Source organism: Pontibacter toksunensis (assembly GCF_042686245.1).
Taxonomy (GTDB): Bacteria; Bacteroidota; Bacteroidia; order Cytophagales; family Hymenobacteraceae; genus Pontibacter; species Pontibacter toksunensis.
In genome coordinates this window covers 1-57483 of record NZ_JBHUOX010000008.1, presented here as the reverse complement: position 1 = coordinate 57483, position 57483 = coordinate 1, and the positions used below count along the sequence as shown (strand labels likewise).

Annotated in this window: 56 protein-coding genes and 1 pseudogene (1 of these 57 only partly in view); 42 read left to right on the top strand and 15 right to left on the bottom strand. The window is 49.1% G+C overall.

Going from position 1 to position 57483, the window contains the following annotated elements; genetic code table 11:
- From ACFS7Z_RS12205 to ACFS7Z_RS12190, 4 genes and pseudogenes are all read right to left on the bottom strand, one after another.
- A protein-coding gene (locus ACFS7Z_RS12205) for a hypothetical protein (protein WP_377484874.1) crosses the window boundary here: on the bottom strand, positions 1-78 show its beginning. 438 nt of this gene lie to the left of the window's left edge; only the first 78 of its 516 coding nucleotides appear in the window; the start codon lies at positions 76-78; the stop codon falls past the left edge of the window.
- 136 nt (positions 79-214) lie between these two features.
- Positions 215-1357, bottom strand: a pseudogene (locus ACFS7Z_RS12200) (FAD-dependent monooxygenase).
- Positions 1358-1723: 366 nt separating this feature from the next.
- Positions 1724-2785 (bottom strand): lysylphosphatidylglycerol synthase transmembrane domain-containing protein, encoded by a 1062-nt coding sequence (locus ACFS7Z_RS12195; protein WP_377484872.1) that lies wholly within the window; start codon positions 2783-2785, stop codon positions 1724-1726.
- A gap of 130 nt (positions 2786-2915) precedes the next feature.
- The gene (locus ACFS7Z_RS12190; protein WP_377484871.1) at positions 2916-3689 is read right to left on the bottom strand and encodes a segregation and condensation protein A; all 774 of its coding nucleotides are present in this window, start codon (positions 3687-3689) and stop codon (positions 2916-2918) included.
- 385 nt (positions 3690-4074) lie between these two features.
- Between ACFS7Z_RS12190 and dxs the strand changes: the two genes are divergently transcribed.
- From dxs to ACFS7Z_RS12175, 3 genes are all read left to right on the top strand, one after another.
- Positions 4075-5991, top strand: coding sequence for a 1-deoxy-D-xylulose-5-phosphate synthase (gene dxs / locus ACFS7Z_RS12185; protein ID WP_377484869.1), 1917 nt, complete (start codon positions 4075-4077; stop codon positions 5989-5991).
- 167 nt (positions 5992-6158) lie between these two features.
- A complete protein-coding gene (locus ACFS7Z_RS12180) occupies positions 6159-6935 on the top strand; it encodes an alpha/beta fold hydrolase (protein ID WP_377484867.1) in 777 nt (258 codons plus the stop codon).
- 377 nt (positions 6936-7312) lie between these two features.
- Positions 7313-8494 carry an MFS transporter gene (locus tag ACFS7Z_RS12175; protein ID WP_377484865.1) on the top strand — a complete coding sequence of 394 codons (1182 nt, stop codon included), beginning with the start codon at positions 7313-7315 and terminating at the stop codon, positions 8492-8494.
- A gap of 85 nt (positions 8495-8579) precedes the next feature.
- Here ACFS7Z_RS12175 and ACFS7Z_RS12170 read toward each other — a convergent pair whose 3' ends face one another.
- Positions 8580-9008 carry a hypothetical protein gene (locus tag ACFS7Z_RS12170; RefSeq protein ID WP_377484862.1) on the bottom strand — a complete coding sequence of 143 codons (429 nt, stop codon included), beginning with the start codon at positions 9006-9008 and terminating at the stop codon, positions 8580-8582.
- A gap of 206 nt (positions 9009-9214) precedes the next feature.
- On the opposite strand from ACFS7Z_RS12170, the gene ACFS7Z_RS12165 reads away from it, so the two are divergent.
- On the top strand, positions 9215-9553 hold the full coding sequence (locus ACFS7Z_RS12165) for a LysM peptidoglycan-binding domain-containing protein (protein WP_377484860.1): 339 nt from the start codon (positions 9215-9217) through the stop codon (positions 9551-9553).
- A 70-nt stretch (positions 9554-9623) separates the two neighbouring features.
- Here the strand turns inward: ACFS7Z_RS12165 and ACFS7Z_RS12160 are convergent, their stop codons facing one another.
- The 4 genes from ACFS7Z_RS12160 to ACFS7Z_RS12145 all read right to left on the bottom strand — a co-directional run bounded on the left by ACFS7Z_RS12160 (position 9624) and on the right by ACFS7Z_RS12145 (position 12592).
- Positions 9624-10280, bottom strand: a complete 657-nt coding sequence (locus tag ACFS7Z_RS12160) for a hypothetical protein (RefSeq protein ID WP_377484858.1) — start codon at positions 10278-10280, stop codon at positions 9624-9626.
- Between the two features lie 3 nt (positions 10281-10283).
- Positions 10284-10682: a hypothetical protein gene (locus ACFS7Z_RS12155; RefSeq protein WP_377484856.1), complete on the bottom strand. Its 399-nt coding sequence runs from the start codon at positions 10680-10682 to the stop codon at positions 10284-10286.
- Positions 10683-10791: 109 nt separating this feature from the next.
- On the bottom strand, positions 10792-12048 hold the full coding sequence (locus ACFS7Z_RS12150) for a TonB family protein (protein ID WP_377484854.1): 1257 nt from the start codon (positions 12046-12048) through the stop codon (positions 10792-10794).
- A gap of 124 nt (positions 12049-12172) precedes the next feature.
- The gene (locus ACFS7Z_RS12145) at positions 12173-12592 is read right to left on the bottom strand and encodes a nucleoside-diphosphate kinase (RefSeq protein ID WP_377484852.1); all 420 of its coding nucleotides are present in this window, start codon (positions 12590-12592) and stop codon (positions 12173-12175) included.
- A 229-nt stretch (positions 12593-12821) separates the two neighbouring features.
- On the opposite strand from ACFS7Z_RS12145, the gene ACFS7Z_RS12140 reads away from it, so the two are divergent.
- The 3 genes from ACFS7Z_RS12140 to ACFS7Z_RS12130 are packed head-to-tail and all read left to right on the top strand — an operon-like array spanning position 12822 to position 15380.
- A complete protein-coding gene (locus ACFS7Z_RS12140; RefSeq protein ID WP_377484850.1) occupies positions 12822-13844 on the top strand; it encodes a DHH family phosphoesterase in 1023 nt (340 codons plus the stop codon).
- Positions 13845-13866: 22 nt separating this feature from the next.
- Positions 13867-14826 (top strand): FKBP-type peptidyl-prolyl cis-trans isomerase, encoded by a 960-nt coding sequence (locus ACFS7Z_RS12135; protein WP_377484848.1) that lies wholly within the window; start codon positions 13867-13869, stop codon positions 14824-14826.
- A 23-nt stretch (positions 14827-14849) separates the two neighbouring features.
- Positions 14850-15380, top strand: coding sequence for an FKBP-type peptidyl-prolyl cis-trans isomerase (locus tag ACFS7Z_RS12130; protein ID WP_377484846.1), 531 nt, complete (start codon positions 14850-14852; stop codon positions 15378-15380).
- Positions 15381-15459: 79 nt separating this feature from the next.
- On the opposite strand, the gene recO is transcribed toward ACFS7Z_RS12130, so the two are convergent.
- The 4 genes from recO to ACFS7Z_RS12110 all read right to left on the bottom strand — a co-directional run bounded on the left by recO (position 15460) and on the right by ACFS7Z_RS12110 (position 19763).
- The gene (gene recO / locus ACFS7Z_RS12125) at positions 15460-16173 is read right to left on the bottom strand and encodes a DNA repair protein RecO (RefSeq protein WP_377484844.1); all 714 of its coding nucleotides are present in this window, start codon (positions 16171-16173) and stop codon (positions 15460-15462) included.
- Positions 16174-16256: 83 nt separating this feature from the next.
- A complete protein-coding gene (gene porZ / locus ACFS7Z_RS12120) occupies positions 16257-18620 on the bottom strand; it encodes a type IX secretion system anionic LPS delivery protein PorZ (RefSeq protein WP_377484842.1) in 2364 nt (787 codons plus the stop codon).
- A gap of 56 nt (positions 18621-18676) precedes the next feature.
- Positions 18677-19270 carry a thymidine kinase gene (locus ACFS7Z_RS12115; RefSeq protein WP_377484840.1) on the bottom strand — a complete coding sequence of 198 codons (594 nt, stop codon included), beginning with the start codon at positions 19268-19270 and terminating at the stop codon, positions 18677-18679.
- Between the two features lie 172 nt (positions 19271-19442).
- Entirely contained in the window at positions 19443-19763 is a 321-nt protein-coding gene (locus ACFS7Z_RS12110) for a 2Fe-2S iron-sulfur cluster-binding protein (RefSeq protein WP_377484838.1), read from the bottom strand.
- A 33-nt stretch (positions 19764-19796) separates the two neighbouring features.
- Between ACFS7Z_RS12110 and ACFS7Z_RS12105 the strand changes: the two genes are divergently transcribed.
- The 5 genes from ACFS7Z_RS12105 to ACFS7Z_RS12085 all read left to right on the top strand — a co-directional run bounded on the left by ACFS7Z_RS12105 (position 19797) and on the right by ACFS7Z_RS12085 (position 25423).
- Positions 19797-20909 (top strand): hypothetical protein, encoded by a 1113-nt coding sequence (locus ACFS7Z_RS12105; protein WP_377484836.1) that lies wholly within the window; start codon positions 19797-19799, stop codon positions 20907-20909.
- Positions 20910-21227: 318 nt separating this feature from the next.
- Positions 21228-21620, top strand: a complete 393-nt coding sequence (locus ACFS7Z_RS12100) for a hypothetical protein (protein WP_377484834.1) — start codon at positions 21228-21230, stop codon at positions 21618-21620.
- A gap of 197 nt (positions 21621-21817) precedes the next feature.
- Positions 21818-22810: an AAA family ATPase gene (locus ACFS7Z_RS12095; RefSeq protein ID WP_377484832.1), complete on the top strand. Its 993-nt coding sequence runs from the start codon at positions 21818-21820 to the stop codon at positions 22808-22810.
- Positions 22811-22987: 177 nt separating this feature from the next.
- Positions 22988-23149, top strand: coding sequence for a hypothetical protein (locus ACFS7Z_RS12090; RefSeq protein WP_377484830.1), 162 nt, complete (start codon positions 22988-22990; stop codon positions 23147-23149).
- A 624-nt stretch (positions 23150-23773) separates the two neighbouring features.
- Positions 23774-25423 (top strand): alkaline phosphatase D family protein, encoded by a 1650-nt coding sequence (locus tag ACFS7Z_RS12085; protein ID WP_377484829.1) that lies wholly within the window; start codon positions 23774-23776, stop codon positions 25421-25423.
- A 262-nt stretch (positions 25424-25685) separates the two neighbouring features.
- Here ACFS7Z_RS12085 and ACFS7Z_RS12080 read toward each other — a convergent pair whose 3' ends face one another.
- Positions 25686-27047 carry a T9SS C-terminal target domain-containing protein gene (locus ACFS7Z_RS12080; protein ID WP_377484827.1) on the bottom strand — a complete coding sequence of 454 codons (1362 nt, stop codon included), beginning with the start codon at positions 27045-27047 and terminating at the stop codon, positions 25686-25688.
- 36 nt (positions 27048-27083) lie between these two features.
- On the bottom strand, positions 27084-29876 hold the full coding sequence (locus ACFS7Z_RS12075) for a TonB-dependent receptor (protein ID WP_377484825.1): 2793 nt from the start codon (positions 29874-29876) through the stop codon (positions 27084-27086).
- A 471-nt stretch (positions 29877-30347) separates the two neighbouring features.
- On the opposite strand from ACFS7Z_RS12075, the gene ACFS7Z_RS12070 reads away from it, so the two are divergent.
- The 30 genes from ACFS7Z_RS12070 to ACFS7Z_RS11925 all read left to right on the top strand — a co-directional run.
- A complete protein-coding gene (locus ACFS7Z_RS12070) occupies positions 30348-31562 on the top strand; it encodes a porin (RefSeq protein ID WP_377484823.1) in 1215 nt (404 codons plus the stop codon).
- A 217-nt stretch (positions 31563-31779) separates the two neighbouring features.
- A complete protein-coding gene (locus ACFS7Z_RS12065; protein WP_377484821.1) occupies positions 31780-32778 on the top strand; it encodes a PstS family phosphate ABC transporter substrate-binding protein in 999 nt (332 codons plus the stop codon).
- Between the two features lie 69 nt (positions 32779-32847).
- A complete protein-coding gene (pstC, locus tag ACFS7Z_RS12060) occupies positions 32848-33723 on the top strand; it encodes a phosphate ABC transporter permease subunit PstC (protein ID WP_377484819.1) in 876 nt (291 codons plus the stop codon).
- Positions 33716-34573, top strand: a complete 858-nt coding sequence (gene pstA, locus ACFS7Z_RS12055) for a phosphate ABC transporter permease PstA (RefSeq protein ID WP_377484817.1) — start codon at positions 33716-33718, stop codon at positions 34571-34573. The genes pstC and pstA overlap by 8 nt, the downstream gene beginning before the upstream one ends.
- A gap of 158 nt (positions 34574-34731) precedes the next feature.
- A complete protein-coding gene (gene pstB, locus ACFS7Z_RS12050) occupies positions 34732-35496 on the top strand; it encodes a phosphate ABC transporter ATP-binding protein PstB (RefSeq protein WP_377484815.1) in 765 nt (254 codons plus the stop codon).
- Between the two features lie 58 nt (positions 35497-35554).
- Positions 35555-36232, top strand: coding sequence for a phosphate signaling complex protein PhoU (gene phoU, locus ACFS7Z_RS12045; RefSeq protein ID WP_377484813.1), 678 nt, complete (start codon positions 35555-35557; stop codon positions 36230-36232).
- Between the two features lie 188 nt (positions 36233-36420).
- Complete coding sequence (locus tag ACFS7Z_RS12040) at positions 36421-37086, top strand: heme exporter protein CcmB (RefSeq protein WP_377485147.1); 666 nt, start codon at positions 36421-36423, stop codon at positions 37084-37086.
- A gap of 114 nt (positions 37087-37200) precedes the next feature.
- Complete coding sequence (ccsA, locus tag ACFS7Z_RS12035; protein WP_377484811.1) at positions 37201-37866, top strand: cytochrome c biogenesis protein CcsA; 666 nt, start codon at positions 37201-37203, stop codon at positions 37864-37866.
- Entirely contained in the window at positions 37853-38125 is a 273-nt protein-coding gene (locus tag ACFS7Z_RS12030) for a CcmD family protein (RefSeq protein ID WP_377484809.1), read from the top strand. The genes ccsA (ACFS7Z_RS12035) and ACFS7Z_RS12030 overlap by 14 nt, the downstream gene beginning before the upstream one ends.
- 140 nt (positions 38126-38265) lie before the next feature.
- The gene (locus ACFS7Z_RS12025; RefSeq protein WP_377484807.1) at positions 38266-38691 is read left to right on the top strand and encodes a cytochrome c maturation protein CcmE domain-containing protein; all 426 of its coding nucleotides are present in this window, start codon (positions 38266-38268) and stop codon (positions 38689-38691) included.
- Between the two features lie 97 nt (positions 38692-38788).
- The gene (gene ccsA, locus ACFS7Z_RS12020) at positions 38789-41395 is read left to right on the top strand and encodes a cytochrome c biogenesis protein CcsA (RefSeq protein WP_377484805.1); all 2607 of its coding nucleotides are present in this window, start codon (positions 38789-38791) and stop codon (positions 41393-41395) included.
- A gap of 99 nt (positions 41396-41494) precedes the next feature.
- Positions 41495-42313, top strand: a complete 819-nt coding sequence (locus ACFS7Z_RS12015) for a Rossmann-like and DUF2520 domain-containing protein (RefSeq protein WP_377484802.1) — start codon at positions 41495-41497, stop codon at positions 42311-42313.
- Between the two features lie 107 nt (positions 42314-42420).
- Positions 42421-42750, top strand: a complete 330-nt coding sequence (locus ACFS7Z_RS12010; RefSeq protein ID WP_377484800.1) for a 2Fe-2S iron-sulfur cluster-binding protein — start codon at positions 42421-42423, stop codon at positions 42748-42750.
- 105 nt (positions 42751-42855) lie between these two features.
- Positions 42856-43098 (top strand): Fe-S cluster assembly protein IscX, encoded by a 243-nt coding sequence (iscX, locus tag ACFS7Z_RS12005; RefSeq protein WP_115565180.1) that lies wholly within the window; start codon positions 42856-42858, stop codon positions 43096-43098.
- A 166-nt stretch (positions 43099-43264) separates the two neighbouring features.
- On the top strand, positions 43265-43762 hold the full coding sequence (locus ACFS7Z_RS12000; protein ID WP_377484798.1) for a KdsC family phosphatase: 498 nt from the start codon (positions 43265-43267) through the stop codon (positions 43760-43762).
- 144 nt (positions 43763-43906) lie between these two features.
- A complete protein-coding gene (locus ACFS7Z_RS11995; RefSeq protein WP_377484796.1) occupies positions 43907-44101 on the top strand; it encodes a cold-shock protein in 195 nt (64 codons plus the stop codon).
- Between the two features lie 109 nt (positions 44102-44210).
- Positions 44211-45053, top strand: coding sequence for a geranylgeranylglycerol-phosphate geranylgeranyltransferase (locus tag ACFS7Z_RS11990; protein WP_377484794.1), 843 nt, complete (start codon positions 44211-44213; stop codon positions 45051-45053).
- Between the two features lie 338 nt (positions 45054-45391).
- Positions 45392-45835 carry a Fur family transcriptional regulator gene (locus ACFS7Z_RS11985; protein WP_377484792.1) on the top strand — a complete coding sequence of 148 codons (444 nt, stop codon included), beginning with the start codon at positions 45392-45394 and terminating at the stop codon, positions 45833-45835.
- Between the two features lie 58 nt (positions 45836-45893).
- Positions 45894-46391, top strand: coding sequence for a PaaI family thioesterase (locus tag ACFS7Z_RS11980; protein WP_377484790.1), 498 nt, complete (start codon positions 45894-45896; stop codon positions 46389-46391).
- 39 nt (positions 46392-46430) lie between these two features.
- Positions 46431-47009 (top strand): pseudouridine synthase, encoded by a 579-nt coding sequence (locus tag ACFS7Z_RS11975; protein ID WP_377484789.1) that lies wholly within the window; start codon positions 46431-46433, stop codon positions 47007-47009.
- 88 nt (positions 47010-47097) lie between these two features.
- Positions 47098-47940, top strand: coding sequence for a 1,4-dihydroxy-2-naphthoyl-CoA synthase (locus ACFS7Z_RS11970; RefSeq protein WP_377484787.1), 843 nt, complete (start codon positions 47098-47100; stop codon positions 47938-47940).
- Positions 47941-48093: 153 nt separating this feature from the next.
- Complete coding sequence (purN, locus tag ACFS7Z_RS11965; protein ID WP_377484786.1) at positions 48094-48699, top strand: phosphoribosylglycinamide formyltransferase; 606 nt, start codon at positions 48094-48096, stop codon at positions 48697-48699.
- A gap of 20 nt (positions 48700-48719) precedes the next feature.
- Positions 48720-50243, top strand: coding sequence for a bifunctional phosphoribosylaminoimidazolecarboxamide formyltransferase/IMP cyclohydrolase (gene purH, locus ACFS7Z_RS11960; protein ID WP_377484784.1), 1524 nt, complete (start codon positions 48720-48722; stop codon positions 50241-50243).
- 319 nt (positions 50244-50562) lie between these two features.
- Positions 50563-51588, top strand: coding sequence for a rod shape-determining protein (locus ACFS7Z_RS11955; RefSeq protein ID WP_115565171.1), 1026 nt, complete (start codon positions 50563-50565; stop codon positions 51586-51588).
- 12 nt (positions 51589-51600) lie between these two features.
- Positions 51601-52467: a rod shape-determining protein MreC gene (mreC, locus tag ACFS7Z_RS11950; protein ID WP_377484781.1), complete on the top strand. Its 867-nt coding sequence runs from the start codon at positions 51601-51603 to the stop codon at positions 52465-52467.
- Positions 52457-52990 (top strand): hypothetical protein, encoded by a 534-nt coding sequence (locus ACFS7Z_RS11945; RefSeq protein WP_377484779.1) that lies wholly within the window; start codon positions 52457-52459, stop codon positions 52988-52990. The genes mreC and ACFS7Z_RS11945 overlap by 11 nt, the downstream gene beginning before the upstream one ends.
- On the top strand, positions 52987-54813 hold the full coding sequence (mrdA, locus tag ACFS7Z_RS11940; RefSeq protein ID WP_377484777.1) for a penicillin-binding protein 2: 1827 nt from the start codon (positions 52987-52989) through the stop codon (positions 54811-54813). Before ACFS7Z_RS11945 ends, mrdA begins: the two co-directional genes overlap by 4 nt.
- A gap of 43 nt (positions 54814-54856) precedes the next feature.
- Entirely contained in the window at positions 54857-56149 is a 1293-nt protein-coding gene (gene rodA / locus ACFS7Z_RS11935) for a rod shape-determining protein RodA (protein ID WP_377485145.1), read from the top strand.
- Between the two features lie 446 nt (positions 56150-56595).
- Positions 56596-56817, top strand: coding sequence for a hypothetical protein (locus ACFS7Z_RS11930; RefSeq protein ID WP_377484775.1), 222 nt, complete (start codon positions 56596-56598; stop codon positions 56815-56817).
- Positions 56818-57341: 524 nt separating this feature from the next.
- Positions 57342-57483 (top strand): transposase (locus ACFS7Z_RS11925; RefSeq protein ID WP_377485143.1); only part of this gene is annotated, 142 nt, incomplete at its 3' end.

The following is a 57483-nucleotide window of genomic DNA, read 5'->3' as shown; positions in this document are numbered from 1 at the left end:
ATCCAGCAGGTCAGAGTTGCTGTCGGAGCAGCCTGAAAACGTAATGATTGCCAATAAAAGGAATAGCTTTCTTATCATAGTATAGTGCATCGTATGGTGGAGGTTTCCGGAACAAAACCTTGAACTCTCTATTATAAACTCGTGTACTAGCTTTTTATGAATAAGGATATGCCATCCGTAAAAGATGGTTTGTCTCGAAAGTAATCATTTCCACTTAAAAGTCTACCTTATACAGCCACTCCATCTGGCTTTGCGTGAAACTGTCGGGCATCATTCTGAAAAGGCTGTTGCGTACACTCCCCAGTAGCGGTTGTTGCCACTGCGCCACCTGCCCCAGCAATCTTGATAAGTAAATTACCTTCGCTGTTCGGGCCACTCTCCGTTTTTCGTAAAGCGCCAGCGCCTCTGCCACTATAGGTTGCTGCTCCAGGCACTGCCCCAGCACAACCGCATCTTCTATGGCTTGGCAGGCGCCCTGGCCCATGTTCGGCGTAGTAGCGTGTGCGGCATCGCCTAACAGCACCACCCGCCCGTACACAAATTTTCTTAAAGGCTTTAAATCTGCAATGTCGTTCCAGATAAGCTGTTCCGGCTTTGTGCCAGCTAACACAGCGGCCACAGGAGAATGTACGCCTGCAAAGTGCGCTGCTAAGTCCTCAGGGCTCATCTGCCGCATGCACTCGTCTCGCTCCGGAGCGTTGATGCAGGCATACCAGTAAATGCTATCGTCCTGCAGTGGTGCAATACCCACCCGCCCCTGTGGCGCCCATGTCTCCGCTGAGATCCATGAATTAACTTCTACCCCTGGGTTCTGAATAACAGCACGCCAACAGGTATAGCCGGCATAGCGCGGCTAGCTCTGTGGCAACAGTTGTCGGCGGACCACGGAGTTTATACCGTCGGCGGCAATAAGCAGGTCAGCCGTGGCCAGGGTGCCATCGGTAAAAGTAACCTGCACCTGCTCTGCCTGCAGGTTAATACTGGCGCAGCGTTTATTTAGGAACAGCGAGCCGGGCTGCAAGTGATTTTGCAGCACCTCGTGCAGGTCGGCTCTGTGTATTACAAAGTTGCTGATGCCGTACTTCCTGCTCAAAGGGCGTGTATCGAGGTTACTGATGATGCCTCCATTCTCATCAAGCATAACCAGCGCCGTCAGCTGCTTTCCCCGCGCCACAACGGCCTCAGAAACACCTAAGCGCTCCAGGCCCTGCATGGCATTGGCAGCCAGCCCTACTCCTGCACCCAAGGGCTTCAGTTCAGGCGCGGCCTCATACACTACTGCGTCTCTGCCTGTCTTCTGTAGTGCAATGGCAGCACATAACCCTCCTATTCCTCCCCCTATGATAATGACTTTCATTTCGCTTTTTAACTTACATACAAGATTCTATTTCGGAGGTTCTAACATTTACTCCTTGCAATGCTATGAAGTAGACAAGCCTGCCAGGTGCAAGTTGTGACACTCCACTGTTCGAGCGTTCAGCGAGTTTGGAAGGTCTTGATTCTTTTGCTTACTTTTCTCTAAGAGGGCCCCTACCCCCATCAAGGAGGAAAGTAAGGCCCAGCCGGCGAGGCGAAAAGCTGGCAGAAGCCAATGAAGTTAATTTATAAAGCTCCTTTTATAAAATTACAAAGCATTCAATTAGGCACTTCCATAAATAAAAGAGCAGCATAAGTATATCCCATGCTGCTCCTTCTGTTATTACCATTACTCAATGATACCAATTCAAACCCGCACCTCATTCTGTTTCGGGTAGTGCCCGAAAACCTTCGCAATCCATTTTGGCAGGAAGATAGACCCTAGTATGAGGTATGGGTAATAGGTAATCAAGCGGTAAAGTACCACTACAATGCTGCTGAAACCGCCCAGGAAAATACCGAAGAAACTCGGAAACGCCATTTCCACGATACCGGCTCCTCCGGGTGTAATCGCAATCAGCATGACAATCCAGAAAATAAGGTTGCGGGAAATGATGAGCATGTGCTCGCTGAACGTAACATCGGTAAAAGCGGCAATCAGGCAGTTGAGCAGGAAATAACGGGCACTCCACACAAAAATAGTAGAGATGATTGCCCTGGCCCAGTAGTTAAAGCTTTTTCCTTTCAGTTGCTCCGATGCCCACACAATCTCATTGCCATGCTGGAACGCATTCACGCGCCACTTGCGCAGGAAGCGGAAAGAAGTAGACTTTAACAGCAACCATTTAAACGCTCTTGGCTTTACAAACAGCGCATAAATCATTGCGAAGGTATACACCGCAATCAGGCTGTAGCTGATGTAAAAAGCTGACTGCAGCTTTGCCACATCAGACGGGTCGAGGTTGAATGTAGGAAAAACCTGCCCCTGCGTGAGTAGCAGGGCAATGGGGGCCGCCAAAATAAAGAACATATTATCCAGCACAGCCGTGAGCATAACGTAAGCCAGCGACTTGCCCAGCGGAATGCCTTCTTTGTTCAGGATAATGGTGGCAATGGTGGTACCACCCACTACGGAAGGCGTAATAGCGGAGGCAAACTCCCAGAGCATGATCACGTCGATGCTGTTGCGCCAGGTCAGGAATTTATCGGTGAGGCTTCGGATGCGGTACATGTAGCCTGCATCGCGCACCACCAGCACCAGCAGCGCCGCCAGCAGCCACCACACGTTGGCCTGGGCCAGCCCCTTCAGCTCACTTACTTTATCGTCTCGTACAAAAAGCCATACTGTAGCCGCCAAGCCCAGAAATACCGGTATCAGGATTTTGACGGGGTTAAAGCTTTTAAGTATTGTCTTCTCGTTCTGGTCCATGTGGGTGTTAATCGCTTAAGCCTGCTTACGTGGCGGCACGTTGTCCGCGGTAGCAGATGCGTAAAGCTTGTAACTAATCGTTTGCCATTCGGTTGGCCTGATCAGCAATTTTTGTTTTTGTTGTTACCTGCTATTCTTCTATTAACAGCTGCATCACCTGTGCTGCCTGCCCCTCGGCAACGGATATAATGAAATCGTTAAATCCTTCGCCCACTTCCACCCCTATCAGGTTTAGCTGGAGCATGTCCAGAATAGCCAGAAAGTTGAAGATCATCCCGATTTTGTCCGGAAACTCCATGATAAGCTGCGAGAAAGCCAGCTGATGGCGCTCCGTCACCATCCGCATGATAAGGTCACGCTGCTCCTCGATGGTATACGGATACGTGATAACGGTATGTTTGGGTCGGCTTTGCTCCTCATCGTAGCGCACCATCACCTTCTCGAACACCCGCATCAGTTTGTAGAGGCTCAGGTCCTGCAGCTCGTATTCAAAGTGGTTGGCAAGGGCAATCTGCTGCAGCTCTTCGTGTATGTTGCCCCGGTTCTCCTGGGCCAGGCGCTGCTCTTCCATGGCAGTCAGCTCGGGCACAGCGCTTTTGTACTTTTTATACTCCAGCAGGTGCTGTACCAGCTCCTCACGCGGATCTATCTCGTTGCCTTCTTCATCTTTCTCGACGCGCGGAAGCAGCATTTTAGCCTTAATGCGCATCAGGGTGGCAGCTGTCAGAATAAAGTCGCTGGCCACCTCTATGTTCAGCTGCTCTAGTTGCTGCAGGTACCCCATAAACTCATTCGTGATCTGGAAAATCGGAATGTCGTGGATGTCCAGTTCGTCGCGCTCAATAAAGAAAAGCAGAAGGTCAAACGGACCTTTGAACAATGGTAATTTAATCTCGAAACTCACCTGTTATATGCTATTATCTAGGCGCCTGGAGCAGCGCGGTTTACAAAATTAAGGATTTTCGGCAGATGGCTACCATAAAAGCCTCCCCCACAACTAAATCCGGGGCTGGCATAGTTCAGAACATCTGCCTCAAATCCAAAGTATATGAATTTAAAAGGTCGTTTCGCCTCCTGAGGAACAACCTGAGCAGCTTATCTAAACCTAAAATATATTTTCCACTATATATAATGAGCCATTTTTTCTGCACTTCCGTATGAAACAGGGCGGCTAAAGAGAATGCTTATTATCTAATTTTATTAACTTTACCCGTTGGCTGTGAGCGTAAATAGTTTTTCCTGATAAAACTTTCGCTACAATTTTTTGTTGGGTCTATAAAGACAAACCTATGATAATTAAACCCGGAGAGCTGCTGGCCTCCATCGACACACCTGCCGACCTGAGGAACCTGAAGGAAGCGCAACTGTTGCAGGTATGCCAGGAACTTAGGCAGTATATCATTGATGTCGTGTCGATACATGGCGGCCATTTTGGTGCCAGCCTCGGCGTAGTGGAGCTGACAACGGCCCTTCACTATGTATTTAACACTCCCTACGACCAACTGGTGTGGGATGTGGGGCACCAGGCTTACGGGCATAAAATCCTAACTGGCCGCCGCGATATTTTCCATACTAACCGCAAGTATGGCGGCATTTCCGGGTTTCCGAAAAGAAAAGAAAGCGATTACGATACGTTTGGCGTAGGCCACTCCAGCACTTCCATTTCGGCGGCGCTGGGTATGGCTGTTGCCTCTAAGTACAAAAAAGAGGACAAGCGCCAGCACATTGCCGTCATCGGGGACGGTGCTATGACGGGCGGTATGGCCTTTGAGGCGCTGAACCATGGCGGCGTAGCGAACGCTAACCTGCTGGTCGTGCTCAATGACAACTGCATGAGCATCGACCCGAATGTGGGTGCCCTCAAAGAATATTTAACAGATATCACTACCTCCCGCACTTATAATAAGATGCGTGACGAGGTATGGAAAATACTGGGCAAGATCAGCAAGTTTGGTCCGGATGCCCGTGCCATTGTTTCCAAGATTGAAGGTGGCGTGAAAGCGGCTATCCTAAAGCAGAGCAACTTGTTTGAAGGCCTCAACTTCCGGTACTTCGGCCCGATTGACGGTCACGATATAGACCACCTGGTGTCGGTGATGGAAGACCTGAAGCATATACCAGGTCCAAAGATCCTGCATTGCCTTACTACCAAAGGCAAAGGCTTTGCACTCGCCGAAAAAGACCAGACCAAGTGGCACGCGCCGGGCCTGTTCGATAAAATCACGGGTGAAATTTATAAGAAGCACCACGACACGCCACAGCCTCCGAAGTACCAGGATGTATTTGGCCATACCATTGTAGAACTGGCGGAGCAGAACCCAAAGATCATGGGTGTAACGCCTGCCATGCCTTCTGGTTGTTCGCTCAACATCATGATGAAGGCTATGCCGGATCGTGCGTTTGACGTAGGCATTGCCGAGCAACATGCCGTTACCTTCTCTGCTGGTTTAGCCACACAGGGTTTGATTCCGTTCTGCAACATCTACAGCACGTTTATGCAGCGCGGCTACGACCAGGTAGTGCACGATGTGTGCCTGCAGAACCTGCCGGTAGTATTCTGCCTCGACAGAGCCGGTTTCGCTGGTGCCGATGGCCCAACGCACCACGGCGCTTATGATATTGCCTACATGCGCTGCATCCCGAACATGGTGGTATCCGCCCCTATGAACGAGCAGGAACTGCGCAACCTCATGTATACTGCCACGCAAGATGGTGCCGGTCCATTCACAATCCGTTATCCACGCGGTGAAGGTGTGATGCCGAACTGGCGTACAAAGCTGGAGCTAATCGAAATCGGCAAAGGCCGCACCGTACAGGAAGGCGAAGTAGTAGCCATCCTTACCTTCGGCCACATTGGCAACTATGCCGTTGATGTGTGCAAGAAGCTGAAGTATGACGGCCTTACCCCCGGCCATTACGACATGCGCTTTGCAAAGCCGCTGGATGAAGAATTGCTGCACCATATCTTTAGTAAGTATGAGAAAGTAATTACCGTGGAAGATGGCTGCCTGCAGGGTGGCTTTGGAAGTGCCGTGCTGGAGTTTATGGTCGACAATGGTTATACCTCACAAGTAAAGCGCCTGGGTATTCCGGATCAGATTTTCGAGCACGGCTCACAATTAGAGTTGCACAAAGAAGCCGGTATGGACCCGGCAGCCATCGAGCGTACCGTTCGCGAATTGGTGGGAATGCCAGTGAAGGCTTAAACTGAAATTGAAGATGATAAACACAAACCTCACAGCGTAAAACCTGTGAGGTTTTTTGTTGTATAGCTGACAAGACAGAGTTACTTGGATGCAATCGGCTTTTACCTCTATTTTATGTCTTTGTGAATGTCTAACATCTTGTGTCTATCATCTAATGTCTAAAAACTATGGCAAACACTTACATTGATGCAGGCTCTGTAGATGCATTGGTTTTTCTGCATGGCTTCTGCGAGAGCAAGCAGGTTTGGGCGGAGTTTATGAAACCCCTGCAGCAACAGTTCAGAACCATCGCGTTGGATTTGCCAGGCCATGGCGAGAATACTGATGCCACGAGCAGCTACAGCATGGAAAGTATGGCAGAGCACGTGAAAGCTCAGTTAGATGGGTTAAGTGTAAAGAAGTGCCTCCTGATCGGCCACTCCATGGGAGGATATGTTAGTATGGCTTTTGCAGAAAGGTATGGCCATATGCTGAACGGCCTCTGCCTCTTCCACTCCTCTGCCCTACCCGACACGGAGGAGAAGAAGGAAAACCGCAGCAAGACCATAGACTATGTGGAGCGCCATGGGGTTGTAAACTTTATCAATCCTTTTGTGGAACCGCTATTTTACCAGGAAAACCGGCTGCGGTTGAAAGCAGAAATTGAGATGATGAAGGAAATTGGGCGCCAAACGCCTAAAGATACTGTTTTGGGTGCGCTGGCCGCCATGCGCGACCGGCCGGACAGAGCACAAGTGCTACAGGAGGCAAAATACCCGGTATTGTTTATCTTCGGGAAAGAGGATGGAGCCGTGCCACTGGAGAAAGCGCTGGAACAATGCCATTTACCCGACAACAGCATGGTCTACTTTATAGGAAAGACCGGGCACATGGGCATGTTTGAGCGCACCTACGAAACCCGCAAAACACTGCAGAAGTTTGCCGAAACAATCTTTGTGAGTTAGAAATTCCTAAGTAACGGCTTTCAACACATGTGTACTGTTCGCGCAAATCTAAAATGCTGCGGCTACTCTCATACACTCACAGATAATGCTATGCTTAGCTGATGCTGCTCAAAAGTCCCGGCGGGGCGACCTGTTGATAGAAATAAAAGCCTTTCCTTCACCAGTTCCAGAGGAGCGTCCTGTTTGGGATAATAATACAGGCCGCTCCTCTGGAGCTATAAGCGCTGTTGGGTCACCAAGCTATCAGCAGGTTGCCCCGCCGGGACTCTAAATTAGGTGAGTTCTAAATTGCCTAACGGCAATTGAAACCTTACCTTTCTGACTAAACCCAACCTTAACCTCTCTAACTTTCTAACTTTCTAACTCCCAAACTCCCCATGTCCCAGACCGCTGTTGTTGCGCCAGCACCTGCCCGTATCCTGCCAACCATCGTGTTTTCTCAGTTTGCCGGCACCTCGCTTTGGTTTGCCGGCAATGCGGTTTTGCCAGAGTTGCAGGCTTCCCTGCAACTGCAGGAGAGTGCACTGGGCCTGCTGACATCAGCTGTGCAATTTGGCTTTATACTGGGCACGTTCTGCTTTGCTTTTTTCTCACTCGCCGACCGATTGTCACCGAGGCTGCTCTTCCTGATTTGTGCGCTTTTGGGTGCCGCAGCCAATGCCTTGGTATTGTTTTCTGCTACAAGTGTGGGAGGCGTACTGCTGTTGCGAGCCGTAACAGGTTTTCTGCTGGCAGGCATATACCCTGTGGGTATGAAAATAGCTGCAAGCTGGTACAGCGGCAAACTGGGCAAAGCTATCGGTTACCTGGTGGGAGCGCTGGTGCTGGGCACAGCCTTCCCGCACCTGCTGCGCGGGCTCGGAGCTGCTCTTCCCTGGCAAACCACGTTAATGGCTGTCAGTGCACTGGCAGTTGTGGGAGGTGTACTGATGTACCTGCTGGTACCAGACGGTCCCTATCTCCGCAAGGGTACCCGGTTTGATGCAGGGAATATGCTGCGGGTCTTCAGGGCAAAGGACTTTCGTGCGGCTGCTTTCGGTTATTTCGGGCATATGTGGGAGTTGTATACCCTTTGGGCTTTTGTGCCGCTCTTGTTAGCCTATGGGCTTCCGGAGTTGCCACAAGAGCAACTCTCTGTTTATAGCTTTTGCGTGATAGCGGCCGGGGCTATCGGGTGTGTAGGAGGCGGATACCTTTCGCAGCGTTGGGGCAGTGGGCGCGTAGCATTTGTGCAGTTGCTGCTATCGGGTATCTGCTGCCTGCTATCGGTGTGGGTGCTGCAGGTGCCTTTGCTGTTGCTGCCGTTTCTCGTATTTTGGGGAGTGGTGGTGGCAGGCGACTCGCCCCAGTTTTCTGCGCTCACAGCCAAAGCGGCGCCTCCTCAACTCGTGGGTACTGCCCTTACTGTTGTTACCTCTGTTGGCTTTGCCATTACCATCGGGAGCATCCAGTTTATGGGGTTTTTGCTTACCATCATACCCCCTTACTTTGCGTTCGTGTTTCTTGCCGTGGGCCCTTTGGTGGGCCTGCTTTCCATGTTCCCCTTGCTTCGGAAATAAAAACGGCAGCCTGCTGTTACGCAGGCTGCCGTTCTAAAAATCGAAACTTCTCCTTTATATACTTTAGATAAAAGTAATAGTTACGCTATTTCTTTACTTTTAACTTCATTTCAGCACCACCATCCGGCACTTTCAGGTTCATTTCATCTTCTGTTAGCTTTGTCACCTCAAAATTCTGTGTCACATTCTCATCTTCAAACTGAAGTGTGAGGCGCTTAGCTGCCTGGTCAAAAGACCATGTGCCTGTTCTTAACATACCACTTTCACCAAGCGCAAAACGGCCATCTGCATAAAACTGCATTCCTCCCCGCTGACTTTTATCTACCTGCTCTACTTCCTGTCCAGCTGAATTCATTTCCTCATCGGCTACCCAGGTTTTGTTGTTGGGCCCGGAGATCATGTTCTCTGTACCGACTGTATCTTCTCCGCCACAGCTTACCAGCACCACAACAAATAGCATGGCCAGTAGCATGTTCCATGTGCTCTTAAAATTATCTTTATCTACTTTAATCATAACATTCATCTTTTTTAGATAGTACATAACAAGCCTGAGTGAATCCAAGTCTTGTGTATGCTTGATGCTTACGGTCTTCGTGATGTTGCCGTTGCAATCAGCGTAGCACAACTAACTCCCTTTGCAGGCGTATTTTATCTTAAGCGGCTTTCGCTAAGCGCCGTAGCCGCCCTCTAATTAAAGTTTGACTTAAAATTTTTACCGATATGGGATTAATGGATTTTTTTAAGAAGGGTGAAAAAGCGCCTGCAAAACCAGCAGCAAAGCCGGCAACAAACCCTAAAGGAACAGAAAAAGTGACCACAACACCGGGAAACCCGAATCATGCTTTTTATAATGAAAAAGACATGAACCAGATAAAGCCTGCCACTCCTACACAGGATATTTATACTGTACAAAGCGGGGATTCCCTTTCAAAAATTGCCAAGAAGCACTATGGCGATGCCAATACATGGAAGCGAATTTATGAAGCCAACAAAGACACAGTAGGCCCTAATCCGGACCTGATACGGCCGGGCCAGCGCCTTGTGATTCCGAGAGACTAGAGATTAATACGATACAAAACAGCCGGCTCCCGATTAAGGAGCCGGCTGTTTTGTTTTATGCTTACAGCACTCAGTACAGTGCGTAATTAACGCCTAGCGTCAATCCTAAATCTCTTTCCTTAAAAGCAGATTCTGAGGCAGTAATTCTGTTGCTCAGCGGCACTTGTACCTGCCCAACCAGCCTCACACGTGGACTTAGTGCCAGTTGTGCCTCCAGCGGCAGGCACACTCTCAGCTTTCGGTGGTAATTGTTATCATAATAATCATCTCCCCCTACACTGTTTCCCCCACGGTCTTGGAGTTCCTGCATCACCATAATGGCCACATAATTATATTTAGCACCTATACCCGCACCTATTGCCAGCTTGTCGCTATGCTTGTAAAAGAAGAGTGCGGTAGCGCCAATAGCCAGGTTCCCGTACCTGGTCTTAAGGTCCGCCAAAGGATTCCTGCTTTCATCTATTACCATTATTGCCCCGCCGCTTTGGCGCTCCAGCGCCTGGAACACGGTAAATTGAACAGCACCTTTCTCCGTCAGGTTTAGGCGGTACCAAGCCCCTACTTCCAATTGCAGGCCGGGGCCATACGAATTGTTGTCGCCAACGCTCCTATTGCTGCTAACTATAGTTTCATAAGCTCCTAGCCTGCCAGTAAGTCCAAATGAAGTATTTTGAGCAACACCGGCAAGTGGCAGCAGTAAAGCAAGTATAAAAAGCATCTTTTTCATCTTTTACCGCACTTTAACTAAACGATACCGGTCTACTTTATCACCCCGCTGTACTTCACAGATATATACTGCTTTTGGCATTCCGCTAAAGTTTACCTGCACCTGGCTCCTGTTGCCCTCTGGCAAGGCTATTTTCTTGGTATACTTCCCTTTTTCATCAGAGAAATAAATGGTAGCCACCTCTCCCGAAGCAGGAAAGGCCTCTACTGTTACATAATCCTGAAAAAAGGTAGGATAAACTGCCACATGTATCTCTGAAGTAGCATTACCAGTAACAGATGCCTGCAAAGAGTATGTCAGCTGTGCCAATCCGGAGAAGTCAGGTTCCGGCTCATGCTTCTGGCAGCCTCCACACAGCAGCAAAGCCGTTAGCAGCAGCGGTAAACAGAGGCTCTTTTTCATATATAGTAAATAGTAAAATTTGACCGTATATATACAAAGCCCTACCAAGTTTTACATATGGCGGGGTTTCGTAATGACAAGAATTTTTGTCTATAAATTCGTTTAAAAATTAATAGCCATGCCGGACAGTTGTTCGCATCTGTTGTGGCGGAGGCGACTGTATAGTAAATCGCACTGGCAGAGCATATGAAGCAGCAACAGGAGCATTGTTGGAAATGGCGGGTTGCCACTTTGGCATCAGCTTCACTACCCGTATAGCCTCCTCATCCAGCCCGTATCCAAGAGATTTGAGCATTTTGATATCACCAATTGAGCCATCGGGCATTACAGTAAAACTCACCACCACCATGCCCTGTACACCTGCCCGCTGTGCTGTTACAGGATATCGGATATTCCTCACCAGAAACATCAGCATATCCTGCTCTCCTCCCAGAAACACTGGCTTATTATCCGGTATTAGTTCCTGTGCCAGTTTCAGCGTATCAGAACCTGTTGCTGTGGAATAAACCACCTGGTAGCTTTTTACCTGTTGCTGTGCCTCATTCTTTTCATAAACTTCCTGCACATCAAACTTCAGCATATAAGCCAGCACAGGAAAGTTGGGTTTGAAGGCATCAGCATCTTTCGCCCACCTCTCCACCACTGCCAGGTAAGGAAAGTCCACTACCAGGTTAAACCTGTCTTCTGATGTATATGGTATTCTAGCACCAGCTTTACCTTGCTGTTGAATATATCCCCTCACCATCGCTCCATTCTTGTACAACTGCTCTATCACAGGCTTACCTGACTTCCCGTTTGCCAGCGAGGCATACTGCCATTTCCCGTGCCGCACACCGTTTATGTAAGCACCTTTTAATTGCATTTGGGTGCCTGGCTCTTCTCCCGGCAGCAGGGCAACATATGTGCCGGTGCCATCTATTACCGTTTGTGTTCCGGTTTCGTCCCAATAGTTCTGGAAGCTTATCTCTACCCCGTTGTGCACCACTTCCTGCAGTGGCTGACCGTTATCCCGCCAGAGTTTCCATCTCCCTACCTGTTCGTTATTTTTATAGCTCCCCTGGCCTTGCAACTGCCCGTTGGGGTAATAAAACAGCCAGTTACCCTGCTTTTGCCCGTTCATGTAGCTGCCTTTGCCTAAAACTTGGCCTGAGCTATAATAATCTGTTACTGTTTTATCGAAGGGCATCGTAAAAAGCTGACCTGCCGGAATAAGAGAATCAGGTACAGTAGCCAGGCGAGTGTAGGTGGCATTTTCTTTCTTTGTTACTTCCCACTCCTGATTGTAGTAGATAGTCACCTCCTGCTGGGCATGTGCGGATGCGAGTGCCAGTAAGAGCACCAGAGGCAATAGTAAAGTTTGTTTCATATTAGAGTTATTGCAGCTTTTCCTGGCTCAAATATAGTATATAATAAATATACTACACATAAAAACAAAAGCCGCACAACCAGAAAGGTTGTGCGGCTTTCCCACAATAAGTAATCTTCTAAACTTAGAAACGCTCGTCAGCAGAGAAGAAGAAGTCGCCTTCAATCTGCGCATTCTCATCAGAGTCAGAACCGTGTACGGCGTTTGCCTCAATAGACTTGGCGTATTTCTTACGGATAGTACCCTCCTCTGCCTGCGCCGGGTTGGTAGCACCAATTAGCTTGCGGAAGTCTTCCACCGCGTTGTCTTTCTCCAGGATCATTGCCACGATAGGGCCGGAAGACATATACTTTACCAGGTCGCCGTAGAACGGACGCTCCTTGTGTACTTCATAAAATTTACCGGCACGCTCCTCAGACAGCTTTGTCTTTTTCATTGCCACAATGCGGAAGCCGCCTTGCTCAATCATTTGGGTAATGCCGCCAATGTGGTTTTCAGCTACCGCATCAGGCTTGATCATAGTGAATGTCTTGTTTCCGGCCATGTCTTTTTAATCTATATAGGTTATACTTTAAGTTTCGGACTGCAAAAGTAGGGCATTTCAAATAAAAACAGCATACTTTCTATTATACTTTAGTTAACTCTTACATTGCCCCCAGGGTTATTCCACGGCGCCTGCTGCTGCCTTAAGCACCAATTAATTGCTTTAGAAGTATTTTATTCTCAAATTTGCGTCTTATATCCTTATTAATCAGAGGATTTAAACCTATAGTATGCACAATATCAACGCTCTGCAAGCGCTTCTGCAGGAGCCTAAAGAGGTGATGATCACCACTCACCACAAACCTGACGCGGACGCATTGGGTTCTTCGCTGGGTTTGGCGGGTTACCTTAAAAAGAAAGGCCACCGTGTTACGGTTATCACGCCTTCTGATTATCCTGACTTCCTGAACTGGATGGAGGGCAACGATGACGTGATCGTTTATTCTGACAAAAACGATGCCCTGGTGCAGCGTATCATTTCAGAGTCGCAGGTGATTTTCTGCCTTGACTTTAACACGCTTTCCCGGATCAACGAGATGGGTGAGTATATCCGGCAGGCCAAAGGCACGAAAGTGCTCATAGACCACCACCTGGAGCCGGAGAATTTCGCTGACTTGGACTACGCCAATACCAGTGCGGCGGCCACCGCCGAAATAGTGTATGACCTGATTAAGGCCATGGGCGACGCGGCTCTGATTGATACTGGCATTGGCGAGAGCCTCTATGCGGGTATCATGACGGACACGGGCTCTTTCCGCCACCCAAGCACCTCCAAAAATGTGCACCTCATTATTGCCGACCTTCTGCAGATAGGAGTGCAAACCTCCAATATTCACCGCCTTATTTACGACAGCTCCACGGAACTGCGCCTTCGGTTTTTGGGTTATGCTCTGAAAGATAAATTAGTGGTGCTGCAGGAGTACTGTACGGCTTATATTTCCATTACGGCGGAAGAACTGAAAGCCTACAACTCTAAAACTGGTGATACAGAGGGACTTGTAAACTACGCGCTTTCTATAGAAGGCATAGTATTTGCAGCGCTCATCATCGACCGGACGCAGGCAGTGAAAATGTCGTTCCGGTCGGTAGGGAACTTCTCTGCAAATGAGTTCGCAAGGGCACACTTTAACGGTGGAGGCCATAAAAATGCAGCAGGCGGCATTTCCATGGACACATTGGAAGCCACTGTACAAAAATTCGAAAGCCTGTTGCCGCAGTACAAAGACCAGCTGCAGCAAGCCGCAACCAAGTAAAAAATTATATCAACTTATATCAATGTTATCTAAAACTAAATTCTTACTGCCGGTACTAGCTGGCGCTCTCCTGTTGCAAGGCTGCAACAAAAGTGACGAGTTTTATACAACGGCCGATGGCCTGACTTATAAAATTTACGAAAAGACAGAGGATGGTGAATACGAAAATAAGGGCAAAGTTGCTCCTGAAGATTCAACCGGTGCCCGCATTGGACAGGTAGTGACCATGCAGATGTCTTACAAGAATGCAGCAGACTCTCTCCTTTTCGACTCCCGCACCCAGGAGCAGCCTGTTATGATTCCGGTAATGGAGCCAACGTTTAAGGGTAGCCTGGAGCAGGCCCTGATGATGATGTCTCCGGGTGACAGCGGCGTGTTTAAAGTAAGCGCTGACTCTCTCTTCGCAAAGACTTTTGCCCAGCCTATGCCTCCATTCATTAAGCCAGGATCACAATTGACTTTCTTCATCAAAGCAGAGAAGGTACAGTCGAGAGAAGAGGCTATGGCCGACCAGCAGAAGATGATGGAAAAGCAGATGCAGGAAGCGCAGGCACTTGCTGTAGAGCAAATCAAAGTTGACGACAAAAAGATTCAGGAGTACATTCAGCAAAACAACCTCCAGAACGTGCAGAAAACAGAATCGGGTGTTTACTATGTGGTAAATGAGCCAGGCAAAGGCCCTCAGGCCAGTGTAGGCGACCAGGTGTCGGTGCATTATAAGCTGTCTCACCTGGACGGCAAAGAGCTGGAGAGTTCGCGCAACAACCCAATGGCGAATGGCGAACCGTTTAAATTCACGCTTGGCCAGGGCCAGGTAATCAAAGGCTGGGATGAGGCTATTCAGAAGTTGCAGGAAGGCAGCGAGGCTACTTTGCTGATTCCTTCTACATTAGCTTATGGTGCGCAGGACCGCGGTCCGGACATGCCAGCCAACTCTATTCTGCGTTTCGACGTGGAACTGGTTGACGTACAGAAGCAGTAATAGCAACCATTAGCATTATTCTTATGCAGAACATTATGTCATTTCTTGGTAACAGAAGCCGCCTGCTACAGGCGCTTCTGTTATTTTTAACGATAGCAGCTATTGTTTCCTGCTCTAAGGATGAACAACCACTCTACTTCGACCCGGTAGCACAGCGTGAAGCAGATGACAAGAAGATTCAGGAGTACCTGAAAGCTAACAACGTAGATATGTCTGCTGTGACCGTCACTAACTCTGGCTTATACTACCAAACGGTGGAGCCGGGCACAGGTCCCAAGGTAGAGTCTGGAGACAACGTAGAAGTGCATTATACTGGCACATTGCTGAATGGCACCAAGTTCGACTCAAGCGTAGACAGAGGGGATACTTTTGAGTTCATGGTTGGGGCAGGAAGAGTAATCAAAGGATGGGATGAGGGCCTGAAGCTGATGAAGGTGGGGGAAAAGGCCCGCCTGTACATTCCTTCGCACTTAGGGTATGGCCGCTATCCGCAAGGGAACATACCCCCAAATTCAGTACTTATTTTTGATATTGAAGTAATCGGGGTTAATTAGAACGTACTAAAGCTTTCAAAACCGGGGCAATGCAACTGTACATGCCCCGGCTTTTTTATGTCCTGCCGGCGCCAAGCCACTACTCAGACAGTACTTCCGACAGTACGGCCAGTGATTTTATTTCGCCCAGCCGGTCTACATGCAGCTGGTAATAGCGAATCAGGATGTCCAGCAGTTCGCGCCGGACACGGCCATTCGGGACTACTCCTGGCTTTGCCTCCCCTAGTAACAGGTTAAACAAATGTTCATGCGCCTGCAGTGCCAGCACCGTAGGTGCCGAGGTGGCAGACTGCGCATTGCTAGAAAACGCTACCTGCTCCACAATTTCTGCTCCGGAACCCGGCCCGAAGCCTAAGTGATAACTGAGCTGCAGCAGGAATAGGAGGTGAAAGTTCTCAAAGCCCTGCTCCTGCTCATCAAAAAAGATGATGGCGTTGTAGAGGAAATGAAACAGCACCGGATTCTCCTCCTCCTCTTTTATAGTACGCGATACCATCTCTGAGAGAAACAACAGGATGCTGCTCTTCCGGATATCAAATGGAACAGAAGAAAAGGGATGAGCACTTTTAAACTCAGATATGCGGGTAAGGCCTCCTTTCGCAGAAGTATAGACCACCATCTCCAGTAACGTGAATGGCTGGAACAAAGCAATACGGGAACCCGGGCCTTTCTTACGCACCCCGTTCACAACATACGACTGCACCCCCAGCGCCTCTGTATATACTCTGGCAATGATGGAAGTCTCGCGGTACTTGATATGGTTCAGTACGATGCCCCGTGTTTTTACTAGCATATCAGTTGAACAAAGGTATGAGGATACAAGACACTAGACTTTAGTATATGCGCCTGAAAAAAATACAGCACCCATCTCTGCTCCTACTCCAGTACGGCTATTTTACTGATACAGGTTTGCTTCCCGTCCTCACTAGCGCTCATCACTAAGTATACACCTGCTTTCACTCGCCTGCCGTTGTAATCGCGGGCATCCCAGGTGAGAGTGCCTCCCAGGGACTTTGTCTTGTAAACCAATGTTCCGGAGATGTCTGTGATGCGGACGCTGGCGTTGTTTGGCAGGCCGGAAACACCCACTAGCCCCGTATAGTCACGGCGCACGGGGTTTGGGAATACAGTGGCGCATTCCGGTTCGCCTTCTGTGACGGTGGCGCCCGCTCTGTAGGAGGCAACGCCCGCCTCGGTAGCCACAAACACTTCCCCTGTCTGATGCTCCACCGCCACCGACAGCACTTTGTCTGAAGGCAGCGGGCTGTTCTTAGTGGTGAAGTGATGTATGACCGCGTCACCGTCAGGGCTGAATAGCCAGAGGCCGTTGTCGGTTGCCATCCATTTGCGGTTGGCTCCATCTACGGCAATAGACCGCACTACCTGCCCACTTAAAAGAGGCCTTTTATCAATAACCGGAATATGGGCATCGTAGGGCTGCGTTTCAAATACAAAGCCTGGGTTATAAAAGACCCCTACTCCGCTGGCTGTACCTACCCAGATGTCACCGTTCAGGTCCTTCGCTATACTATACACTGCTCCGTCGGGTAAGCCGCCCTTCCCCTCTCCGGTTCTTAGCTGGCGTGCCCTGTTCTGTACTTCATCAAACACCACAAGGCCGCTGCTGGTGTTTCCCCGGCGTACAATAGAGAGCCATTTCTGCCCGTCATCATCTACTTCAATAAGCTCCAGGTTACTTCCATCCGCTATGCTCGGAATCTTATAGGCTTCCCAGGTAGCGTCTGGCTGTAGCACATGCAGGCCCGGCATGTCAGGAAGCTGGTGCCGGTTCACCACCCACACATTGCCAGCTGCATCTACACCTGTGTCTGTGATAAAAATGGTATTGGTAGCATCATCAGGTGAGGAGCTGATTAAGGTGCTGTTGCCGGAGTCGTAGCGTTTTGCCTTGCCCGGCCCCTCCCATTCCAGCAAGCCATTGCCGTAGCTCCCGAAGTACATCTTATCTGTTACAGGGTTATAGGTGGCAGCCACCAGGTCACGAGCCGGAATGTACTGTTGCGGGTTTGGGTAGAGAAACTGGTTATAGCTTTCCCACTCGCCGTTTTCATACACAGAAAAGCCGTCTTGGAGACCAGCTTCCTCATAACTTTCGTTGTAGCCGCCACTGAGTACATAGGCTTTGCCGCCGTGCGTGTATACCCGGAAGCTGTTGCCTGAGTAGGGCCCAGTGGGTGCGAAAGCAGCGGCAGTGTTACCAGCGATGCTTAACCGCACGAGCCCGTTTGTGCTGTCGGCTACCCATACTGAGCCCTCAGCAACAACAGCTTGCTGTGGCTGCTCCAGAAGCTCATGTGCGAGAAAAGAGACATTGTTTTGCTGGTCGAGCAGGTATACGCCTGTTGCTGTTGCCACTGTGAGGTAGTCTTTAGATGCAGACACACAGTTAATTTCTGCACCAGGAGCAATTTCAGTTAAATGCCATTTTCCGCCGCTTAATATGTAAACTCCGCTGGTAGCTGTGGCGGCATAGAGCCTGTTGTTGAAAGCTGCCAGGTGAGTAGCGGCATCAGGAGTGGGTAAACCATTGCTGATGCCGGACCAGTTATGAAAATCCTGAAGATTTGTTCCCGAACGAGCTGCAAGCAGGCCAAGGTTTGTAGCCAGGTAAATGCTGTCGCGATGTATAGCAGAAGAACGTACGCTTACGGTCTCTCCACCCGGGCCAAGGTTGCTGTAGGTATCTCTTACTTCCCGCTTCTGCAGGTCCAGCACCACCACGCCAAAGGAGCCTGAGAGGTAGGCCAGCTTATTATGAACAAAGATGTGGTGGAGCTTTTTTTCTCCGGCAATGGACTTTCGGAAAATGTCGCTGATGTTGTAGATGATGTTGTCCCGCAGCAGGTCGACCTGCGTGTTGGCATAGGCTATCACCAGCGTTTTGGTAGTTGCATCATAGCCAATGGTGCTGATCTGCTGCTCCCGGAGGCCATCTACCTTTGTTATGGTCTCTATGGTATTGAATTCTTTGTCGAAGTAGAAAAGGCCTCTTTCGGCAGCTACATACACTCTGTCCCCGGCATCGGCCACCGCTTTGGCCTGTTGATACGAAACGTGAACCTCCCAGCCTCCCAATGCCACACGGCTCTGCCCATACCCTTCTGTGCCACACAGCAGCAGCCCCAGCACTGTTACACAGCACAGCCAGCCCAAGCGCACATATCTGTATTTAATGCTGTTATGGCTCATGGTATACAAACGGCTTATCTGGTTCTGCATTGCTCATGTTGCTGTGCTGAAGCAACTTCACCGCCTGCAGGCTCTGAAAAGGAACATTAACTCCTGTTCTTCATCCCTTTTATAAAGCAGTGGCGGCAACGGGCTTCATAAGAATCTGTTTCGCCCAACAGCACCTGCTGCTCGGAGGGCACGCTTCGGTAAGAGTAAGTGGCAATGTCGCCGCACTGCACACACACGGCATGCACCTTGGTTACATATTCCGCCACCGCCATCAAGGCAGGCATAGGCCCGAACGGTTTGCCCTGATAATCCATGTCAAGCCCGGCAGCAATCACGCGTACGCCACTGTTGGCCAGCTTCACACAAACCTCGGCCAGCCCCTCATCAAAGAACTGCGCCTCGTCTACGCCAACCACATCACAGCTACCGCCCAGCAGCAGCATGTCCTGCGCAAAGTCTATGGGTGTGGAGCGAATGGAAACGGCATTGTGCGATACCACATCCTCCTCGTGGTAGCGTTTGTCTACTCTGGGTTTGAAAATCTCGATTTTCTGCTTCGCTATCTTTGCCCGATTTAGCCGTCTGATCAGCTCTTCTGTCTTCCCTGAAAACATTGAGCCGCAGATTACTTCAATCCAGCCTCTCCTTGTTGCGTGGTTGTCGTTGCCTACGCGTGGTTCAATAAACATTGTATGGTGATGTGGTAACTATAATGTGGTGATGGTATATAATGTGCTGATTTTTAAATGTGCCAATGTGCTAATCACTCACCAAGGTGCGGCTACTAAATGGCAACATAGTTGAATGGCTTAATGACTAAATTGCTGCTCCCCTTCTCTAACTTCCTAACTCCCCAACTTTCTAACTATATACCAGGTGTGGCAATTTGGTTTGCTCAGGCACTTTTCCGGTGGCGTCGCCCTTTTCTAATGTACTCTGGCAGGTCAGTCGTTCGTTCTCCTGCAGGCGTCCCTTGTTGCGGTAGCGAATCTCCGCCTCCGTCAGTGGCCCGAAATGCTCCAGCCCCTGCAGCACAATAATGCGGCAGGTGGTGCAGCGGCCTTTGCCCCCGCAGGCATGCATCCAGTCGTTGCCCTGGGCATGAAGGGCTTTCAGCAGCGTTTGCCCCGGCGCAACTTTTACTTCAAGCTGCCCGAGGTTTTGCACCGTCAACTTCGGCATAATTTTATAACTTTACGGAAGAAAGCATACCCCATGGAAGACAAATATAATCAATTACACATAGAGCGTTACAGCAAACAGCTGGCAAATCTGCTTTGCGACCGCCACTTTGCCACCTACGACACCTTGAATGGTCCTCAGCTTCTTTCCTTTACACCCATAAAGCAGGTTAACTTGTTTGTGATAAAAGAACTGCTGCTGAAGTGGCACCAGGAAATGGCCAACCTGCGCAGCCCCTACTTCGATTATGAGCACGAAGACGTGAAAGAGGCGCTTCTGAACTTTATGAATGTGCTCTCCCGCAAAATCCTGATGAAACGCAACGCCTTTGAGCCTCTGCTGCAAAAGGCCATTTATGACACGTTTCTTGTAGTACTGGCCCCGGTGACAACATTCGAGGAAAAGTTCCTGCGCATACAGGAGGAGATAGCGCTGCCTAAGCTGCAGGAGAACCTGAAATACATCGACATCGACAAGCCGCTTTTTGCCGGTTTTGTAGAAACCCTCTCCTCCAGCAGCCGCGACAGGGAGTATATTCTGAGCCGCTTTAAGCTGTACGTGAACGCGAACCAGGGCAAGCGCACTCCGCTGAGCGAACTAGTGCAGAAATTCAGCAGTCTGCTGCCTATAACAGAGCAGGAAGTGACTGGCCAGCCAGCACCAGTTGTAGCTGCTACTCCGGTTCCAATGCCTACACCGCCTGCTCCGGTGCGTGAACGGGAAATCGTGTCGCCTATCCATACGGCACAGCGCGAGGCATCAGCACCTGCAGCACCGGCAACACGCTCTGCCTACCGCCCACAAGAAGATGAGGATACAGAGGAGGCACCAAAGAATGCACGCCCGACCCTGAACGACAACTTCCGGAAGGCTCCCTCTGCCTCTCTGGCCGATTCGCACAGCAACCAGAAGATTGAGTCGCTGAAGAACTCTATCTCTATCAACCAGCGCTTCAGCTTTATTAATGAGCTCTTTAACGGCGACAACATGACCTACTACCACACCATCAAAGCACTGGACGAGTACAACAACCCGGAGGAAGCGAAGCGCTATGTAGCCCACGACTTGGCCGGCAAGTATGACTGGAGCAAAAAGCAGGAGCATGTAAACAAGCTGCTGCGCCTGATAGAGAGAAAGTTTTCCTGATCCTTCGCAAAAAGTATAAAATAGAGAGGCCGTTGCAACAGCAACGGCCTCTCTATTTTGATGGCCCGCCTGACACGATGTTTCTGCCCTTAAACAGGATGGAATCATCCGCTCCCTTAAAAAAGCAAAACCGGCTCAAAAGAGAACCGTAGGCTGTTGCAAAAGAGAAGGCTAAACATTAATTATGCAGCTGCTATGCCTTCTGCCTGCGCCGGAGCATGGAATACCTAAACAGTTTTTCCTGAAAAAGCAGTGCAAGCTGACACAAAGAAGAATTTAACCCGTACCCTAACTAAAAACAGAACCTTATTATCAGCCATGAAAGAAGATTTTGACTACGATGACGATTTCGCCAGCAACGATTTTGATGACGAAGAAGAGGATGATGACTTCGGAATGACCTTTGAGGAGGACTTGTACCTGATGATACGGGAAAAACTCCGCGATACCATTCAGCAGTTTAAAGGCAAGTACCCGGCTGCCATGAAAAAGCTGGAGAGCGCTGTCAGCTCTTTTAAGGTAAATGCGAAGAACACAGACGACGCTAAGTTTTACCCGCTGGCTGCCAAGATGCTGAGTGAGCACATCAAGCCATTGGCGCAGGAGTACGAAGAGGTGCAGGAAATATACGATAATATGCAGGCAGACATCACCCGCTTCAAAAACCAGCGCGCGCACGGTTTTGAGGGGGATTTATACCTATCGGAGTAGTTGCCTGAGAAACCATACAAAAAGCCCACCCTGCAGCTGCAGGGTGGGCTTTTTGTATGGGCTACCGAATGGTTCCTGCCTTCGGCCCGTGCAACCACCTAACAGGTGCTGCACGGGCCGAAGGCTTTTGTTAGCACAATATCTTCTCATTAATCTCGTATTATTACTATATTTATGCGTTTTACAGACGATTATACATGCCAGTAGAAGAACTGATATACCCGGACAGAGTGAAGGCACACCAGCAAAAAATAAAGCAGGTTTTTCATGAGGTGAGTAAAGTGGTGGTTGGCCAGACTTACATGGTGAACCGCCTCCTGATTGGCTTGTTTACCGGCGGGCACATTTTGCTGGAGGGGGTGCCTGGTCTGGCAAAAACATTAACCATCAACTCCCTTTCCAAGGCACTTCACCTTGATTTCCAGCGAATCCAGTTCACGCCCGACCTGTTGCCTTCTGATCTGATCGGGACCATGATCTATAATCAGAACGCCTCTGCTTTTGAGGTAAAGAAGGGGCCGATATTCGCTAACCTCATTCTGGCCGATGAGGTAAACCGCTCCCCAGCCAAGGTACAGTCGGCCTTGCTGGAGGCAATGCAGGAGAAGCAGGTAACTATTGGCGAATCAACTTATATGCTCGACCTGCCTTTCCTGGTGCTGGCCACGCAAAACCCTGTAGAGCACGAAGGTACTTACCCCCTGCCCGAGGCACAGGTAGACCGCTTTATGATGAAGGTCTACATCGATTACCCGAAGAAAGAAGACGAGCTGGAGATCATGCGCCGGATGGCCAACATGAGTTATTCAGACACGGTGTCTAAAGTGCTGTCGAAGGAGGATATCTTTTCTATCCGGAATGAGATGAACCAGGTACAGATATCAGAAACGCTGGAGAAGTATATCATCGAACTGGTGTTCGCCACGCGCCGCCCTGCCGACTACGACCTGAACGAATTTGCACCCTACATCCAGTTTGGCGTTTCGCCACGAGCCAGTATAGCCCTGAACCGTGCGGCAAAGGCAGTTGCCTACTTTGATGAGCGGGATTATGTGCTGCCGGAAGACATAAAGGAAGTAGCGCATGATGTGATGAACCACCGCATTATACTCAACTACGAGGCAGAGGCAGACGGCATTAAAACAAAAGATTTTATAGAGGCTATTCTGCGGAAAGTACCCATCAGCTAAAACAAGAGAACCGGCCCTGGCCGGTTCTCTTGTTTTAGCTGATGCTGTGACTTCTCACACACTTTCATATTTCTCTCCAACACTCTTCTGGCACCTGCGTACCTCTTATTCTGCTGTACCACATTGTACCAGCAACAGGTACGGGAGGCATTGTGTTGTTTAACTTAATTACAGGATATGCTAAGGGGTTTATTTAAAATGTACATGCTGCGCAAGCTAATGGGTGGCATGGGCGGAGGGCGCGGCGGCGGAAGAGGCCGGGGCGGATGTGCCGGTATAGGATGCGTTGGTATAATCATTATAATAGTTCTTGCTTACTTTCTTTTCGGCGCTTTTTGAGAAAGTCCAGGCGATATGCAGGCTTAAAACACCTCTGTCTTTGTGCCTGGCTGATGCTGGGGCACAAAGCTGGCTGCTCTCAAGCAGGCAGTTTTGCGGAGCGAGAAACTGAACCGCTCTGTGTTTAGATTATACGGCGCTTCTCCCCGTACACGCTCATCAGCAGTGAAGGCCGCAACAGCTATATTTTTATGAAGAAAGGTGGTTTGTAGCGCATAGTTTGCACTACAAACCACCTTTCTCTATTGCCGGATTATTTTAGTTCGCTATAACAGCATCCTCTGAAGTTCAAACCCGCTGCGCCCGACATTACATCTACCCCCATACCTTCTCATAAAGTCCTCATGAACAGCAAAGTCCTACGACTTTAAGGACAAGTACACGGTGTGCAGAAGAGCACCCTGCAGCTTCTTTATGTCTTAACTCAAAAAAAGATGGTATTCCCATAATAAGCATAGCCTAATAAAATATTAAAAACGTTATAACCTCACTCTTTACACATTATTATATTATAATCTTTCACACAATCTTACTAAGCCGCACATGAATTAGCAGGAATTTCTACAAAAGCTAAGCCGCAGAAACTTTATCCGGAATTCTGTTATTGCAGCAACAGGCGTAACCTTGTTGCCATCTGCACTCACCAGTTGCGAGGTTATTGATGACTATATTCCAAGTAAAGACTTTGGTTTTTCTGAGGGGGTAGCCAGTTTCGATCCGACGCAGGATAGGGTGATTTTATGGACCCGCTATACTCCTGCCGCTTATGAAAAGGGAAAACCCGAACTTATGCTCGATGTAGCAAGGGACAGGGAATTTAAACAGGTGCTGGTCAGCCAGTCTGTGGAGATAGATACAGCAAGCGACAATACGGTAAACGTAGATGTGAGCAACCTCACGTCTAACACTAAATATTATTACCGGTTCAGAAGCGAAGGCAATAGGGCTATTTCAGTTGTAGGGGAAACCAAAACGCTGCCAGCTGCCGGGGAAGCCAGCGAGGTGAAGATGGCGGTGGTATCCTGTGCAAACTATCAGTCAGGCTTATTTAATGTGTATGGCGCAGTGGCGGAATCAGATGCGGATGTAGTGGTGCATTTAGGCGACTATATCTATGAATACGAGATTGGTGGCTATGGCACAAATGAGTTGACCCTTGCACTGGGAAGACTACACCATCCGGCAGGAGAAACGATAACGCTTAGTGACTATCGGGCCAGGTACCGGCAGTACAGAAGAGACGAACAATTGCAGAAACTCCACCAGTTAAAGCCGTTTATATGTGTTTGGGACGACCATGAAGTTGCAAACGATGCTTATGAAAATGGAGCCTTAAACCACCAGCCAGGTGAAGGCAGTTATGAGACAAGAAAACTAAACGCTATACAGGCATGGCATGAGTATCTGCCTGCACGGGTTACTGATAATGCTAAGATTTACAGAAACTTTGAAATTGCCAGCCTTGTCAACCTCATGATGCTGGATACTCGAATCGTTGGAAGAGACAAGCAACTGTACTACACAGACTATATAACACCAACCGGGCTAGACGCTGCAGCCTTTCTGGCAGCCTGGCAAAACCCGAACCGAACCATTTTAGGTTCTGAGCAACGCTCGTGGCTGATGTCTACACTGGGTACCAGTTCAGCAAAATGGCAGGTATTAGGAAGCCAGGTGCTGATGGCCAAGATGTTTGTTCCTGCTGAACTGCTCCTCATTATAGGTCAGATTGCCTTAGGCAACGCCAGCCCGGAGGTGTTTGCCCAGTTTACCTCGGCAGTCACAGAATTAGTCACCATCAAGGTCAGGATTCTTCAGGGAGACCCTACTGTGACTGCTACAGAGAGAGCCAGGATAGAAACGGTACTGCCTTACAACCTCGATGCCTGGGATGGCTATCCTGTGGAGCGGGAAATAGTATACGCGGCGGCAGCAGGGAAAAAGCTCATTTCATTGGCCGGAGACACACACAATGCCTGGCATTCAGATCTAACAACTGTATCAGGCACTAGGGCCGGGGTAGAGTTTGCAGCCTCTTCTGTGACATCTCCTGGCCTTGAGGCGCTTTTTGGCAATGATCCTGAGACAATATGTGGGCTGGAACAGGCGCTTACTATACTCATTGATGATCTGCATTACCTGAATGCATCAGACAGAGGGTATATTATGGCATCATTCTCAAACAGTGAAGCACAGGCTGAGTGGAGGTTCGTAAGAACAATTGCTGTGAAGAATACTTCTACTTTCACCGAACACTCTGCTTCTGAAGGCTAAGCTGATTCAAATATATGAAGTCAGAAACGCCTGAAATGTAACGAAACCATAGTTACCGTTACGCTTCAGGCGTTAGCTTTTTTTCCTGCTTTAGGGCTACCTCACATTTACACCAGCTCAGGCTTTTGGTAAAATCCTGCCATACATAAAAAGAAGCCCGCCTTTGAGGCGGGCTTCGCGCAGGGCGGGAGACTAAGCCGCTCTACTTCTGATTGTAACGATGTTTCTCACCCATACATGTACAACCAGTTATCCTGATGTCTTAATAAGCTGTGCTTTGTGGGTTGAAGTTAGTCCAGCCGGCAGTCCAGTCAGTAGCGCCGAAAGCACCTATGTAATCTACAGTCTCAAAGAAGCTATTATCGAGGCCGGTGAAGGTGGGCTCCACAGAAGTAGTCACGGTTGTAAATTCAGGATTGCCGTTCTGAGCAAAGGAACCGGAAAGACCCAGCGTAGCAGCATCATTTACTACCATGTTGTTCTTATCGACTTCGTTGAACCAGGCAGCCAGATCAAGCGTAACATCTTTTGCCGTTGCAAAGGCTTTGCCTGCAGGCACACCAGCAATAACAGTGTTCCGGATAATCATCTCACCGGCAGTGGCGTTAGTTTGCGTAGCAGCATCATCCATCAGCTGACCTACCGGCCATCCTGCCACAATAGAGTTGTACAGTTTCGTTTTGTTATTACGGCGGATGTGCAGCCCACGTCCAAAGTTAGGATTAACTGCAGCAGCAGGGTCTGTGCCCAGTGGACCAAACAAGCTCACATTAGAATAAGTAGGAGCAGTAATTGGGGTAGCACCAGTGCCTTGTGAGTTGTTGTCAGACTCAAATCCGTTAGAGGCAGACGCATCAGCGACGTTAGGGTCAGAGATGCCCACCAGGAACTGCAGCTTACCAGTATAGCCGTTATCCGTATCGAACATATCATCTACCGTTTTGTAAGCGATGAGGTGCTTTGCATTTACTGTACCACCGAACCACTCATAGGAGTCGTCGCCGCTGTGTGAAATCTGAATATAATCAAGAGTAGTACCTGAGCCTACACCACCTAAAGTAAGGCCGTTGATTTCGTTATCTGGCTGGAAAGCGATGCCAGGAAACTCGATACGCACATACTTCAATGTTCCGGAGTTATCCGCAGCATCACTGCCACCATACTCCTTTTCTACACCTCCTTCGATTTTGGCACCAGCGCCGAGATTTACAGGTGCTTTACCCAGGATAATAATACCGCCCCAGTCACCGGCAGCACGTGAGCCAACTGGCTGCGCAGAGGTGAATACAATAGGCTTGGCAGCAGTACCCTCCGCCATAATCATACCACCGCGCTCAATAATGAGTGTGCCTTTTGTAGACTTCTCGCCCATGATCACCGTGCCAGGCTCAATGGTAAGGGTAGCGCCTTCTTTCACAAAAACAAAGCCCCTTAACATATACTTTGTATTAGCCTTCATGGTGAAGTCTTCTTCCGTAGATCCAGAGATAACAGTCATGCCGTTTTCCTGTGCTGCAACAAACTCTTCGCCTGTCATCGGCGGGTTTACAGGTTCTTCATCTTCGCAGGCGAAGAAGGACACAGAGATAAAAGCGACCAATAATAGGTTTGCTAACTTTTTCATAAATAGGTTAATTGGTTATGTGTTGTTTTGTGGTTGTTAGAATTTGTAGGTTACCCCAATAGTTGAATACTGCCCTTTGCGGAAATCTCTGAAAGACTCATCTACAGAAGTGATTTCTTCGTCTCCATCAGAATCCTGCATCAGGCGCGTCTTCTGGTTCAACAGGTCCTGAATACCCGCTTTAATCTCGAAATGCTCGCCTATGCCTTTCGTCAGGGACAGGTCAATCTGGTGGCGTGGCATCTCGTAAACAGTCTGGCGCAGGTTGCTGCCGGCTGCGAAAATGCGCGTACCGATTACGTTGTAAAGCACGTTGAACTGGAATTGGCGTTCATCATCCTGGTAATACACGCCAGTGTTTACTACATAAGGAGACTGGCCCACCATCTGGCGCTTGCCAGCCTGGTAAGAAGCGTACTCATCTGTTAGCTCCACCTCGCTCTGCACCAGGGCAGCGTTTAGCACCAGTGTCAGGTTCTGTACAAACCGGGACTCTGATAAATCCAGCAGCGACTTTCTGACTTCGGCTTCTAATCCGTAGCTATAGGCGTTTTTAGCATTCGCGAAGGTGATGGTGTTCGCGCCGCTTGTGTTCTGGAACACAGTCTCGATTGGCTTATTAAAGTATTTGTAGAAACCTCCGATAGAAATTATTTCCGTTGGGCTCGGGTAGAACTCGTAGCGGACATCGCCGTTGTAGATGGTTGCCACATCCAGTTCCGGGTTACCTACCACTTCCAGCAGGTTCACAAAGTCGAAGTATGGGGCCGGGGCGATTTCCCTGAACTCAGGTCTGTTTACACTTACACTGGCACCGGCACGTAGCATGGCGCGGGGAGTGAAGGTATAGGTGAAGTTAGCAGAAGGTAATACACTTAGCACCGGATTCTCCTTGTTCAGGGGTCTTCCGTCAAAGCCTAAAGACTCCAGCTCCTGTTTGTTGTACTCTACACGCACACCTCCTGAAAAGGACAGGTTGCTCAGAAGCGGCGTGGCTGCTCCGATATACCCGGCGAGGTACGTGTTGTAGGCACTGTAGTTGTTCTGCGGGTTAGAGTCTTCCAGTAGCTTCCAGCCAGTCGTGTTGTTTATATTCTGCGGTGAAAATATGCTTCCGATGGGCTGCAACGGAATGTTCTGGTCAAACATAGACGTGTTGGACGGTGCAAACGAGAAGAAACGGGAAGCATAATCGCGGCTCTTGCGCTCTGCATAAAAACCCACCCTTATCTTCGGGGCATCTTCTGAGGTAGAGTCTGCACTTGAGAAACGGTGCTCTATCTGCCCGTTCGCCATTACCCCATGCTCGTTGAGGTCGGAGTAGAAACGGCCGGCATCTCGCAGTGTCGGGATTGGCTGGTACAGCAACCTGTACACACCATCTTCGTCATCATCGGCGGTACGGAAGCGGCGGTAGTCCGGCTCGTTGCGGTTGGTGTAGTTATAGCCCCCGGTCCAGGTGACAGTAGACTTGTTGTCGTTGAAGTCGTGGGTGCCCTGCAGCTGTCCGGAGTAGATAGAGCGGCTATCGTAACGCAGAGAATAGTTGCGTTGTCTCTGATCACCGTTCGTATAATCTACTCCCTCGCGCTCTAACACCTCGTTGCTGCCTAACTGGTTAAACAAGTTTCTGAATTCGATTTTGTTGTTATTGTTCAACCTAACCGACCAGTTGCTGATAACACCCAGGCGGACGTTATTCGTGTATACTTTGTCGTTGTAGCTTAGCTGGTGTTCGCTTCTGCCAAGCTCCTCGTTAAAGGCTCCGTAGTTGTTTCTTGTTCCTTCTGTTATAGATTGGGTGTTGCTATAAGAAGCAGCCGAAACCGTACTGACACGTAGCGAGCCTACATCAAAGCGGCGGTTCAGGCCAAGCGATAAACGCAGGTCTGGCATGGCAGTACTTGACTTTGGTGCCCAGTTATTGGGAAACAGCTGACTTCTTTGAGGCATTTCTCCCTGTGAGGCGCCTGTGCTGGCTGGTACATCGCCCGGTATACTGCGCTTGCCGTTATCAAAGCCAAGGAAGTCTGTTTTGCTTCTGCTGTCTGTCAGGAAAGAGTTAAACGTGGTACCCACGCGGTAAGAGCCCGATACACCGATACTGGTGCTGTTCTCTTCCACCACATTCTTTGTGTATATCTTAATAACGCCACCCCCAAACTCACCCGGAAGTTCCGACGATCCGTTCTTGTAGATCATGATGCGGTCGATGACACTAGTTGGCAGAATATCGAAAGAGAAAGCCTTTTGGTCAGGCTCCGTACTCGGCGTGAGGGCATCGTTCAGCAGCACTGTGTTGTAGCGCTGGTTCATGCCCCGGATAACCACGTAGCGGTCGTTGAGAATGGTAACGCCCGGTATGCGTTTCACTGTTTCGGCAGCATCACGGTCCATGGACTTGGCAATCTGCTCGCCTGCCACACCGCTAACTACCACTTCACTCTCGCGCATTGTCTCCAATACAGCTGCCTCTGTGTTTGTGTGGCGCGTACCAACAATCTCCACCGTTTGTATCTGGGTGCTGTTCTCCTCGAGCTGCACATTTAAGGTAGTAGGCTGTCCGGCATTTATCTGAACTGCCTGTTCAAAAGGCTTATAAGAAAGAAAGGTTACAGACAAAGTATGAGCACCTGCCTCCAATGGCAGCGTGTAGTTTCCCTCATAGTCTGTTGTTGTTCCTTTGGAAGTGCCTTTTATGAAAACTACAGCTCCGATTATGTCTTCGCCGGTAGTTTTGTCTTTCACTTTACCCTTCAGTGTTCCCTGCTGGGCAAATCCACATATAGTAGTTGTGAGAATGGTGAGGATTGTGAATATTGATTTCATTGATTTACTGTTAATTAGTCTCGCTGCAAAAGTACAGCGGCTACTTTAAGGCAGTTTTAAGGCGCAGTTACGATACCGTTAAGGTTAGGGCGCTTTTGTTAAGAGGCGGTTATCTTAATTTTATCTGCAGTTTACCTGTGGGTTACCTGAATGTTAAAGCGGCACTATTATTCTTTTCAGCAAAAGCCAGCAGGGGAAGTTATTAACATAAAATCCCTTAAATATGCTTAATTAGGTGCATTCCACTTTTTTTCTCCTTCTTGTTAAGCTTAACATTAGCGTAACATTGCGGTAATGAAGCAGTAACAGTAAAGCTGTTATTTTGTGGCGTGATTTAAGAGGAAGTGCAGCAACAGCCTGACTAACTGTGCTGCGGCAACTTTAAGAAGTTTGTACTGCTGCTGATTATAGTAATCCAGCCGTCATCTTCAGATTAAATTATGATTTTGTTCTCACCCAGATTAAAGAAAAATGCAGTATAAAATCAAAGGAGCTATTCTAGTGCTCCTTACGTTGCTTCTATGGGGCAACAGCGCCAAGAGCCAAAGCATCATCAAAAGCAAATTTGGCAAGGGCATTTATCTAGTGGCTGCCGACTCTTCATTCAGCATGAAGTTCAGCTTAAGATTTCAAACCCTTTATGAAGGCAGCACTACCTCAGCTGCAGAAGAATGGGAAGACAACTTCCTTATCCGTAGATCCCGCCTTAAATTCGAAGGATTCGCATTTACCCCGAAACTGGAGTATAAAATTGAACTTGGCCTTAGCAACAGGGACATTGGCAGCGACCTTGAGCCCCAGTTCAACTTTGCCGACAACATTATACTGGATGCGGTAGCGAAATGGAATTTTGCCCCAAATTTTGAGCTATGGGTAGGCCAGACAAAGCTGCCGAGCAACCGTGAACGCGTTATCTCTTCTCAAAAGCTGCAGTTTGTAGACCGTAGCCTGCTAAACTCCCGCTTTAACATTGACCGGGACCAAGGTATACAACTGCACCATGCACACCAGGTAGGTCAGGTGGTACTGCGCGAAATAGGCTCTATATCTATGGGTGAAGGCCGCAACATCACAACTGATAATGTTGGTGGCTATGACTACACGGCACGCGTGGAAGTACTGCCCTTTGGTGAGTTTGAGGGCGAAGGAGATTATGTGGGCAGTGACATTTACAGAGAGGAAAAGCCAAAGCTGTCTATAGCCGCATCTTACGACTACAACGACGGCACCAATCGCGCAGGAGGCCAACTTGGTGATTTCCTAAGCGAACAGCGGGACCTAAGTACTGTGTTTGTTGATGCTATGTTTAAGTACAGGGGGTTCTCAGTTATGGCAGAATATGCCAACAAAGAGGCCCTGAGTAATTCTTCAGGCGAAGAAACTGAAGGCGGGCCTGTGGTAAGAAGAGACGCGGAGGGAAATGTAGAAGAGACTTTCATAACAGGCAATGCCATCAACCTGCAGGCTGGCTACCTGTTTAAAACAAACTGGGAAGTAGCAGGCCGCTATACAAGCTACGACCCTACTGCTGTAACTGAATTAAGAGCAGAAAACCAGTATACGCTGGGTGTATCGAAGTACATTGTAGGCCATAGCCTGAAGGTGCAAAGCGACGTTACCCTGCAGCAGCAAGAGCGCCGCGATGATGTGTACCAGTTCAGGCTACAGTTGGAGGTGGCGCTGTAGGTTTTTTTAAACTTAACAATTCCTTAATACTTCAAAAGGTGCAGGTTGCCTGCCAGTGTCACAACTTTGCATACTTGTAAGAGCCTGATAATAAAGAATAATCGGCACTTGGGTCATAAAACACAACTACTTCATATTCATTGCAGTATAGCGAAAACAATACGATATCAATATATTTGATTCATCCAAAGCAAATCCAACCAAAGCACCTTATTATATGTTGAACTTCAGAACAAATTTCTTCAAAATAAACACAACACTCCTTTTGGGAGGCGCCCTGCTCTTTACCGCCTGTGGCGGCGGCAGCGAAGGGGCAGAAGGCGGTCTTGCCGGCGATATACAGATAGACGGCTCCTCAACGGTTTACCCGATTACAGAAGCTGTAGCAGAGGAATTTCGCGCAGAGTCCCCGGACGTGAGGGTGACGGTTGGCGTATCCGGCACGGGCGGTGGCATGAAAAAGTTCTCCCGCGGCGAGATTGATATTGTGGATGCTTCGCGTACCATAAATGAATCTGAAAAAAAGCTTGCTGCAGAAAACAACATCTCTTTTGTAGAACTGCCTGTAGCCTATGATGGTCTGACAGTAGTAGTACACCCGGAGAACGATTGGGTAAACGACATTACAGTAGCAGAACTGAAGAAAATTTGGGAGCCTGCCGCACAGGGCACTATCAAAAGATGGAACCAGATCCGTCCGGAGTGGCCTGACCAGGAGATTCACCTGTACGGTGCCGGTGTGGAGTCCGGTACTTACGATTACTTTACAGAAGCCATTGTAGGTGAAAGCCACGCCAGCCGCGGTGACTATACGGCCAGCGAAGACGACAACGTGCTGGTGCAGGGCGTTTCTACTGACCCGTATGCCCTTGGCTTTTTCGGATATGCTTATTATGATGAGAACAAAGGCAAGCTGAAAGCCGTGCCGGTGGATGATGAGAACGACAGCAACGGCCAGGGAGCTATCCTGCCGTCACTGGAAACTGTAAAAGACGGCTCATATGCGCCGCTTTCCCGCCCGCTCTATATCTATGTGAACTCAAAAGCGGCTAACCGTCCTGAAGTGGTGGAGTTTGTAAACTTCTACCTCGACAATGCCCCAGAGCTTGCTGAAGAGGTTGGTTATATACCAATGCCCGCAGAAATATACCAGGAGCAAAAGCAGAAGTTTGAGCAGTTCGCCACCGGCGCAAGTGCTACTACCCAGCAACAGTAACAGAAAATTAACAGCCTGCGTGTGGCAGCATTCCCGTTGCCACACGCAGGCTTCTAAACAGGCAGCGCCTTGAGAGTATCTGAGAAAATAATCGAGGGCTTGTTGTGGTTATCAGCGGTAATCACAATCCTTATCACGATAGGCATTATCTGGGTATTGCTATCGGAGTCTATTGCCTTCTTCAGTGAAGTATCTATTGTCCGGTTCCTGACAGAAAAGGAGTGGACGCCCCTTTTTGCCGATAAAAAGTTCGGCATTATGCCGCTGGTGGCAGGCACGCTGCTTACCACTTTCATTGCCATTGCGGTAGCGCTGCCCCTTGGCCTTACCATAGCCGTTTACCTGAACGAGTACGCCCACGCCAAACTGAAGCTCACCATAAAGCCGATGCTGGAGGTGTTGGCCACTATTCCAACAGTAGTGTATGGTTTCTTTGCCCTGACAGTGGTTACCCCTTTCCTGCAGCAAATTATACCTGGCTTGGCTGGCTTCAACGCCTTATCGGCAGGTATGGTCATGGGCATCATGATCATACCCATGATTTCCTCGCTCAGTGAAGATGCCATAAGCGCCGTGCCGCGTTCCCTGCGAGAGGCGGCCTATGGCATGGGTTCTACCCGTCTGCAGACTGCTTTTGGGGTAATGGTGCCTGCAGCCTCGTCGGGTATAGTGGTGTCTGTTATTCTGGCTATCTCCAGGGCGGTAGGCGAAACCATGATCGTGGCCATTGCTGCCGGGCAGCAGCCACGCCTTACGCTGAACCCGCTGGTGCCTATCGAGACGATCACCACTTATATTGTGCAGGTGAGCCTGGGTGACGTGCCGCATGGCTCACTGGAGTACCGCACCATCTTTGCTGCTGGTATCACACTGTTCATCTTCACCTTCGCACTGAACAACGTTAGCTTCTGGATCAAAAAGAAATATCAGGAAAAGTATGACTAACTCAGAAAAGAACAGGCTCAAGGATAAAGTATTCCAGGTTTTTGGGGTGTTCTGCACGTTCATCGGACTGGTTGTTCTGGCCATCTTTCTTGTTGATATCGCCATAGAAGGTTTTTCCCGTATCGACTGGGACTTCCTGACCAGCCTGCCCTCACGCAGGGCAAGCCGTGCCGGTATATTTACAGCTTGGGTCGGCACACTATGGATACTGGTGCTAACTGCCGTTATCGCTTTCCCGCTGGGTGTGGGGGCAGGCATATACCTGGAGGAGTACAGCAAAAAGAACAAATGGACAAACTTCCTGGAGATAAACATCTCGAATCTGGCCGGTGTGCCCTCCATTATTTATGGTTTGCTGGGCCTGGAGGTATTTGTGCGCCAGATGCGCCTGGGTAGTAGCCTGCTGGCCGGCGCACTTACCTTGTCGCTCCTGATCCTGCCCATCATTATCGTGACCACCCGTGAGGCAATCAAAGCAGTGCCACGCAGCGTGCGCGATGGCTCATATGCGCTGGGCGCCTCCAAGTGGCAGACTGTCTGGAATCAGGTCCTGCCAGCGTCCTTCGGCGGGATACTGACGGGCATTATCCTGTCACTGTCACGCGCTGTGGGCGAGGCGGCTCCCTTAATCGTTATCGGTGCCCTGGCGTATGTGCCTTTTGCGCCTGCCTCGCCTTTCGATGAGTTTACCGTGCTCCCCATACAGATCTTTAACTGGACTTCCAGGCCACAGGAAGCATTCCTGACGAATGCAGCGGCAGCCATCATAGTTTTGCTGGCAATTACCTTTTTGCTGAACGGAATTGCCGTATACTTACGCAACAGGCAGCAAAAGAAAGTAAAGTGGTAATAGGAGCAGCAGGATAAGCTTCAAAACACTGGGCTAATATTTCTTTCCTCCTACCGTTGTAACAATTTCAAATACTGTGAGGGCGGGAAGCGTTTAAAGGCCAGATAACAATAGAAGCTTATACCTGCGCCTGATGTCTTTTATCGATTTTTTCATTTATGAATAAAAAAACAGCGAAGCTCGAAGCAAAAGAGCTGAATGCATACTACGGCGACTTCCATGCCCTCAAAAACATTAATCTTACCATGGAAGAAAAAAACGTGACGGCTTTCATTGGCCCCTCCGGCTGTGGAAAGTCTACGTTTCTGCGCACCTTTAACCGTATGAACGATTACATAGACGGCTTCCGGACAGAAGGAGATATTCTGTTAGATGGAAGAGACATCTATGCTAAGGACGTGCGTGTGGATGAGCTTCGAAAAGAGGTAGGTATGGTATTCCAGAAACCCAACCCCTTCCCTAAAACCATCTTCGAGAATGTGGTGTACGGCCTGAAGATACAGGGCATCAAGAAAAAAGCGGTATTGGAGGAAGCAGCAGAAAAATCGCTGCGACGATCTGCGCTATGGAACGAGGTGAAAGACAAGCTCCACCAGTCAGCACTGGCCCTGTCGGGTGGGCAGCAGCAAAGGCTGTGCATTGCCCGTGCCCTGGCCATCTCTCCTTCGGTGCTGCTGATGGACGAGCCAGCCTCTGCCCTCGACCCGCTTTCTACTGCTAAAATTGAGGAGTTGATCTACGAACTAAAGAACGACTATACCATCGTCATCGTGACGCACAACATGCAGCAGGCCGGCCGTGTTAGCGACCATACTGCTTTCTTTTACATGGGAGAACTGGTGGAGTTTGCCAAGACCAAGACGATGTTTACGAGCCCGCAGGACAACCGCACTCAAAATTATATTACCGGCCGTTTTGGTTGAGATAATATGCGTCTGTTCAACGTATACCTTTAGTTCCTCACCCATTAACATATAAAAGATGCCTCATATTGATGTAGAGTTAGATAAACTTAAAGCAAAACTGCTGGAAATGTGGGACCTGGTGGAGTACCAGTTGCAGAGCGGCCGCGAGGCGATGCTGCAGGCCGACCAGGAACTGGCAAAGCAAATCATCAAACGCGACAGAAAAGTAAACCAGTTTGATGTAAAGATTGATCGCATGTGCGAAAACTTCTTCGCGCTGTTTACACCCGTAGCGGTTGACCTGCGCATGGTGCTGGCCGTGCTCAAGATAAACGCAAACCTCGAGCGCATCGGCGACACGGCGGAGGGTATTGCCCGCTTCGCAAAAAAACTTGATGCCCCCGTAAGCGCCCCCCTGCTGGAAATGACGAAGGTGCTGCCGATGTACGATGAGGCCATCGCCATGTTTGCAGACTGCCGAGTCGCTTTCAAAGATAATGATCCCGCGCTGGCCAAAACACTGATCAAGCGGGACCGAGCCCTAGATAAGATTTACCGTAAGTCAGACGGCATCGTGACGAAGTATATGGCTGATAATCCTGAAAGAATTTCGGAGGCGCTGGCTATTTTATCCATCATCAAAAAAATTGAGCGCGTGGGCGATCAGGTAACCAACATAGCAGAAGAAATTATCTTCTACCGCGAAGCTAAAGTGGTTAAGCACAAGCAGGACAAGAAAAAGAAGAAGGACTGATAAATTGTTGAATGGTTAAATTGTTGATTTTTGGGATCAGCAATAGTAAAAAACATGTAGAGCACGGGCCACAGCGGTTCGTGCTTTTCTTTTAACATATAGCTGTCAGCCATTCAACAACCAGCCATTCAACAATTAGCAACCTAAGAATTTGTGCCTTACCTTTGCGGTAAAACTGAGAAGCGGTGCTGTTTAAAGAGATTCTATACTTAATTCAGAAGGATTTAGTGCTGGAGTGGCGGCAAAAGTATGCCTTCAATGGTATGCTGCTGTACGTTGGCAGCGTGGTATTTGTCTGCTACCTCAGTTTCGGGTTGCGCTCCAATGTGCTGGCGGTGCCTGTGTGGAATGCGGTGCTGTGGATCATTCTGCTGTTCACATCGGTAAACGCCATCGCCAAAAGCTTTATGCAGGAGAACCGGGGGCGGTTGCTCTACTTCTACTCCATTGTGAGTCCGCAGGGCGTGATACTGGCCAAGATTGTTTACAACACCCTGCTGATGCTGGTGCTGGCCCTCATCTGTTTCCTGTTCTACGCGCTGGTGCTGGGCAACCCGGTGCAGGATGTGCCCATGTTCCTGCTCTCGCTGCTGCTTGGAGCCGTGGGATTCTCCACCTCCCTGACTATGATTTCAGGCATTGCCTCCAAGGCTGCCAACAGCAGCACCCTGATGGCCGTGCTCAGCTTTCCGGTTATTGTACCCATGCTGCTGATGCTCATCAAAATGTCAAAAAATGCCCTGGATGGCCTCGACCGTAGCCTTAGCCTCGACGAACTGCTTACGCTGCTTGCCATAAACATGATCGTGGTCACTGTTTCTTATATTTTGTTCCCGTACCTTTGGCGTTCGTAGGATTCTGGCTTTTACCGGAAGAAAAAAGCAATTTTTTAGACGCAATTGGTGACGAAAGCTGATATAAAATGTTAGAGTAAAAGGAGCTTTGTGCGCTCTGTTAACTATAGAAGAATGAAGAAACATTGGTGGAAAATACTGGCTGTGTTACTACTGGTTTTTACCGTAGTGGCTGGTATGCTGTCGGAGGTGCCTCGCCTGGCTATCCTGAACGAGACCATCCGTAACCTGTACTTTCACGTGCCGATGTGGTTCGGTATGATCCTGATCCTGCTCATCTCCTTTACTTACTCTATTAAATACCTGAGCAAGCCAACAGTAAGAAATGACGTTATTGCCGCTGAGGCAGCCAAAGTGGGTATTCTGTTTGGTGTGCTGGGCATTGTAACAGGTATGGAGTGGGCTAAGTTTACGTGGGGCGAATACTGGAGCAACGATCCAAAGCAGAATGCCTCGGCCATTGGCCTGCTCATTTACTTCGCTTACCTCGTGCTGCGCAGTTCATTTAACGAGCAGCAGCAGCGGGCCCGCATCAGTGCCGTGTATAACATTTTTGCCTTTGTGGCCCTTATCCCTTTGCTGTTCATCCTGCCGCGCATGACAGACTCGCTGCACCCCGGCAACGGCGGCAACCCTGGCTTTAACTCTTACGATTTGGACAGCAGCCTTCGTGTGGTGTTTTATCCTGCCGTTCTCGGCTGGACACTGCTCGGCGTTTGGATTGTGAACGTGAAATCAAGATTAGAATTACTCAGACAACGATTATATGAAACTGTTTAGAATACTGGCAGTATGGTGCTTTATACTTTGCACCTCAGCAGGCATCCAGCAGGTGCAGGCTCAGTCAGAAGCCACCACAACGGTGGTAGCTGAGCCGGAAGTGGAAATGGCCGACGTCCTTCGCCAAGACGGTAAGATTTACGTAGTGGTAGCCGTACTACTCACCGTGCTGGTGGGTATGATACTATACCTTATCTCCTTAGACCGAAAGGTAAGTAAGCTGGAAATGCAGCTAAAAGACGATCTGGTTAACCGGTAGTGATGTGCCAGTTCCAGTCCAGATGAAGGAGAGATAAAAACACTGATTTAAATCATGTAAAATTAGCCTGCCGCTATGGATTTATATTCCTTCAAAGCGTGTTAGGAATCAGAATAAGAACAAATATTATTTATACATAGATGAAGAAGTCACACATCATCGGGATTGTTGTCATCGCTCTTGCCATCGGCATTATCATGTCGTCTGCGGGTGATGCCAGTAGTTATGTATCATTCGGAGAGGCCATTGAGCGTGCCGAAGAAGGCAACACTACAAAAGTGCACGTGGTAGGCCGCCTTAAGAAAGACCCGCAGGGCCATATTGTGGGCATGAACTATGACCCGCTGGTTGACCCGAACTACTTTACCTTTACGCTGGTAGACACTAACCGTGTGGAGCAGCAAGTGGTGTACTATAACCCAAAGCCACAGGATTTTGAGCGCTCAGAGCAGGTGGTGATTACGGGCAATATGCAGCAGAATGTGTTCGTGGCAGACAAAATCCTGCTTAAGTGCCCGTCTAAGTACGTGGAAAAAGAAGTACAGCAAAATACAGCAAGCCTTTAATTTAGTTTAGAGTTAAAGAGTTAGAAAGTTATAGAGTTAAAATAAATGACTCACAACTCTCTAAATCTTTAACTCCCCAACTTTCTAACTACATACGATGATAAATACGCTAATTGGGGATATTGGCCATGCAAGTGTGATTGTGGCATTTGTGGCGGCCATTGTATCCTCTTACGCATATTTTATGGCCTCCCGCTCTAATGTGGAGGCTACTGGAGACAATAGCTGGCGCAAACTGGCCCGTGGTGCATTTTATGTGCATGGGGCAGCTGTGCTGATGGTTGTCTTCAGCTTGTTCAACATCATTTACGAGCACCGCTACGAGTATTACTACGCCTGGAGCCACTCTTCTAATCACTTGCCGGTGCATTACATGATATCCTGCTTCTGGGAAGGTCAGGAAGGTTCTTTCCTCCTCTGGATATTCTGGCACGTAGCGCTGGGTGTGGTGTTGATTAACACTGGCAAGAAAAATAAGGTGTGGGAAGCACCTGTCATGGCGATGTTCTCGTTTGTGCAGCTCTTCCTGACTTCCATGATATTGGGTATTGTGATTGGTGACCTGAAGATAGGCTCCTCTCCCTTTATCCTGATGCGTGACTTTATGACAGATGCCCCGGTATTCGCCATGGACCCGAACTTTGTGCCGCAGGATGGTACTGGCCTGAACCCGCTGCTCCAGAACTACTGGATGGTGATTCACCCGCCAACGCTGTTCCTGGGCTTTGCCGCGACACTGGTGCCGTTTGCTTTCGCAATGGCCGGTCTCTGGAAAGGTAAGTTTACAGAGTGGGTGAAGCCTGCGCTACCTTGGGCTCTTTTTGCAGGCGTTATCTTAGGTGTAGGTACTATGATGGGTGCTTACTGGGCCTATGAAACGCTGAACTTTGGTGGCTACTGGAACTGGGACCCTGTGGAGAACGCAGTGTATATCCCATGGCTGGTGCTGATAGGTGCTATTCATACCATGGTAGCTTATCGCCGAGGCAAGCAAGGCTTGAAAGCCTCTTACATACTTGTTATCGCTTCTTTTATCCTGATCCTGTATGCTACCTTCTTAACAAGAAGCGGTATCCTAGGTAATGCTTCCGTGCACTCCTTCACAGACCTTGGCTTATCTGGTCAGTTGTTCGCTTACTTAGCGGCTTTTGCTGTGATGGCTGTTGCCTTGCTGGTATACAGATGGAAGAGCATCCCGACAACAGAAAAAGAGCTATCGACCTACAACGGAGAATTCTGGGTGTTTATCGGCGCTGCAGTGCTTTGCCTTGCTGGTTTCCAGGTACTGGCTACGACATCAATTCCGGTATATAATTCCTTCCTGGGCTTTATCGGCATTGAGTCTAACGCTGCCCTGCCTGCTGACCAGATTGAGCACTACACTAAGTTCCAGCTATGGGCTGGTGTAGGTATCGCTATCCTGACGGGTATCGGGCAGCTGCTGTGGTGGAACAAAGGCGAGAACACGAAGAAGACCTTCCTGGATGCCATCACTATACCAGGTATGCTCACGCTTCTTTTCGCTAGCTTGGTTATAGTGCTGTCGAAGATGGGCATGCTGTCTGAAACGATTGATAACCCCGTTTATATCACCCTTCTGGTGGCGGCGCTTTTCGCTGTGTTTGCTAACCTAAGCATTATCCTGAACCTGCTTCACCGTAAAGTAGCCCTTTCAGGCGGTGCGGTATCGCACATTGGTATTGCCCTGATGCTGATTGGTATCCTGTTCTCATCCGGCTACTCCAATATCATCTCGCAAAATACGTCTGGTATGGTCTACTCCCGCGAGTTCCCGGACGACATCAATCGTGATAACGTGCTGCTGTGGCGCAACACGCCTGTTGAGATGGACAAGTATACGGTGAGCTACCACGGCCAGTACCAGGAAGTGAAAGGCGTGCCGGAGTACGTGAACCGCGAATTGCTTTTCCCGACGGCAGATGAGTACAAAGCCATTGCCCGCGGCGACATCAAAGTAGGCGATAAGGTATATTTTAAGACAGGCGATACTTTAGATCTGGAGTCTCCGGAAAATACGTACTACCAGGTGCAGTACAAAGAGCGAGACGGCGAAAAGGAGTTCACGCTTTACCCGCGTGCGCAGGTGAATCCGAACATGGGTTTACTGGCCTCCCCGGATATCAAGCACTTTATAGACAAAGACTTATACTCACACGTTTCTTCTGTTCCGGACCCGAATGAGGAGAAAGACTGGGGCGAGCTGCAGGAGTTTGACGTAGCAGCCGGCGACACAATTATCCTGAACGATTACGTAGCTGTTTTCAATGGTATAGAGCGCATCGAGAAAGTGCCTGGTGTAGAACTGGCGCAGGGAGATGTGGCCGTGCAGGCAGATATGAAAATCATGGGAGAGCGCAAAAATTACCACGCGCACCCTGTGCTGATGATTAAAGACCAGATGATGGGCCGGTTGCCGGAAGAAATTGCTGACCTTGGCCTGCGCATCACCTTCCTGAACATCGACACAGAAAACAACCGCTTTAAAATCGGTGTAAATGCCACGCAGAAGGACTATATCATTCTGAAAGCAATGGAGAAGCCGTTTGTGAACATCCTGTGGATAGGCACCATTGTCATGAGCATCGGGTTTGTGATGGCCATTGTGCGCCGTAACAAAGAAGGCGGCTCTACAAAGAAACCGGCCACTGCACCGAAGCAGAAAAGAAAAGTACAGGCAGCTTAGTATTGCCGCTGTCATACATCAGAAAGCCTTTGCTCCACAGCAAAGGCTTTCTCTTTTAAGAGTGGGTTGTATAGGGATTAACCTTATTTTTGCTTCTATATGACCCAGACTAAGAAGAAGCGCATTGCCTTTGTGGGCGCAGGCAACGTGGCCTGGCATCTGGCACAGGCACTTGCCGCAGCCGGACACGATGTGAAGGCTGTCTACAGCCGCAGCCGCACCTCCAGGGAGGCTTTAACAGGCAAACTGCCACAAGCGCAGCCTATAAAAACCCCTGACTTCCGGAGTTTCGACCTGGAGATGGTCATTATCGCCGTTCCGGATGCTGCCCTTGCTGACGTAGCCGCTGCTTTGAAGGTAAGCCCTGGCGCCCTGGTGGTGCACACTTCCGGTTCACAGCCGCTTGCACTGCTGCAACAGGTGAAGGGAGCGCGTGTGGGAGTGTTTTACCCTTTACAGACATTCTCTAAAATTAAACCGGTAGACCTGGCGCAGGTACCGCTGCTGGTGGAGGCACTTGACGAGGAGACGCTGCATCAACTGGAAAGCCTGGCAAAAAGCATCAGCAATCAGGTGTACCAGGTATCCTCTGAAGCAAGAAAGCAACTGCACCTGGCGGCAGTCTTTGCCTGCAACTTCACCAATCACCTGCTGGGCATCAGCCAGCAGCTACTGCAGGAGGCAAACCTACCGAAGCAACTACTGCAACCGCTTATAGAGGAGACTATCACCAAAGCTGCACAGCAAAACCCTTTTGCCGTACAGACTGGTCCGGCGGTACGGGGCGATGGGAACGTACTGCAGGCGCACCTGCAACTACTGGAGCAGCACCCAACCTATGCCTCGCTCTACCGGCAACTCTCCAAAAGTATTCAGGAACAGGCGCAAAGCGGGAGCGGCAAGACAGACAAAGTCTAACCAAAATTGGTTTTCTCTGGTTTAAGTAACAGAACCAACATCAGCCGCTAGTTTTGATTCGGCTGATGGCCTTTGTAAATTGCGCCTTTAACTCAGACATAGAAGAAATGAAAGTTGTAAATATAACCTTTAAGTTTGCAGACGGCTCGCCGGACGAGACTCACCCTGCTGTAGAAGGGGAATCGGTACTGGATGTAGCCTTGAACAATGATATAAAGCTTCAACATAACTGTGGCGGCGTGTGCGGCTGCAGCACCTGCCACGTATATGTGGAGGCCGGCATGGACGACCTGCCGGAAATTTCAGATAAAGAGGAGGATTATATTGACCGTGCTGTAGACCCGCGCATCAATTCACGGTTGGGTTGCCAGTGCGTGGTGCAGGGCAATGAAGACATTGTAATTACCATTCCGGAGCAGGATTTCCTGGGACACTAATTTGAATTGCTGCATGGCTACATGGTTAAATTGTCGGGCTCCCTGTGCTGGTGGCCTCATACTTTTAAAATCACTTAGCCATTTAACCATTAAACTATTTTTAAGATGAATAAGAGTTACGAGCCACCAATACACTGGAACGATTACGAAGACATAGCCATGGCGCTGTACGAGAAGTTCGGCGACGATTTCACAGAGTCTAAGATCTACCGCATCCGCTTTACAGAGTTACTTGACTGGGTGCTGTCGCTGCCAAATTTTGAAGGCACGCGTGAGCAAGCCAACGAAGGCCACCTGGAGCAGATACAGGCTGCCTGGGTGTATGAGTGGCGCGACAACCAGGATTAAGCTTTTTCAACAGCCGTATAGGCCAAATACATTAGATTTTTATACTTTTAAAGGTTCTTCTGATAAGGAGGACCTTTTTCTGCTTTTAAGAAACCGTTAATACGCTGTGGCAAAAAGAGCAGCATGAGGGCTTTCTGTTAATCTTTTGTCTAACCATCCTTTACCTATGTCTATAACTCAAACAGATCTTACCCGCATCAACACTTTCATTTTTGATGTGGATGGCGTCCTGACCGATGGCTTGCTGTACTGCTTTGCTGATGGGGAGCAGGTTCGCGCCTTCAACATTAAAGACGGGTTTGCCATCAAACATGCCATACGGCAGGGCTACCGTGTCGCTATTATCTCGGGCAAAAACGAGCCAGGTGTGCGCAAGCGGCTCGAGCAACTGGATATAGAGGACATCTACCTGGGCACTGAAGATAAAGTCACTACGTTCGAAGATTACATATACCTGCAGGGCATCCATCCGGCCACGGTAGCTTACATGGGCGACGACATGCCGGACTTTGAGGTGATGCAGCGTTGTGGCCTGCGTGCCTGCCCAGCCGATGCCGCCGATGATGTACAAGAAATCTGCACGTTTATTTCTACCAGAAAAGGAGGCCAGGGTGCTGTGCGGGAGCTGATTGAGAAGATCATGAAAGCGCAGGACACCTGGTAAGCAGCATAGCTGACGAACAGCAAAAGCATATATATACTTTTTTTACAATTGAATAGAAGATTTCTTTTAATATACTATTGTATATATAAAAATAATTTTTTAGTTTACGTGCAGTTTAATACCCCATTTTAATTATTCATTTTTATGAAGACAGGAAAAGTAAAGTTTTTTATTGAGTCAAAAGGTTATGGGTTTATAACTGAAGACGAGACTAATGAAGATTTCTTTGTGCATGCCAGCGGTCTGAATGGCGTTGACATTCAGCAGCATGACCTTGTACAGTTTGACACTCAGGAAGGTAAAAAAGGAATCAACGCTGTAAACGTGAAAAGAATCTAATATAGTTTACTTTAACCGTTACAGGAAAAGCCCCTTGCACAAGGGGCTTTTTTATTGCCTTTTCCACTTGCTGCCTTACCTTTGACTCAGCCTTTTCCACACCTTATACATGAAGCCCTTTTTAACCCTGATACGCGCCCAGAACCTGGTGTTGGTTGTGCTGAGCCAGGCGCTGGTACAGGCATGCCTTTTAGCAGCGGGTGTAAATTGGGAGAAGGTGCTGGAGCCGGGCTTCCTGGCTCTTACGTTCTCCACGGTGTGCATTGCAGCAGCCGGTTACATCATCAACGATTATTATGATGTGAAGATTGATGCCATTAATAAACCGGACCGGCTGCTGGTAGGGCGTATCATCCGCAGGCGCCGGGCTATGTTCGCGCACCTGATACTTTCCTTTGTGGGTGTAGCCGTTGGTACGTTGCTCATGGTACGCGTCGGGTTAATAAACCTGGGAGCGGTACTGCTGCTGTGGGGGTACTCTGCCAGGCTAAAGAAGCTCCTCCTTATAGGCAATGTTGCCATTGCGCTGCTGTCTGCCTCTATGCTTTTAGTTGTAGCCGTGTACAACGACATGCTGAACAAGACAACGCTGGGCTATGCGCTGTTCGCCTTCCTTATCTCGCTTATCCGGGAGATCATCAAAGACATAGAGGACATGAAAGGAGACGCCTCTTTTGACTGCCGTACCCTGCCCATCGTGGCGGGCATGCGGGGAGCCAAGTATGTGCTGTACCCCTTGATTGCCATCTTTCAAGTTGTATTGGTAGCAGCTATCCTGCACCCCTCTACACCGCTTATTTTTGATACTTACATGCTGGTGCTGGTGCTGGCACCCAGTATCTGGATGGTAGTAAAATTAGTACGGTCTGATAGGAAAGCAGACTTCAGTTACCTGAGTAACCTCAACAAACTCATCATGCTGATGGGAATTTTGTCTATGCTGTGGGTATAAAAAAGCCTGAAACCTTCGGTTTCAGGCTTAGCTACTAATAGGGTATAAGGTTAAGGTAAGGGTGTTTAATGTCATCAGGCGGCGCGGCACTTCAGCCATGCAAACCTTTATTGCATAGCAGCATCGCTGCCATTCTTAACTAAATCTTCCGGTTCAGCCTCGCAATTCTACTCCTGCTACAACCATTTCATGTGGCACAACTGAAGCCTTCAGCCTGTTGGTGACAAAGCATATATTTATCAATATATATACGTAGTACATAAGTACAGGTTATCTGAAATGACCAATTTAAATGTAATATATCAAAATTCTGTGTTATAACGTATATTTGCAAGCCTATGGTAAAGCAAAAAGCTGATACAACAGAGAAAACAAAAAAATTACTGCAGCAGTACGCGCTCCGCAAAACCGGTTGCCGTTTGGAGGTACTATCCCTGCTGCTGCAAAATAAGAGCGCACTGGCCCACTCAGACATAGAAAAGCAGATGGGTGATAAGTTTGACCGCGTTACCCTCTACCGGACACTCCACTCCTTCGAGGAAAAAGGGCTGGTGCACAGCATACACGATGTGAGCGGGGCCGTTAAGTATGCGCTCTCACGGGAAACATCCAGCCAGCAGCAGCGCCACGACAACCACATCCATTTTAACTGTACTGCCTGCGGTCAGACTTTTTGCCTGAACGAAATTAATATTCCCTCCTTATCCTTACCTTCAGGGTACAAGGTGAACAGCCTGCACTTTTCGGCGCAGGGGGTTTGCAGCACTTGCGAGACCAATTAGTAACTAGGATTCCGGCGTAGTAAGTGCAACCTCAAAACCTGAACTAAAACAAAATGCCATGGCCCGCCAAACAGAAAATGCTGCAACTTTCCGGAAGCTGGTTACTTCTCCGGTAAAGTTCCGTCTGTTTATGCTGGCCCGGCTGCCTATGGCCTATTTAGCAGGCCTGCGTATCACCTCCCTCTCCCAGGAGTCAGCTACCGTAAGTATACAATACAAATATCTTAACAAGAACCCCTTTAACTCGATTTACTTCGCCTGCCTCAGCATGGCCGCTGAGCTCTCAACAGGAGTATTATGCATGATGCACATACATAAATCGACTCCGCCTGTTTCCATGCTGATTGTGAACATGAAGGCTGACTTCACAAAGAAAGCTTTGGGCAAGATTATTTTTACCTGCAACGATGGTGAACAGCTATATAAGGCCATTGAAGAGACAAAAGTTACCGGAGAGGGAGTGACCGTGACTGCTACCAGCACAGGCACAGACGAAAGCGGGGATACAGTTGCCGTATTCCACTATACCTGGTCGCTGAAAGCGAAGCGGAAGTAAAAGGCACAACGTTTCTGAAATTTACACCCTGCCCCACAGATGACACACAGGCATTTCATTATACATAAGCCGTACGGCTACCTCAGCCAGTTTGTGCGTGACCCTAAAAAGCAGAAAAAGAAAAAGCTACTGGCGGAGCTACATGAATTTCCGACAGGCACTATGGCGATTGGCCGCCTGGATGAAGACAGCGAAGGCCTGCTCCTACTCACAACTGACGGAAAAATAAGCGAGTTTGTCCGCAGCAACAGCATTGAGAAGGAATACTATGCGCAGGTAGACGGACTTATAACTGGAGAGGCGGTTGAAAAGCTACAGCAAGGGGTGGAAGTCAGCATAGAGGGAGTCCAATATATTACCAGACCCTGTGTGGCAAAAATTATGGAGCAGGACCCAGGCTTTCCGGAGCGAAGCCGGAAAATAAGGGATGATAGGCATGGCCCCACCAGTTGGGTATCTATTACGCTGACGGAGGGAAAATTCAGGCAGGTAAGAAAAATGACGGCGGCGGTTGGTTTTCCTACTCTGCGCTTGGTCAGAGTACGGATTGGCGCCTTACTCCTCAACGGTTTGCAGACAGGAGCAGTAAAAGAAGTAGACACTTTTCACCTTACTTAAGTACTAAAGAAACTTCTGGAATACAAGGGAGGTATAGTGCTTGTGCTATGAAGGCTAAAAGCCGTAATTTTACTACAAAATATGAAACATGAGTAAAGCAAATTGGAAAACCGTTAAAGAATATCAGGATATAACCTACCAAAAGTCAGATGGCGTGGCACGCATTGCGTTTAACAGGCCAAACGTGCGCAATGCCTTTCGGCCTAAAACCGTGGCAGAGCTTTTCGAGGCGTTTCTGGATGCCCGCGAAGACACTTCTATCGGCGTAGTATTGCTTTCCGCAGAAGGCCCCTCTACAAAAGATGGTGTTTATTCTTTCTGCAGTGGAGGCGACCAGACTGCACGCGGCCACCAGGGTTATGTGGATGAGGAAGGAATGCCCCGCCTGAACATTCTGGAAGTACAGCGCCTAATTCGCTTTATGCCGAAAGTAGTAATTGCCGTGGTGCCTGGCTGGGCGGTAGGTGGCGGCCATAGCCTGCATGTGGTTTGCGACCTGACGCTGGCAAGTAAAGAACATGCCATTTTCAAGCAGACCGATGCCGATGTCACCAGCTTCGACGGCGGGTACGGATCCGCTTACCTGGCGAAGATGGTAGGCCAGAAGCGCGCCCGCGAAATATTCTTCCTGGGCAGAAACTACACGGCCCAGGATGCCTATGAGATGGGTATGGTGAACGCCGTGATTCCGCATGATGAACTGGAGGACACCGCTTACCAGTGGGCACAGGAAATACTGGAGAAATCTCCTACTTCCATCAAAATGCTCAAGTTCGCCTTCAACGCCACAGATGACGGTATGGTAGGGCAGCAGATTTTCGCCGGCGAAGCCACCAGATTGACTTATATGACGGAGGAAGCCAAAGAAGGACGCAACGCCTTTTTAGAAAAGAGAAAGCCAAATTTCAAGGATATTAAGTGGATTCCGTAAGGAAATAATTATGCTATAGAATTGAAGCTGGTATAATAACAAATCTTTTGGTTTGGGGTGCCTTCTACTCCCTCCTCCACATAATATCAGCTATACGTGCTGGCTTCTACAGCCAAACCCGTTATATTTGCGGCTTCATTACAAGCTGTACTTTTGAAACGACCAGATAAGAAGAATATAGTCATTTTTGCTTCGGGATCGGGGAGCAACGCCCAGCGCCTGCTGGAGTACTTCGAGCACCACCCTGACATTTGTGTGGCCGCCCTGTTCTCTAACAATCCCAAAGCGCATGCCCTAAAAAGAGCCGAGACGTATCACGTCCCGGCTCTTTTGTTTACACGCGAAGAGTTTTACCAATCTGACAAGGTGCTGCAGCAGATACAGCAGTTTAACCCGGACCTGATTGTGCTGGCTGGCTTCCTGTGGCTGGTTCCGTTAAACTTGCTCCAGGCATTCCCAAACCGCATCATCAACATTCACCCGGCCCTGCTGCCTCAGTACGGCGGCAAAGGCATGCATGGGCTGAACGTACACGCGGCTGTAGTGCAGGCTGGTGAAAAGGAGTCGGGCATCACCATCCACTACATTAACGAAGAATATGACAAAGGCGCATTCATACGGCAGGAGCGCTGCCCGGTCCTGCCCAACGATACGCCTGAAGACCTGGCTGCCCGTGTGCTGCAACTGGAGCACCAGTACCTGCCACTGGTGGTGGAGCAGCTGATAAAAGAGCAAAATCAACCAGATATAGAAGATTAACCTTACAAACAATCTATCCCATGCAATCCGTTAAAATTAAATCCGCACTCATTTCAGTTTACTATAAAGACCGCCTGGAGCCACTTGTGGAGCTGCTGAAGCAGCACAACGTGACTATTTACTCCACGGGCGGCACACAAACGTTTTTAGAGGAGCAGGGCGCTACCGTTGTAGCCGTAGAAGACCTGACTGCATACCCGTCTATTTTCGGAGGTCGTGTAAAAACGCTTCACCCGAAAGTGTTTGGTGGTATCCTGCACCGCCGCGACAACGAAAGCGACATTTCAGAAAGAGAGAAATTCGAGATCCCGCCCATCGACCTGGTGGTAGTAGACCTGTATCCATTTGAAGAAACAGTAGCCTCCGGTGCTTCAGAGGCAGACGTGATTGAGAAAATTGACATTGGTGGCATTTCCCTGATTCGTGCTGCAGCGAAAAACTTTAAAGATGTGCTGATTGTCTCCTCCAGAGACCAGTATGATGCTGTAGTGGAACTGCTGCAGGCAAAAGACGGCGCCACCGATCTGGAAGACCGCAAGCGTTTTGCCGCCAAGGCCTTCGATGTGTCTTCGCACTACGACACCCATATCTTCAATTACCTGAACGCCAACGGCGAAGAGGAGGTATTTAAGCAGAGCCTGCGTGAAAGCACGCCGCTGCGCTACGGCGAGAATCCCCACCAGAACGGTGCGTTCTACGGCAAGCTGGAAGACCTTTTCGAGCAGCTGAACGGCAAGCAACTATCATACAACAACCTGGTGGATGTGGATGCTGCTGTGGCACTGGGCGCTGAATTTGAAGAGCCTACTGTTGCCATCCTGAAGCATACGAACGCCTGTGGCTGCGCTACTGCTGACACTATAAAAGAAGCTTACCTGCTTGCGCTTTCCTCTGATCCCGTGTCTGCCTTTGGGGGCGTGATCATCGCCAACAGAAAGATTGATCTGAGCACTGCTGAAGAACTGAACAAGCTGTTCTTTGAAGTGCTGATTGCCCCGGAGTACGATGCTGATGCCCTGGAACTGCTGCGCTCCAAGAAAAACCGCATCCTGCTGAAGCAAAAGCCGGTAGAGCTGCCAAATAAACTGTTCAAGACGTTGCTGAACGGTGTAATTGAGCAGGATAAAGACTTAGCGACTGAAACAGAAGCCGATTTCAAAACCGTTACCAAGCGCGAGCCGACAGCAGAAGAGAGGAAGGCACTGGTGTTTGCCGCCAAGGTTTGCAAGCACACCAAGTCGAATACCATTGTACTGGCAACAGATAAGATGATGTTCTCGAGCGGTGTAGGACAGACCTCACGCGTAGATGCCCTGCGCCAGGCAATTGAGAAGGCGCGCAGCTTCAACTTTGACTTAAGCAAAACTGTGATGGCCTCCGATGCTTTCTTCCCGTTCCCGGACTGTGTGGAGATTGCAGACCAGGCCGGCATCAAAGCAGTAGTGCAGCCAGGAGGCTCTATCAAAGACCAGGATTCTATTGCTTACTGCGATGCCCACAACATGGCCATGGTCATGACAGGCGTGCGTCATTTTAAGCACTAGAAATTAATACTTGTTTCTGCCAAAGGCCCTGACTTTCAGCTAAAGTCAGGGCTTTTCTATGGTTTCCCTGCTGGTTTACCTACCGCTGCCTCATGCAACGGAATAAAAGACTACTCAATTTTTGAGCTGTCATGGTCGTTATACAGGTTCTCCTGCAGCAGGGGGAAAGGCAGTATATGCAAATAAAAACATTAATTCTACAGGCTTTGGTTACTGCATTATTAATTCCGCTGAAATTCACTAATTTTGCGGCATGTTTCTGATTAGAAATATTGTATACTTAAAATATAATTAGGCAAGCAGGCCTAACGCTTCATAAATGGGACTATTCAACTTTTTGACCAGTGATATAGCAATTGACCTTGGTACTGCCAATACGCTGATCATTCATAATGATAAAATTGTAGTAGACGAGCCTTCCATTATCGCCGTAGACCGCACCACAGGCAAAGTACTGGCAATCGGACGTCAGGCGATGCAAATGCACGAGAAAACCCACGAGAATATCAAAACTATCCGCCCCCTGAAGGACGGAGTAATTGCTGACTTTCACGCGGCCGAGGAAATGATTCGCGGCATGATCAAGATGATTGACACAGGCCGCCGCCTCTTCCAGCCGTCGCACCGTATGGTAATCTGTATTCCTTCCGGCATTACGGAAGTAGAAAAGCGTGCCGTTCGTGACTCTGCTCAGCATGCCGGCGCCAAAGAAGTATGGATGATACAGGAGCCTATGGCGGCTGCCATTGGTATCGGCATTGACGTAGAGCAGCCGATCGGTTCGATGATTGTGGATATAGGTGGTGGTACAACAGAAATTGCCGTAGTTGCCCTTTCCGGCATCGTGTGCGATCAGTCTATCCGCATCGCCGGAGATGTGTTTACCAAAGATATCCTGGACTATATGCGCCGCCAGCACAACCTGCTGATCGGAGAGCGCTCTGCCGAGAAAATCAAAATAGAGGTAGGTGCCGCGCTCACAGAGATAGAAAACCCGCCTGCCGACTACGAAATCCGTGGCCGTGACCTGATGACGGGTATTCCGAAAGTAATCAAGGTAACGTACCAGGAAATTGCCATCGCCCTGGATAAGTCTGTTTCTAAAATAGAGGAGGCTGTTCTGAAGGCGCTGGAGATTGCGCCGCCGGAGCTGTCGGCAGACATCTACGACAATGGTATTCACTTGACAGGGGGTGGTGCGCTGCTGCGTGGCCTGGACAAGCGTCTTGCTGCCAAAACAAAGCTGCCGATTCACATCGCTGAGGACCCGCTAAGGGCTGTGGTGCGTGGCACAGGTGCTGCTATTAAGAATATTGAAGGATTTAAGAATGTCCTGCTAACCTAACAGGGCTTCCCCATGCGGAATCTTTTTGCTTTTATTTACCGGTTCCGTGCTTTCCTCCTGTTTGTACTGTTGGAGGTGCTGTGCGTATACCTGATTGTGCGTTACAATACGTACCAGGGCGCCGCCTTCTTCAACTCCGCAAACAGCTACGTGGGGCAGGTATTGGAGTTCCAAAGCGGAGTAACAGAATATTTCCGTCTAACGTCTGTCAACAACACCCTGGCGCATGAGAATGCGGAACTGCGGAAGGAGTTGATGCGATTCCGCACGCAGCAGGTTTCTGATAGCACCAATGTACTGGACACCACCTTCTACGCCGCCACCGACACAAGCAAAACGGCACCCTATGTGCTGCATGCCGGCAGGGTTATCAACAACTCTGTGCGCCGCATGAACAATTACCTCACACTTTCTGTTGGCGCTGCTGATGGCGTAGAACCGGGCATGGGCGTTATATCTCCAGATGGAGTGGTAGGGCGCGTGAAGACAGTATCACGAAACTATGCTACGGTCACCTCTGTGCTGCATTCGCAGATGCTTGTCTCAGCCAAAATAAAGAGCAGCGACACCTTTGGCACAGTTAAGTGGACAGGCGGTGATTACCGCACGGCCATGCTGGACTACATTCCGCTACACGTAAACCCTGCTGAAGGCGACACCATCGTGACAAGCGGCTTTAACACCGTATTCCCGGAAGGCATTCTGCTTGGCACCATTACCTCTGTAGAGAAAGAGCAGGATAAGAGCTTTTATACCATCACCATACAGCTGGCAGTTGATTTTGCGCAGCTCTCTTATGTGTATGTGGTGGAAAACACGAAAAAAGAAGAACGCGAAAATCTGGAACTGGAAGCAGGGATTATAATCGATGAACAGTAGATTTGGCATAAAGAATATCCTGCAGTTTATACTGTTTGTAGCATTACAGATCCTGCTGATGGATAACCTGGTGCTCTTTAGTACCGGTTTCTGCTTTATCTACATTGCTTTCCTGCTGTTCCTGCCTATTGGCATGAACAGGGTATGGCTGCTGTTCATTGGTTTTTTAGCTGGCTTTACGGTAGACATGTTTTACGACACCGTGGGGATACATGCCGCCGCCAGCGTGCTGCTGGCATTTTTAAGGCCGCTTGTTTTGAACCTTCTGACACCACGGGATGGTTATGATGCCGGTGATTCTGCTAACATACATGTGATGGGTTGGCGTTGGTTTCTGGCCTATTCGCTCACACTGACGTTGTTCCACCATGCGGCAGTGTTCTTTCTGGAGACAATAAACTTCCAGACAGCTTTGTACACGATAGGTAAGATACTGGTAAGCACCCTTTTCACTACAATAGTGATAGTCATTATCCAACTCCTGTTCTTTTCGCCTAAACGAGAGCGGATAGATTATAGATGAACTACTTAGAAACCCGCAAGTACATTATTCAAGGTATCTTCCTGCTGGTGGGTGCCCTTTTTGCCCTCCGGTTATTTTACATCCAGGTGGTGGACAGCAGCTATAAGCAGGCTGCCGAAACCAATGCCATCAAGTCGGTTATTCAGTATCCGTTCCGGGGCCTGATATATGACCGTAACGGTGAACTGCTGGTGCAGAACACGCCTGTGTATGACCTGATGGTGATACCAAAGGAGGTGAAGGCGCTGGACACACTTCGCCTAGTGGAACTGGTAAACTTACCCCTGGAGGATGTGCGGGAGCGCCTTAAAAAGGCGCGCGCGTTTTCTTATGTACAACCGTCTGCTTTTTACCAAAAGCTAAGCACTGAGGAATTTGCCCGCATCCAGGACAATCTCATTGATTTCCCCGGCTTTTACATCAATGCCCGTACAGCGCGTGGTTACCCGCACCAAAGCCTGGCACATGCCCTGGGTTACATTGCCGAAATCAGCCCGAAGCAGCTGGAAGACTCTACTTACAGCGGCTACCGTCCCGGCGACTACATTGGCAAGAGCGGCATTGAGCTGGAGTATGAAAAATACCTGATGGGCAAGCGCGGGGTAAAGTACAAAATGGTGAACGTGCGGGGTGTGGAGAAAGGCTCGTTCAAGGACGGCGCCTACGACACCCTTTCCCAAGCCGGCCAAACCCTGATCAGCACCATAGACCTGGACCTGCAGGCCTATGGTGAGTTCCTGATGAATGGTGCAAAAGGCAGTGTTGTTGCCATCGAGCCGAGCACAGGAGAAGTATTGGCCTATGTGTCCTCCCCCTTCTACGACCCCAACCTTTTTACTGGAAAGGACTACGGCAAAAACTACGTGGCCCTGCTTAGTGATTCGAACAAAACCATGTTCAATCGTCCCATCATGGCAAGCAGCAACCCACCCGGCTCTATCTTTAAGCTGGCACAGGCACTCGTAGCTCTACAGGAAGGAGTTATCACGCCCAATACAGGCTACCCCTGCAACCAGAGCCTGGTAAAGTGTTCGCACGCACATGCGGCTCCCAGCAACCTGAGTATTGCCATTCAAACATCCTGCAACCCTTACTTTTACCAGGTATTCCGGGCTCTCATCAACCAAGGTAAGTCTAAAAACACCTTCAAAGATACTGCCATTGGCCTAGCAAGCTGGCGGGAGCAAATCACAACCTTTGGGTTTGGTACAGAGCTCGGCATTGACTTGCCTAATGAGAAAAAAGGCATTGTGGCATCTACGGATATGTATAACCGGGTGTACGGTGAAAACCGCTGGAAATTCTCCACCATCTACTCTTTGAGTATTGGGCAGGGCGAACTCGGTGTAACACCGCTGCAAATGGCTAACTTTATGGCGACCATTGCCAATAGGGGGTATTATATCAGGCCCCACATTATTCGCTCTATAGGAGAACGAGGCAAACCGTTACCGGAGTATCAGAAGAAGAATTATACTGCCGTAGACGCGAAGCACTTTACTCCTGTTGTGGAAGGTATGGCAGCGGTGGTGGAATCGGGCACAGGAAGAAACGCAAACCTCTCGAAGCTGGGCATTGCTGTGTGCGGAAAAACAGGTACAGCCGAAAACCCGCAGGGGAAAGACCACGCAGTGTTTGTGGCATTTGCTCCGAAGGACAACCCTAAAATAGCCATTGCGGTCTATGTGGAAAACGCTGGTTTTGGTGCACAATCTGCAGCTCCTATAGCTGGGTTGATGATTGAGCAGTATCTGACAGACACTGTCACCAGAAAGAGCATGGAGAAGTGGGTGCTGAGCAGGGAGTACTTAAATGTAAAGTAAGAGAATGGCCGTAGATCAGAAATCAATTGGAAGCAGCAGGGTAATGTCACCTGCACCTGGCAGGCGCACCTCCGGCAGCCGTATGCTCCAGAACCTGGACTGGCTGACCGTGCTGATATATTTCCTGTTGGTGGCCCTTGGCTGGATGAACATCTACGCAGCTGTCTACAGCCCCGACAATGTGGTGAATATCATGAGCTTCGATATTAACTCTGGGAAGCAACTGGTGTGGATCGGAGCCTCCCTCCTGCTTATTATCGTGTTGCTGGTGGTAGATTACAAAGTGTACGAACACCTGGCTTACCCGATTTACGGCGGCATTATTCTGCTCCTGCTGATTACCCTGGTGGTGGCCAAGCCCATTGCAGGCTCCAGATCGTGGCTCGACCTGGGGGGTGGCGTGCGTCTGCAGCCGGCCGAACTGGCAAAGTTTGCCACAGCGCTGGCTGCATCTAAGTTCCTGAGTACCATCAACCTGCGTCAGCAGAACTTCAAGGACCAGATGAAACTGGCTGCCATCACATTGTTGCCTCCTGCTATTATCATTATGCAGAACGAAACAGGCTCGGCACTGGTGTTCGCGGCTTTTATACTTGCTTACTTCCGTGAGGGAATTTCGCCACTGATACTAATCATCGGAGGCTCTGCAGCCACCATCTTTATTCTCACGCTACTTATACCCAAGATATACCTGATAATGGGCGTAACCGTGCTGCTGGCATTGGCCACCTGGCTCGATTACCGCCTGCTGCGCCGCTACAAAACAATGGTTGCGATGTGGGCTGTTGTGGTGAGCATGATCTTCAGTGTGGACTTTTTCGTGAACAACGTCCTACAGCCCCACCAGCAGAACCGCATAAAGGCCCTGATTAACCCGGAGGCAGATCCGTTGGGCTACGGCTGGAATGTGACACAGTCTAAAATTGCAATTGGTTCCGGCGGTTTCTGGGGGAAAGGCTTTTTAGAGGGTACCCAGACAAAATTTGACTTCGTGCCGGAGCAAAGCACCGACTTTATCTTCTGTACTATTGGTGAGGAGCAGGGCTGGGTGGGAAGCACTATTCTAATTGCCCTGTTTATGTTCCTGCTGACGCGCATTGTGATGATTGCCGAAAGGCAGAAGTCCGTGTTCGGCCGCACCTATGGGTACTGCGTGGCCTCCATCATATTCTTTCACTTTCTGGTGAACGTGGGCATGACCATTGGGCTCGCGCCCGTAGTAGGTATTCCGCTGCCCTTCTTCAGCTACGGCGGTTCCTCTTTATGGTCTTTCACCATCCTGCTGTTCATCCTTATCGCGATCGATGCCAACCGCAGCCAGGATTTAGCGCGGTAAGGCTACGCTAAGAGTCAGGCTATTCTTTGACTGTAGTAAGCTTTCACCTGTTCTCACTTCTTGGTCTGTGTCTGCTTGAATAAGTGTGACTGTAAATGTAGTTTTAGATGTGTTGGAAGGATTGGCTAAAAATCTAACAGGCATTCGCCAGGTGCTTCTTGAACTGAGCACAGGCTTCCTGGCTACAGCAGCAATAACAAAACAAAGAAGCGTAGTGCTGGACGGCTGCTACAGGGAAAAGATAATATAACTTTTGAGTGTTTCTTCCTCTAAACGGCAGCCTATTATTTTATCTGCCTCCTTACGTTAGCTTTCAAAAAAAGTTTAGGATATTTACGCCCTGTATTTGCGTTTGCATTGTGTTATTCTTATCCTTACATAAGTAGTAAAAGCAGTAATGTGACCGCTACTCAGCAAATTAATCCTCCTTCTAATATGAATGGAATATGAAAGACTTCCTCCTCTTCTCTAAAACCCTTCTCCGAGACAAAGAGCACCTGCTTAGAGTTCTCTTCATGACTTTCCTGATGGTGGCGCTTGTTATCTGGGGCATGCGTGAGGAACAGGCTTACTTAAAGCAACTATACTTTTTATGCTCTGCATGGAGCCTGGCTATGGTACTGTTTATCTTCGGATACTCCTACTACCAAAGAAATGAAGTTGAATAAATCTTACTGCATTTAAGTAGCTTTTGCTTCTATCAACTGGCAATATGTTGCTTGTCCGGCTTCTCTTATCATAGTTTTGCTGGCTCTTACGACAGAGGCTGCACCGGCTCTTTAACATACAGTGCAGCAGTTTTGCCGCTGCCCGTGCTTTCTGCTGCGCTTGAGTATAATTACGGCTTTGCCACAGCTATTATCAACGGGTAAAATCTTCCTTCCTCTCTCCCAGCCGTCTTATTTCAGATTACTCTTCAAACTGCAAGCAACGTCGCCAATTATACTCAAGCGCAGTACAGCATACTATATTTTGGTAATTGCCTTTTCTTAGCAAATAACAGAAATAGCTCTTCCAAACATTATCACTTACTCAGGTGTTATAGAAAAAGAGGGTACAATGTAGTACTTCTTCCTAATTTAAGTTTTCATTCAACTAGACTTTTCAGCTATGTGACCTCCCCCCGAAAAACCGGACCGTTGTAAAGTAGAGAAAGCGGGCAATAATCGTATAGTCTTAAAAGCGAATTGCCATGAAGAAATCAAAATTCACCGAGGCGCAGATCATCTTCGCCATCAAGCAAGCAGAGACGGGTGTCAAGGTAGAGGAGGTGTGCCGCAAGATGGGCATCTCGGATGCCACCTTCTACAACTGGAAGAAAAAATACGGTGGTT

Bases quoted from the DNA above. Each gene is read 5' to 3' on its own strand.
- ACFS7Z_RS12195 (WP_377484872.1), bottom strand. From the start codon at position 2,785: ATGGACCAGAACGAGAAGACAATACTTAAAAGCTTTAACCCCGTCAAA.
- dxs (WP_377484869.1), top strand. From the start codon at position 4,075: ATGATAATTAAACCCGGAGAGCTGCTGGCCTCCATCGACACACCTGCC.
- ACFS7Z_RS12180 (WP_377484867.1), top strand. From the start codon at position 6,159: ATGGCAAACACTTACATTGATGCAGGCTCTGTAGATGCATTGGTTTTT.
- ACFS7Z_RS12175 (WP_377484865.1), top strand. From the start codon at position 7,313: ATGTCCCAGACCGCTGTTGTTGCGCCAGCACCTGCCCGTATCCTGCCA.
- ACFS7Z_RS12170 (WP_377484862.1), bottom strand. From the start codon at position 9,008: ATGATTAAAGTAGATAAAGATAATTTTAAGAGCACATGGAACATGCTA.
- ACFS7Z_RS12165 (WP_377484860.1), top strand. From the start codon at position 9,215: ATGGGATTAATGGATTTTTTTAAGAAGGGTGAAAAAGCGCCTGCAAAA.
- ACFS7Z_RS12160 (WP_377484858.1), bottom strand. From the start codon at position 10,280: ATGAAAAAGATGCTTTTTATACTTGCTTTACTGCTGCCACTTGCCGGT.
- ACFS7Z_RS12155 (WP_377484856.1), bottom strand. From the start codon at position 10,682: ATGAAAAAGAGCCTCTGTTTACCGCTGCTGCTAACGGCTTTGCTGCTG.
- ACFS7Z_RS12150 (WP_377484854.1), bottom strand. From the start codon at position 12,048: ATGAAACAAACTTTACTATTGCCTCTGGTGCTCTTACTGGCACTCGCA.
- ACFS7Z_RS12145 (WP_377484852.1), bottom strand. From the start codon at position 12,592: ATGGCCGGAAACAAGACATTCACTATGATCAAGCCTGATGCGGTAGCT.
- ACFS7Z_RS12140 (WP_377484850.1), top strand. From the start codon at position 12,822: ATGCACAATATCAACGCTCTGCAAGCGCTTCTGCAGGAGCCTAAAGAG.
- ACFS7Z_RS12135 (WP_377484848.1), top strand. From the start codon at position 13,867: ATGTTATCTAAAACTAAATTCTTACTGCCGGTACTAGCTGGCGCTCTC.
- ACFS7Z_RS12130 (WP_377484846.1), top strand. From the start codon at position 14,850: ATGCAGAACATTATGTCATTTCTTGGTAACAGAAGCCGCCTGCTACAG.
- recO (WP_377484844.1), bottom strand. From the start codon at position 16,173: ATGCTAGTAAAAACACGGGGCATCGTACTGAACCATATCAAGTACCGC.
- porZ (WP_377484842.1), bottom strand. From the start codon at position 18,620: ATGCAGAACCAGATAAGCCGTTTGTATACCATGAGCCATAACAGCATT.
- ACFS7Z_RS12115 (WP_377484840.1), bottom strand. From the start codon at position 19,270: ATGTTTATTGAACCACGCGTAGGCAACGACAACCACGCAACAAGGAGA.
- ACFS7Z_RS12110 (WP_377484838.1), bottom strand. From the start codon at position 19,763: ATGCCGAAGTTGACGGTGCAAAACCTCGGGCAGCTTGAAGTAAAAGTT.
- ACFS7Z_RS12105 (WP_377484836.1), top strand. From the start codon at position 19,797: ATGGAAGACAAATATAATCAATTACACATAGAGCGTTACAGCAAACAG.
- ACFS7Z_RS12100 (WP_377484834.1), top strand. From the start codon at position 21,228: ATGAAAGAAGATTTTGACTACGATGACGATTTCGCCAGCAACGATTTT.
- ACFS7Z_RS12095 (WP_377484832.1), top strand. From the start codon at position 21,818: ATGCCAGTAGAAGAACTGATATACCCGGACAGAGTGAAGGCACACCAG.
- ACFS7Z_RS12090 (WP_377484830.1), top strand. From the start codon at position 22,988: ATGCTAAGGGGTTTATTTAAAATGTACATGCTGCGCAAGCTAATGGGT.
- ACFS7Z_RS12080 (WP_377484827.1), bottom strand. From the start codon at position 27,047: ATGAAAAAGTTAGCAAACCTATTATTGGTCGCTTTTATCTCTGTGTCC.
- ACFS7Z_RS12075 (WP_377484825.1), bottom strand. From the start codon at position 29,876: ATGAAATCAATATTCACAATCCTCACCATTCTCACAACTACTATATGT.
- ACFS7Z_RS12070 (WP_377484823.1), top strand. From the start codon at position 30,348: ATGCAGTATAAAATCAAAGGAGCTATTCTAGTGCTCCTTACGTTGCTT.
- ACFS7Z_RS12065 (WP_377484821.1), top strand. From the start codon at position 31,780: ATGTTGAACTTCAGAACAAATTTCTTCAAAATAAACACAACACTCCTT.
- pstA (WP_377484817.1), top strand. From the start codon at position 33,716: ATGACTAACTCAGAAAAGAACAGGCTCAAGGATAAAGTATTCCAGGTT.
- pstB (WP_377484815.1), top strand. From the start codon at position 34,732: ATGAATAAAAAAACAGCGAAGCTCGAAGCAAAAGAGCTGAATGCATAC.
- phoU (WP_377484813.1), top strand. From the start codon at position 35,555: ATGCCTCATATTGATGTAGAGTTAGATAAACTTAAAGCAAAACTGCTG.
- ccsA (WP_377484811.1), top strand. From the start codon at position 37,201: ATGAAGAAACATTGGTGGAAAATACTGGCTGTGTTACTACTGGTTTTT.
- ACFS7Z_RS12030 (WP_377484809.1), top strand. From the start codon at position 37,853: ATGAAACTGTTTAGAATACTGGCAGTATGGTGCTTTATACTTTGCACC.
- ACFS7Z_RS12025 (WP_377484807.1), top strand. From the start codon at position 38,266: ATGAAGAAGTCACACATCATCGGGATTGTTGTCATCGCTCTTGCCATC.
- ccsA (WP_377484805.1), top strand. From the start codon at position 38,789: ATGATAAATACGCTAATTGGGGATATTGGCCATGCAAGTGTGATTGTG.
- ACFS7Z_RS12015 (WP_377484802.1), top strand. From the start codon at position 41,495: ATGACCCAGACTAAGAAGAAGCGCATTGCCTTTGTGGGCGCAGGCAAC.
- ACFS7Z_RS12010 (WP_377484800.1), top strand. From the start codon at position 42,421: ATGAAAGTTGTAAATATAACCTTTAAGTTTGCAGACGGCTCGCCGGAC.
- iscX (WP_115565180.1), top strand. From the start codon at position 42,856: ATGAATAAGAGTTACGAGCCACCAATACACTGGAACGATTACGAAGAC.
- ACFS7Z_RS12000 (WP_377484798.1), top strand. From the start codon at position 43,265: ATGTCTATAACTCAAACAGATCTTACCCGCATCAACACTTTCATTTTT.
- ACFS7Z_RS11995 (WP_377484796.1), top strand. From the start codon at position 43,907: ATGAAGACAGGAAAAGTAAAGTTTTTTATTGAGTCAAAAGGTTATGGG.
- ACFS7Z_RS11990 (WP_377484794.1), top strand. From the start codon at position 44,211: ATGAAGCCCTTTTTAACCCTGATACGCGCCCAGAACCTGGTGTTGGTT.
- ACFS7Z_RS11985 (WP_377484792.1), top strand. From the start codon at position 45,392: ATGGTAAAGCAAAAAGCTGATACAACAGAGAAAACAAAAAAATTACTG.
- ACFS7Z_RS11980 (WP_377484790.1), top strand. From the start codon at position 45,894: ATGGCCCGCCAAACAGAAAATGCTGCAACTTTCCGGAAGCTGGTTACT.
- ACFS7Z_RS11975 (WP_377484789.1), top strand. From the start codon at position 46,431: ATGACACACAGGCATTTCATTATACATAAGCCGTACGGCTACCTCAGC.
- ACFS7Z_RS11970 (WP_377484787.1), top strand. From the start codon at position 47,098: ATGAGTAAAGCAAATTGGAAAACCGTTAAAGAATATCAGGATATAACC.
- purH (WP_377484784.1), top strand. From the start codon at position 48,720: ATGCAATCCGTTAAAATTAAATCCGCACTCATTTCAGTTTACTATAAA.
- ACFS7Z_RS11955 (WP_115565171.1), top strand. From the start codon at position 50,563: ATGGGACTATTCAACTTTTTGACCAGTGATATAGCAATTGACCTTGGT.
- mreC (WP_377484781.1), top strand. From the start codon at position 51,601: ATGCGGAATCTTTTTGCTTTTATTTACCGGTTCCGTGCTTTCCTCCTG.
- ACFS7Z_RS11945 (WP_377484779.1), top strand. From the start codon at position 52,457: ATGAACAGTAGATTTGGCATAAAGAATATCCTGCAGTTTATACTGTTT.
- mrdA (WP_377484777.1), top strand. From the start codon at position 52,987: ATGAACTACTTAGAAACCCGCAAGTACATTATTCAAGGTATCTTCCTG.
- rodA (WP_377485145.1), top strand. From the start codon at position 54,857: ATGTCACCTGCACCTGGCAGGCGCACCTCCGGCAGCCGTATGCTCCAG.
- ACFS7Z_RS11930 (WP_377484775.1), top strand. From the start codon at position 56,596: ATGAAAGACTTCCTCCTCTTCTCTAAAACCCTTCTCCGAGACAAAGAG.